The organism is Aeromonas sp. A04, assembly GCF_047780465.1.
GTDB classification, from domain to species: Bacteria; Pseudomonadota; Gammaproteobacteria; order Enterobacterales; family Aeromonadaceae; genus Aeromonas; species Aeromonas bestiarum.
The window spans coordinates 56,981-113,673 of sequence record NZ_JBLNHP010000009.1 but is presented as its reverse complement, the minus strand read 5'-3'; the positions used below and the strand labels follow the sequence as shown (position 1 = coordinate 113,673).

Annotated in this window: 50 protein-coding genes and 1 pseudogene (2 of these 51 running past the window's edge); 29 read left to right on the top strand and 22 right to left on the bottom strand. The window is 62.4% G+C overall.

Annotated elements, in window-relative coordinates; genetic code table 11:
• Nucleotides 1-1,206: pseudogene (locus tag ACM3N8_RS19935) on the bottom strand (threonine synthase) (it extends 5 nt beyond the left edge of the window).
• 239 nt (nt 1,207-1,445) lie between these two features.
• On the opposite strand from ACM3N8_RS19935, the gene ACM3N8_RS19930 reads away from it, so the two are divergent.
• The 4 genes from ACM3N8_RS19930 (at nt 1,446) to ACM3N8_RS19915 (ending at nt 7,441) form a co-directional block, all read left to right on the top strand.
• A complete protein-coding gene (locus ACM3N8_RS19930; protein ID WP_416016520.1) occupies nt 1,446-3,593 on the top strand; it encodes a prolyl oligopeptidase family serine peptidase in 2,148 nt (715 codons plus the stop codon).
• A gap of 190 nt (nt 3,594-3,783) precedes the next feature.
• Complete coding sequence (locus ACM3N8_RS19925; RefSeq protein WP_416016519.1) at nt 3,784-5,934, top strand: AsmA family protein; 2,151 nt, start codon at nt 3,784-3,786, stop codon at nt 5,932-5,934.
• 200 nt (nt 5,935-6,134) lie between these two features.
• On the top strand, nt 6,135-6,674 hold the full coding sequence (locus ACM3N8_RS19920; RefSeq protein ID WP_241280562.1) for a GNAT family N-acetyltransferase: 540 nt from the start codon (nt 6,135-6,137) through the stop codon (nt 6,672-6,674).
• A gap of 32 nt (nt 6,675-6,706) precedes the next feature.
• Nucleotides 6,707-7,441, top strand: coding sequence for an SDR family oxidoreductase (locus tag ACM3N8_RS19915; protein WP_241280561.1), 735 nt, complete (start codon nt 6,707-6,709; stop codon nt 7,439-7,441).
• A 56-nt stretch (nt 7,442-7,497) separates the two neighbouring features.
• On the opposite strand, the gene ACM3N8_RS19910 is transcribed toward ACM3N8_RS19915, so the two are convergent.
• From ACM3N8_RS19910 to ACM3N8_RS19895, 4 genes are all read right to left on the bottom strand, one after another.
• Nucleotides 7,498-8,592 (bottom strand): type I restriction endonuclease, encoded by a 1,095-nt coding sequence (locus ACM3N8_RS19910; RefSeq protein ID WP_098980718.1) that lies wholly within the window; start codon nt 8,590-8,592, stop codon nt 7,498-7,500.
• Between the two features lie 273 nt (nt 8,593-8,865).
• Nucleotides 8,866-11,748 (bottom strand): bifunctional [glutamate--ammonia ligase]-adenylyl-L-tyrosine phosphorylase/[glutamate--ammonia-ligase] adenylyltransferase, encoded by a 2,883-nt coding sequence (gene glnE / locus ACM3N8_RS19905; protein WP_290019292.1) that lies wholly within the window; start codon nt 11,746-11,748, stop codon nt 8,866-8,868.
• A 191-nt stretch (nt 11,749-11,939) separates the two neighbouring features.
• Nucleotides 11,940-12,386 (bottom strand): GNAT family N-acetyltransferase, encoded by a 447-nt coding sequence (locus tag ACM3N8_RS19900; RefSeq protein ID WP_043142230.1) that lies wholly within the window; start codon nt 12,384-12,386, stop codon nt 11,940-11,942.
• Between the two features lie 447 nt (nt 12,387-12,833).
• Nucleotides 12,834-14,084 carry a methyl-accepting chemotaxis protein gene (locus tag ACM3N8_RS19895; protein WP_103472723.1) on the bottom strand — a complete coding sequence of 417 codons (1,251 nt, stop codon included), beginning with the start codon at nt 14,082-14,084 and terminating at the stop codon, nt 12,834-12,836.
• 31 nt (nt 14,085-14,115) lie between these two features.
• On the opposite strand from ACM3N8_RS19895, the gene ACM3N8_RS19890 reads away from it, so the two are divergent.
• The 10 genes from ACM3N8_RS19890 (at nt 14,116) to ACM3N8_RS19845 (ending at nt 27,655) form a co-directional block, all read left to right on the top strand.
• A complete protein-coding gene (locus ACM3N8_RS19890; protein WP_416016518.1) occupies nt 14,116-14,937 on the top strand; it encodes a potassium channel family protein in 822 nt (273 codons plus the stop codon).
• 153 nt (nt 14,938-15,090) lie between these two features.
• Nucleotides 15,091-15,696, top strand: a complete 606-nt coding sequence (locus tag ACM3N8_RS19885; protein WP_043554990.1) for a TIGR04211 family SH3 domain-containing protein — start codon at nt 15,091-15,093, stop codon at nt 15,694-15,696.
• Between the two features lie 377 nt (nt 15,697-16,073).
• Nucleotides 16,074-19,238 (top strand): bifunctional proline dehydrogenase/L-glutamate gamma-semialdehyde dehydrogenase PutA, encoded by a 3,165-nt coding sequence (gene putA, locus ACM3N8_RS19880; protein WP_416016517.1) that lies wholly within the window; start codon nt 16,074-16,076, stop codon nt 19,236-19,238.
• Nucleotides 19,239-19,446: 208 nt separating this feature from the next.
• Nucleotides 19,447-20,226 carry an NAD(+) diphosphatase gene (gene nudC / locus ACM3N8_RS19875; protein WP_290019294.1) on the top strand — a complete coding sequence of 260 codons (780 nt, stop codon included), beginning with the start codon at nt 19,447-19,449 and terminating at the stop codon, nt 20,224-20,226.
• Between the two features lie 156 nt (nt 20,227-20,382).
• On the top strand, nt 20,383-21,450 hold the full coding sequence (hemE, locus tag ACM3N8_RS19870) for a uroporphyrinogen decarboxylase (protein ID WP_241326425.1): 1,068 nt from the start codon (nt 20,383-20,385) through the stop codon (nt 21,448-21,450).
• Between the two features lie 204 nt (nt 21,451-21,654).
• Nucleotides 21,655-22,584 carry an ROK family protein gene (locus ACM3N8_RS19865; protein WP_290019295.1) on the top strand — a complete coding sequence of 310 codons (930 nt, stop codon included), beginning with the start codon at nt 21,655-21,657 and terminating at the stop codon, nt 22,582-22,584.
• Between the two features lie 46 nt (nt 22,585-22,630).
• Nucleotides 22,631-23,641: an erythrose-4-phosphate dehydrogenase gene (gene epd / locus ACM3N8_RS19860; protein ID WP_416016516.1), complete on the top strand. Its 1,011-nt coding sequence runs from the start codon at nt 22,631-22,633 to the stop codon at nt 23,639-23,641.
• 62 nt (nt 23,642-23,703) lie between these two features.
• A complete protein-coding gene (locus ACM3N8_RS19855; protein ID WP_005318809.1) occupies nt 23,704-24,867 on the top strand; it encodes a phosphoglycerate kinase in 1,164 nt (387 codons plus the stop codon).
• 116 nt (nt 24,868-24,983) lie between these two features.
• Entirely contained in the window at nt 24,984-26,063 is a 1,080-nt protein-coding gene (gene fbaA, locus ACM3N8_RS19850; RefSeq protein WP_042872748.1) for a class II fructose-bisphosphate aldolase, read from the top strand.
• 287 nt (nt 26,064-26,350) lie between these two features.
• Nucleotides 26,351-27,655 carry an NAD(P)/FAD-dependent oxidoreductase gene (locus ACM3N8_RS19845; protein WP_290019296.1) on the top strand — a complete coding sequence of 435 codons (1,305 nt, stop codon included), beginning with the start codon at nt 26,351-26,353 and terminating at the stop codon, nt 27,653-27,655.
• A gap of 51 nt (nt 27,656-27,706) precedes the next feature.
• Here ACM3N8_RS19845 and ACM3N8_RS19840 read toward each other — a convergent pair whose 3' ends face one another.
• From ACM3N8_RS19840 to cutA, 3 genes are all read right to left on the bottom strand, one after another.
• A complete protein-coding gene (locus ACM3N8_RS19840) occupies nt 27,707-28,120 on the bottom strand; it encodes a hypothetical protein (protein ID WP_043142210.1) in 414 nt (137 codons plus the stop codon).
• A gap of 121 nt (nt 28,121-28,241) precedes the next feature.
• Nucleotides 28,242-30,035, bottom strand: coding sequence for a protein-disulfide reductase DsbD (locus tag ACM3N8_RS19835; protein ID WP_416016515.1), 1,794 nt, complete (start codon nt 30,033-30,035; stop codon nt 28,242-28,244).
• Nucleotides 30,032-30,349 (bottom strand): divalent-cation tolerance protein CutA, encoded by a 318-nt coding sequence (gene cutA, locus ACM3N8_RS19830; RefSeq protein WP_274452599.1) that lies wholly within the window; start codon nt 30,347-30,349, stop codon nt 30,032-30,034. Before cutA ends, ACM3N8_RS19835 begins: the two co-directional genes overlap by 4 nt.
• Before the next feature lie 193 nt (nt 30,350-30,542).
• On the opposite strand from cutA, the gene ACM3N8_RS19825 reads away from it, so the two are divergent.
• Entirely contained in the window at nt 30,543-30,884 is a 342-nt protein-coding gene (locus ACM3N8_RS19825) for a hypothetical protein (protein ID WP_042872738.1), read from the top strand.
• A 95-nt stretch (nt 30,885-30,979) separates the two neighbouring features.
• Here ACM3N8_RS19825 and ACM3N8_RS19820 read toward each other — a convergent pair whose 3' ends face one another.
• The gene (locus tag ACM3N8_RS19820; RefSeq protein WP_241280547.1) at nt 30,980-31,417 is read right to left on the bottom strand and encodes a PACE efflux transporter; all 438 of its coding nucleotides are present in this window, start codon (nt 31,415-31,417) and stop codon (nt 30,980-30,982) included.
• Nucleotides 31,418-31,555: 138 nt separating this feature from the next.
• Between ACM3N8_RS19820 and ACM3N8_RS19815 the strand changes: the two genes are divergently transcribed.
• A complete protein-coding gene (locus tag ACM3N8_RS19815; RefSeq protein ID WP_098980707.1) occupies nt 31,556-32,443 on the top strand; it encodes a LysR family transcriptional regulator in 888 nt (295 codons plus the stop codon).
• A gap of 21 nt (nt 32,444-32,464) precedes the next feature.
• Here the strand turns inward: ACM3N8_RS19815 and ygfZ are convergent, their stop codons facing one another.
• Nucleotides 32,465-33,376, bottom strand: coding sequence for a tRNA-modifying protein YgfZ (gene ygfZ, locus ACM3N8_RS19810; RefSeq protein WP_241280546.1), 912 nt, complete (start codon nt 33,374-33,376; stop codon nt 32,465-32,467).
• 113 nt (nt 33,377-33,489) lie between these two features.
• Between ygfZ and sdhE the strand changes: the two genes are divergently transcribed.
• Together sdhE and ACM3N8_RS19800 are read left to right on the top strand one after the other, a co-directional pair.
• A complete protein-coding gene (gene sdhE, locus ACM3N8_RS19805; RefSeq protein ID WP_042033786.1) occupies nt 33,490-33,759 on the top strand; it encodes an FAD assembly factor SdhE in 270 nt (89 codons plus the stop codon).
• Nucleotides 33,760-33,777: 18 nt separating this feature from the next.
• The gene (locus ACM3N8_RS19800; protein WP_172955194.1) at nt 33,778-34,155 is read left to right on the top strand and encodes a protein YgfX; all 378 of its coding nucleotides are present in this window, start codon (nt 33,778-33,780) and stop codon (nt 34,153-34,155) included.
• Between the two features lie 274 nt (nt 34,156-34,429).
• On the opposite strand, the gene nadB is transcribed toward ACM3N8_RS19800, so the two are convergent.
• Nucleotides 34,430-36,037 carry an L-aspartate oxidase gene (gene nadB, locus ACM3N8_RS19795; protein WP_043142188.1) on the bottom strand — a complete coding sequence of 536 codons (1,608 nt, stop codon included), beginning with the start codon at nt 36,035-36,037 and terminating at the stop codon, nt 34,430-34,432.
• Between the two features lie 182 nt (nt 36,038-36,219).
• Here nadB and rpoE point away from each other — a divergent pair, with 182 nt between their 5' ends.
• From rpoE to pdxJ, 10 genes are all read left to right on the top strand, one after another.
• Nucleotides 36,220-36,801, top strand: a complete 582-nt coding sequence (rpoE, locus tag ACM3N8_RS19790) for an RNA polymerase sigma factor RpoE (protein ID WP_042033782.1) — start codon at nt 36,220-36,222, stop codon at nt 36,799-36,801.
• A gap of 22 nt (nt 36,802-36,823) precedes the next feature.
• Nucleotides 36,824-37,417: an RseA family anti-sigma factor gene (locus ACM3N8_RS19785; RefSeq protein WP_043142185.1), complete on the top strand. Its 594-nt coding sequence runs from the start codon at nt 36,824-36,826 to the stop codon at nt 37,415-37,417.
• Nucleotides 37,418-37,438: 21 nt separating this feature from the next.
• Nucleotides 37,439-38,419 carry a MucB/RseB C-terminal domain-containing protein gene (locus ACM3N8_RS19780; RefSeq protein WP_098980705.1) on the top strand — a complete coding sequence of 327 codons (981 nt, stop codon included), beginning with the start codon at nt 37,439-37,441 and terminating at the stop codon, nt 38,417-38,419.
• Between the two features lie 93 nt (nt 38,420-38,512).
• Nucleotides 38,513-38,974 carry a SoxR reducing system RseC family protein gene (locus tag ACM3N8_RS19775; RefSeq protein WP_098980704.1) on the top strand — a complete coding sequence of 154 codons (462 nt, stop codon included), beginning with the start codon at nt 38,513-38,515 and terminating at the stop codon, nt 38,972-38,974.
• Between the two features lie 118 nt (nt 38,975-39,092).
• Nucleotides 39,093-40,886 carry a translation elongation factor 4 gene (lepA, locus tag ACM3N8_RS19770; RefSeq protein ID WP_043142180.1) on the top strand — a complete coding sequence of 598 codons (1,794 nt, stop codon included), beginning with the start codon at nt 39,093-39,095 and terminating at the stop codon, nt 40,884-40,886.
• 3 nt (nt 40,887-40,889) lie between these two features.
• Nucleotides 40,890-41,813 carry a signal peptidase I gene (gene lepB / locus ACM3N8_RS19765; RefSeq protein ID WP_043142178.1) on the top strand — a complete coding sequence of 308 codons (924 nt, stop codon included), beginning with the start codon at nt 40,890-40,892 and terminating at the stop codon, nt 41,811-41,813.
• Entirely contained in the window at nt 41,814-42,485 is a 672-nt protein-coding gene (rnc, locus tag ACM3N8_RS19760) for a ribonuclease III (RefSeq protein ID WP_043142176.1), read from the top strand.
• A gap of 58 nt (nt 42,486-42,543) precedes the next feature.
• Entirely contained in the window at nt 42,544-43,449 is a 906-nt protein-coding gene (gene era, locus ACM3N8_RS19755; protein WP_043142174.1) for a GTPase Era, read from the top strand.
• Entirely contained in the window at nt 43,450-44,157 is a 708-nt protein-coding gene (gene recO, locus ACM3N8_RS19750; RefSeq protein ID WP_042872706.1) for a DNA repair protein RecO, read from the top strand.
• Between the two features lie 73 nt (nt 44,158-44,230).
• On the top strand, nt 44,231-44,968 hold the full coding sequence (gene pdxJ / locus ACM3N8_RS19745) for a pyridoxine 5'-phosphate synthase (protein WP_103472734.1): 738 nt from the start codon (nt 44,231-44,233) through the stop codon (nt 44,966-44,968).
• Nucleotides 44,969-45,052: 84 nt separating this feature from the next.
• On the opposite strand, the gene ACM3N8_RS19740 is transcribed toward pdxJ, so the two are convergent.
• The 9 genes from ACM3N8_RS19740 to kbaZ all read right to left on the bottom strand — a co-directional run bounded on the left by ACM3N8_RS19740 (nt 45,053) and on the right by kbaZ (nt 54,224).
• Nucleotides 45,053-46,942 carry an enterotoxin gene (locus ACM3N8_RS19740; protein ID WP_416016514.1) on the bottom strand — a complete coding sequence of 630 codons (1,890 nt, stop codon included), beginning with the start codon at nt 46,940-46,942 and terminating at the stop codon, nt 45,053-45,055.
• Nucleotides 46,943-47,066: 124 nt separating this feature from the next.
• Entirely contained in the window at nt 47,067-47,921 is an 855-nt protein-coding gene (locus ACM3N8_RS19735; protein ID WP_043142164.1) for a tagatose bisphosphate family class II aldolase, read from the bottom strand.
• Nucleotides 47,912-49,111: an N-acetylglucosamine-6-phosphate deacetylase gene (gene nagA / locus ACM3N8_RS19730; protein ID WP_416016513.1), complete on the bottom strand. Its 1,200-nt coding sequence runs from the start codon at nt 49,109-49,111 to the stop codon at nt 47,912-47,914. The genes ACM3N8_RS19735 and nagA overlap by 10 nt, the downstream gene beginning before the upstream one ends.
• Nucleotides 49,112-49,546: a PTS galactosamine/N-acetylgalactosamine transporter subunit IIA gene (agaF, locus tag ACM3N8_RS19725; protein ID WP_043142160.1), complete on the bottom strand. Its 435-nt coding sequence runs from the start codon at nt 49,544-49,546 to the stop codon at nt 49,112-49,114.
• A gap of 49 nt (nt 49,547-49,595) precedes the next feature.
• The gene (agaE, locus tag ACM3N8_RS19720) at nt 49,596-50,474 is read right to left on the bottom strand and encodes a PTS N-acetylgalactosamine transporter subunit IID (RefSeq protein WP_043142157.1); all 879 of its coding nucleotides are present in this window, start codon (nt 50,472-50,474) and stop codon (nt 49,596-49,598) included.
• On the bottom strand, nt 50,464-51,240 hold the full coding sequence (gene agaW, locus ACM3N8_RS19715) for a PTS N-acetylgalactosamine transporter subunit IIC (RefSeq protein WP_241280538.1): 777 nt from the start codon (nt 51,238-51,240) through the stop codon (nt 50,464-50,466). The genes agaE and agaW overlap by 11 nt, the downstream gene beginning before the upstream one ends.
• Nucleotides 51,241-51,255: 15 nt before the next feature.
• Nucleotides 51,256-51,729, bottom strand: a complete 474-nt coding sequence (gene agaV / locus ACM3N8_RS19710) for a PTS N-acetylgalactosamine transporter subunit IIB (RefSeq protein WP_042872688.1) — start codon at nt 51,727-51,729, stop codon at nt 51,256-51,258.
• Nucleotides 51,729-52,898, bottom strand: coding sequence for an SIS domain-containing protein (locus ACM3N8_RS19705; RefSeq protein ID WP_290019304.1), 1,170 nt, complete (start codon nt 52,896-52,898; stop codon nt 51,729-51,731). Before ACM3N8_RS19705 ends, agaV begins: the two co-directional genes overlap by 1 nt.
• Before the next feature lie 12 nt (nt 52,899-52,910).
• On the bottom strand, nt 52,911-54,224 hold the full coding sequence (gene kbaZ, locus ACM3N8_RS19700) for a tagatose-bisphosphate aldolase subunit KbaZ (RefSeq protein ID WP_416016512.1): 1,314 nt from the start codon (nt 54,222-54,224) through the stop codon (nt 52,911-52,913).
• Nucleotides 54,225-54,496: 272 nt separating this feature from the next.
• Here kbaZ and ACM3N8_RS19695 point away from each other — a divergent pair, with 272 nt between their 5' ends.
• The gene (locus ACM3N8_RS19695) at nt 54,497-55,294 is read left to right on the top strand and encodes a DeoR family transcriptional regulator (RefSeq protein ID WP_043142143.1); all 798 of its coding nucleotides are present in this window, start codon (nt 54,497-54,499) and stop codon (nt 55,292-55,294) included.
• A gap of 70 nt (nt 55,295-55,364) precedes the next feature.
• On the opposite strand, the gene ACM3N8_RS19690 is transcribed toward ACM3N8_RS19695, so the two are convergent.
• Complete coding sequence (locus ACM3N8_RS19690; protein ID WP_416016511.1) at nt 55,365-56,291, bottom strand: N-acetylmuramoyl-L-alanine amidase; 927 nt, start codon at nt 56,289-56,291, stop codon at nt 55,365-55,367.
• A gap of 3 nt (nt 56,292-56,294) precedes the next feature.
• Nucleotides 56,295-56,693: the 3' portion of a DUF1456 family protein gene (locus ACM3N8_RS19685; protein WP_005318863.1), read on the bottom strand. The gene runs 81 nt beyond the window's last position; 399 of the gene's 480 nt are visible here — the last part of the coding sequence; its start codon lies beyond the right edge, outside the window — the gene reads right to left on this strand; the stop codon is at nt 56,295-56,297.

The following is a 56,693-nucleotide window of genomic DNA, read 5'->3' as shown; positions in this document are numbered from 1 at the left end:
CCGGTATCCTCCCGTCACGGCGCAGCCGCTGGGGCAGCACTGTGATGGCGTCCGGGTACTTGATGCCGGCCCCCGTGTTGAGCACCACCACCCGCTCGCCCTCCCGGATCCAGCCCGCTTCGCGCAGCTGACGGGCGGCGGCGAAGGCGGCCGCCCCCTCCGGGCAGACGAAGCTGCCCTCCTGAGAGGCGAGCTGGCGGATCTCGGCGGTAATTGCCCGCTCATCCACGGCGATGGCGCAACCCTCGGTGCGATAGAGGGCGTCCAGCACCAGAAAATCCCCCAGCGCCTTGGGCACATTGATGCCGAAGGCCAGGGTCTGGGAGTCGGGCCAGAAGCGCGACTCGCGCTCCCCCTGCTGCCAGGCCTGCACTATGGGGGCGCAGCCGCTCGCCTGTACCGCCACCAGCCGGGGCAGGTCGCCCTTGATCCAGCCCAGTTCCTGCAACTCCAGCAGCGCCTTGAAGATGCCGATGAGGCCGACGCCGCCACCGGTTGGGTAGAGGATCACGTCCGGCAGCGTCCAGCCGAACTGCTCGGCTATCTCCAGCCCCATGGTCTTCTTGCCCTCGATGCGATAGGGCTCCTTCAGGGTGGAGGCATCGAACAGGGACTGCTCCGCCACCGCCTGGGCGACCTGGCGACCGGCGTCGCTGATGAGGCCATCCACCAGATAGAGGCGGGCACCGGCCAATGAGGTTTCCAGTCGGGTGATGGCGGGGGCCGCCTGTGGCATGACTATGGTGCTGCGCAGGCCGGCGCGGGCACCGTAGAGCGCCCAGGCTGCTCCGGCATTGCCGTTGGTGGGCATGGCGAAATGGGTGACGCCGAGTTCGCGGGCACGGGAGATGCCGACCGCGGCGCCGCGGGCCTTGAAGGATCCTGTGGGTATGATGCTCTCATCCTTCATCCAGAGATCCGGTATACCGATCTGCTTGCCCAGGGTGGGCAGGGCAAGAGCGGGGTGAACCCTTCCCCCAGGGTGACGACGTGAGCGGGATCGCGTACCGGCAGCAGCTCGTGATAGCGCCACAGGCTGGCGGGGCGGCCCAACAGGTCGGTCGGGCGCCAGGCCTGCTTCAGGGCCTCGAGATCGTAGCTTGCCAGCAAAGGCGCCCCTGCCCGGCTCAGTTGCTGGGGCTGGTCGGCATCATGGATCTCGCCTGTCTTGCTGCAACGCAGATGTGATAGGTAGCTGTACGGCATGCTTTATCCTGAATGAGTCGTCTGAGTCAGTTGCTTATTCCATCCTGTGACCCAAGTGCCGGATAACAAACAAAATAAAGTGGCAAACTTAAGCGAAAAAATTCATATGACTCCGTTCAGCCATGCCAGTGTCGGCTCAGAGGGAAGTGGCATCCGCCAGCCAAGCTTGTGGGGGGTTGGGCCATCCGGCACTCTTTGCTACCCTGCCTGTTTCACCGACACCGCAGGGAGCCGCATCGATGCGAGCCATTGTCAGCCTGCTGGCCCTGTCACTGCTGAGTGCCTGCAGCGGCCAGTCAACCAAAGAGGATGCCATGTCAGGGAAAGCGCGCCTTCACTACCCAGTTACTCGCCAGAGCGAGCAGGTGGATCACTACTTCGGCCAGGCCGTGGCCGATCCCTACCGCTGGCTGGAGGATGATCGCAGCCCGGAGACCGAGGCCTGGGTCAGGGCCCAGAACCGGGTGACCCAGGATTACCTGGCGCAGATCCCGTTTCGCGATGCCATCAGGGGCAAGCTGGCCGCCTCCTGGAACTACGCCAAGGAGGGGACGCCGTTTCGCGAGGGGCGCTACCACTACTTCTTCAAGAACGACGGCCTGCAGAACCAGAATGTGCTGTGGCGCCAGCTGGCGGGCAAGCCGGCCGAGGTGTTCCTCGATCCCAACCTGCTCAGCCCCGATGGCACCACGGCGCTGGATCAGCTGAGCTTCTCCCGGGACGGCAAGACGCTTGCTTACTCATTGTCGCTGGCCGGCAGCGACTGGCGCGAGATCCACCTGATGGACGTGGAGAGCAAACAGCCGCTGGAGACACCCCTCAGGGACGTGAAGTTCAGCGGCATCAGCTGGCTTGGCAACGAGGGCTTCTTCTACTCGAGCTACGACAAGCCGGACGGCAGCGAGCTGTCGGCCAGGACAGATCAGCACAAGCTCTACTTCCACCGGCTCGGCACGGCGCAGGAGGAGGACCGCCTGGTGTTCGGCGCCATCCCGGCCCAGCAACACCGCTACGTGGGGGCGACCGTGACCGAGGATGATCGCTACCTGCTCATCTCGGCGGCGGACTCCACCTCCGGCAACCGCCTCTATGTGAAGGACCTGACCCGGGAGGGGGCCCCGCTGCTGACGGTGCAGGGGGATCTGGCTGCAGACGTGAGTCTGGTGGACAACAAGGGCAGCAGGCTTTACCTGCTGACCAACCGGGACGCCCCCAACCGCCGGCTGGTGACTGTGGAGGCGGACAATCCTGGCCCCGAACAGTGGCGCGATCTCATCCCGGAGCGTCAGCAGGTGCTGACGGTGCACAGCGGCAGCGGCTATCTGTTCGCCGAGTACATGGTGGATGCCACCGCCCGGGTCGAGCAGTTCGACCATGACGGCAAGCGGGTGCGCGAGGTGGCGCTGCCGGGGCTCGGTAGCGTGAGCGGCTTCAACGGCAAGCAGGATGATCCCGCGCTCTACTTCGGCTTCGAGAACTATGCCCAGCCGCCCACCCTCTACAAGTTCGAGCCCAACAGCGGGGCCATCAGCCTCTATCGCGCCTCGGCTGCCCCGTTCAAACCGGAGGATTATGTCTCAGAGCAGCGCTTCTACCGGAGCAAGGACGGCACCCGGGTGCCGCTCATCGTCAGCTACCGCAAGGGGCTGAAACTCGATGGCAGCAACCCGACCATCCTCTACGGCTATGGCGGCTTCGATGTGAGCCTGACCCCGAGTTTCAGCGTCTCGGTTGCCAACTGGCTGGATCTGGGGGGCGTCTATGCGGTGGCCAACCTGCGTGGCGGTGGCGAGTACGGCCAGGCCTGGCACCTAGCGGGCACCAGGATGAACAAGCAGAACGTGTTCGACGACTTCATCGCCGCGGCCGAGTACCTCAAGGCCGAGGGTTACACCCGCACCGACCGGCTGGCCATCAGAGGCGGCTCCAACGGCGGTCTGCTGGTGGGGGCCGTCATGACCCAGCGGCCGGATCTGATGCGGGTCGCCCTGCCGGCTGTGGGGGTGCTCGACATGCTGCGCTACCACACCTTCACCGCCGGGGCGGGCTGGGCCTATGACTACGGCACCAGCGCCGACAGCGAGGCCATGTTCGACTATCTGAAGGGCTACTCGCCGCTGCACAGCGTCCGGGCCGGGGTCAGCTACCCCTCGACCCTGGTGACCACGGCGGATCACGACGACCGTGTGGTGCCGGCTCACTCCTTCAAGTTTGCCGCCACCCTGCAGGCTGACGACGCAGGCCCCCATCCCCAGCTCATCCGCATCGAGACCAATGCCGGGCACGGGGCGGGCACGCCGGTGGCCAAGCTGATCGAGCAGAGTGCGGACATCTATGCCTTCACCTTGTTCGAGATGGGTTACCGGCAACTGCCGCGCCAACCATGACCCAGGCGATATGGGTTACCGGCAGTTGCCGGTCAGCCCCTGAGATCAGGGCCCTGCGGGGCCCTTTTTGTTGTCAGCCCCGGCTGCGACCATCCCTGTCTCGCCGCGATCCGGTTTCGGGCGGCGGGGGCCATCCGCCGCGCCCCCGGTGGTATAGTCAGTCACAGGATCAGCATTCAAGGAGTCCATCGTGAAGAAGATCATCTACATACTGCTGGGGCTTGCGTTGGCCGCCCTGGTATCCATAGTCGCTCTGGTGAGCCTGATCGACCCCAATCAGTTCAAGCCCCAGCTGGTGGAGCAGGTGCGCAAGAGCACGGGCCGCGAGCTGGTGATGCAAGGGGATATCGGCTGGCGTTTCTGGCCAAGCCTGGGCCTCTCCCTCGAGAAGGTGGCGCTGCGCAACCCGGCCGGTTTTGCCGAGCCGGATCTGGTGCGCTTCGAGCTGGGCCAGGCCTCGGTGGCCCTGCTGCCGCTGCTCTCCCACCGGCTGGAGATTGGCGAGGTGACGCTGAACGGGGCACACCTTTTCATCCAGACCAAGGCCGATGGCAGCTCCAACCTGAGCGATCTCATCAAGGCGTCCGAGGCTGCCAAGGGCAGCGAGCCTGCGCCAGGTGGCCAGAGCCAGCCCCCTGCGGGTAATGGCCAGACCTGGCAGATCAGCTTGCAGGGTGTAGTGCTGGATCAGGCCAGCGCCCTGCTGCAGGACGATCGCGACGGCACAGTCTCCCGCCTCGAACAGCTCGACCTCAACCTGGGTCAGCTGGTGGTGGATCAGTGGGTGCCTGTGACCCTGGCCGCCAGGGGCGCGCGCGGGGATCTTGCCTTCGATATCAAGGGACAGACTCAGCTCAAGCTGGCCCGAGAGGAGACAGCCAGCGAACTCAAGGATCTCAGCCTGAGCGGCAGCCTGAGTGCGCCGACGCAGCGGCTCGATGCCTTCTCCCTCAAGGCCGACCGGCTGGCACTGGGGCAGTGGAGCAGCCTCACGCTCAGTCTGCAGGGCGCTCAGGGAGCGGCGGATCAGCCGACTCTGGCCGGCTCCCTGGAGGGGACCCTCAAGGCGCGGCTCGATCAGGGGCAGCAACTGCTGGAAGTGTCGGATGCGGTGCTGGCCGCCAAGCTGCAAGGCTCGGCTTTGCCGCGCCCGCAACTGGATCTCAAGCTGGCCGGCTTTGCCCGCGCCGAGCTCGACAAGCAGACCATCACCCTGAGCAAGCTGGTGCTGGATGCCGACAAGACACTGCTGAGCGGGGAGGGGGTGGTGCGGCTCGGCGCCGTGCCCAGGGTCGACTTCGATCTCAAGGGCGACAAGCTGGATCTCGACGCCTGGCTCGGCAAACCGGCAGCGACCCAGGCCGCAGCGCCAGCGCCTTCGGCTCCCGCTAAGGCGACGGACAAGGGGGCCGCCCCCAAGGTGGCCCAGGCACTCTCGGCGGTGGAGCCGGATCTGAGCGCCCTCAAGGCGTTTGATCTGGCCGGTCGGCTGCAACTGGGCAGCCTGCGGCTGAAGGGACTGGACTTGAGCACCGTCGATCTGCAGCTGGCGCTGGCGGGTGGCCAGCTCAGCCTCAAGCAGTTCAGCGCCGGCGTGGCCGGCGGTCAGGTGACGGCGAACGGCGTGCTCGATGCCCGTCAGCAACCTGCCCGCTACCAGGTACACAAGCGGGTGCAGGGGGTGAATGTGCGCCCGTTGCTGCAGACCCTGGCCCAGAGCGATCTGCTGGAGGGCAAGGGGGATCTCGAGGTACAGGTACAAGGTAGTGGCCTCTCCGAGCAGGCGCTGCGCAGCCAGATGCAGGGCAAGGTGAGCCTCAAGCTGAGCGATGGTGCCCTGCACGGCATCAACCTGGCGGAGATGATCCGCGAGGCGCGGGCCACCCTGACCGGCAAGGGGGCCGAGCAGGTCAAGGAGGCCCGCAAGACCGACTTCAGCGCCCTCACTGCCAGCTTCCAGATTGCCAACGGCGTGGCCCGCACCAACGACATCCAGCTGTTTGCCCCGGCCCTGCGGGTGAAAGGCGAGGGCCAGACAGCCCTGGTGCCGGAAACCCTGGATTTCCTGTTCCTCACCTCCATCGTCGAGAGCAGCAAGGGCCAGGGCGGCAAGGATGTGGATGAGCTCAAAGAGATCACCATACCGGTGCGCATCGGCGGTCACTGGCAGGCTCCCAGCTACCGGCTCGACGTGAAGGCCTTGCTCGGCAACAACAAGCTGCTGGAGGAGAAGGCCCGCAAGGAGGCCGAGCGCGGCCTGAAAAAATTGCTGGGGGACAAGGCCGACAGCGAAGGCGTCAAGGGGGTGGCGGATCAGCTGCTCAAGGGCTTGTTCAAGTAGTTATCCCCCCCCCCTTTCATTGTCATTCAGAGCCCGCCCCGAGCGGGCTCTTTGCTGCCACTCGTCCATGTGTCTGGGCTTGGCTGCTCACTGTCGGATGGGGCTGGCAGCAAGAGTTCCATGGTTGCTTCTGGTTAAAAATAGGGATGTAGCCTTGGCTCAAAGGTGATATCACTGTTGGTTTACCAAGGAGTAGATGAATGAGTCGAAGTGAAGTCGTGAGAGAGATATCCCATCCGGACTGGCCTCTGGTCTGGCAGATCTATGGCAGCAGCTTCCCGCGCTACGAGCAACGCCAGCCGCAGCATCAGCAGGTCAAGATGGCGGATCCTCACTTTCACTGTCAGCTCTTTTATCAAGGCGACGTGCTGCTTGGCTTCATCTTCTGGTGGGCCTGCGACGAGCAGATTTATATCGAGCATCTGGCCATCAATCCGGCCCTGCGCGGCCAGAACCATGGCTCCCGCCTGCTTGCCGCCTTCTGCGAGACGGCGGGGCGCACCGTCATCCTGGAGATAGACCCGCCAGAGGATGAGATTGCCATCCGGCGGCTGCGCTTCTACCAGTCGCTGGGCTTTTGCCTCAACGACCATGACCATGTGCATCCGCCCTATCATCCCGACTATCAGGGGCACGGGCTGCGGGTGCTGAGCTACCCAAATCCCATCAACCCCGCTGAGTACCAGCAGTTCAACCGGATGCTGGTGACGCGGGTGATGGATCATGGCTTGACTGCCTGACCGGCAGCCAGGGTGAAGAACAAGGAGGTTCAATGAACAGGAATGTGCTGATCACGGGTGGCAGCCGGGGGATTGGAGCCGCCACAGCCCGCCATCTGGCGGGGCAGGGTTATCACCTCTGCATCAACTATCGGCGTGATCGGCAGGCTGCCGAGGCGCTGGTGGCCGAGATCCGGGCGCAACATCCGGTCGACTGCATAGCGGTGCAGGCGGATATCAGCGTCGAGGCCGAGGTGGTGCGCCTGTTCGGGGAAATGGACGCGCGGCTCGGGGTGATCACCCATCTGGTCAACAACGCCGGCATCTTGCAGCCCCAGATGAAGGTGCTGGAGATGAGCGCCGAGCGCATCAACAAGACCCTGACCACCAATGTGACCGGCTATTTTCTCTGCTGCCGGGAGGCGGTGCGGCGCATGACCCGTGGCGGCGCTATCGTCAACGTCTCCTCGGCCGCCGCTCGCCTCGGCGCGGCGGGTGAATACGTGGACTATGCCGCCTCCAAGGGGGCCATAGACGTGCTGACCAGAGGCTTGTCGCTGGAGGTGGCGGCGCAGGGGATCCGGGTCAACGGGGTGCGTCCGGGTTTTATCTACACTGAGATGCATGCCGACGGCGGTGAACCCGAGCGGGTGGAGAGGGTGAAAAGCCAGATCCCGCTGCAGCGGGGCGGTCAGCCGGCCGAGGTGGCCGCCGCCATCGCCTGGCTGCTGTCGGATGAAGCCTCCTACGCCACCGGCACCTTTATCGACCTTGCCGGAGGGCGATAGGCATCTGGTGCAGACTTGGTTGAAGGGGGCTGAATTAATCCGCCCCCAAACCAAGATTATTCGTAGACGGCAGTGGCTGTCAGTAACTGGTCGGCGAAGGTGAATATTTCATCGATTGAGCCGATAGGATGCCGGGTTTCTTTTTTATCGGCATCAAATAATCCAAGATATTTCTGCTTCGAATTGAAATGTAATCGGCAAAGCGGCTTGCGGTTATTATCGTCGAGCAGGATGCCAAAATAACTCTGGGTGTCTCTTGCCGCGATCCTGGTTACATCAAATTGTTGTCTCAGGATAGCTTTGACGACGTTGAAGCCTTCTACTTCCTCAATGCTGGTATCTATCTTCGATTTTTCTTCATTATTTGTCTCAGGCTCATTGTTATCGCTTGATGTGGCACTATCAAATGCAGGTGGAATGGCCGAGGCGCTGACACTGCTACCAATCGCAGATTTCAATCTGGCATTGATGCTGTCATTGAGGAATTGGCTGAGAGCCTTCTTGGTGATATCGGTAAAGGACTGTTTTACCCTTGCGGTAAGTACGCCGTCATAGATCCGGGATGCAAAGAACTTAACAAAATCCTCTTCTGGCGAGCCAAACTGCTCGGCTAGCAGTTTCTTGATCTGGCTGAGGTATTTTAGCTCTCCTGCTGCATCGACCACAGATTCAACATCGAAGGAGGTCTTGGTCAGCTTCAATACCTCAGGCACTATGTGTTCATCGATATCTTCCAGATCCAGCGTTAAAAATGGTTTTTCATCCATTTTGTTTGGCGCATCAAGATCTGTATAGAACTCATATTGTGCACCATTGGTCAGAATGCCGATCCGAGCATTGGTGACTGAAAAATAGCGAAAGAGTTGACCCGAGTGCTTGGCTGACAGCTTTTCACTGTATTTTTTGCACTCAACCAGGATTTGTACCTGTCCATCTTTGAGAATGGCGTAGTCAACTTTCTCTCCTTTTTTGATCCCCGTATCTGCGGTGAATTCCGGAATCACCTCCGTGGGATCAAACACATCATAACCGAGAACACGGTTGAGAAATGGCATGACAAACGCGTTCTTGGTTGCTTCTTCAGTGGTGATCATCGATGACTGTTGAGCAATCTTTTTGGCGAGGCTCTGTAGCTGTTCTGAAAAATCCATTTTTTCCTCTCTGCATGGAGACTGGGGCTGGCACTGTTGAGTCGATATTCATCCCCGTCATATCGGGGCAGAAACAGGGTGATGACATAGACACAGGTTGTCTCTGCTTATATTCAGCAAAGTGCCATACGATGCCAAGGTTGGCATGCCTGAAACAGGATCCAGCTCACCGCTATTGAGTTTTACATGAAAGAAAGCTGGGCCAGGGGCTGACATTCATAATGAAAAGGGGCGCCGCAGCGCCCCTTTTCATTGCTCCAGCCGAGCCTTGCTTTACTCCCCCAACAGCAGTTGCCAGACTGCCAGCACATGGCCGCGCTCGGGCTGCAACTGGTCGTCGCCCACCTTGCGGGAGATCTCCGAGAGGTTGAGACGATGGCCCCGGTTGCGGATCTCCAGATAGGCCTGCTTCAGCCCCTCCGCCTGCTCCAGGGTGAGCACCCCCACCATGACGCACTCATCGAAGATGCGCACATTATCGGACCAGCGGGTGAGGGGCTCGGGCTCGCCGCTGGCATGGGCCAGCACCAGATACTGGGCGATGAATTCGATATCCACCATGCCGCCGGGGGACTGCTTGAGATCGAACTCGCCAGTACCGGCCTTGAGCAGGTGATCCCGCATCTTGTGGCGCATCTCGCGCACCTCGCGGGCCAGGGTCGGCAGGTCGCGCTCCTTGGCCAGCACGGCACGGCGGATGCGGGCAAACTCGGCGATGACCGCCTCATCCCCGTAGATGGGGCGGGCCCGCACCAGCGCCTGATGCTCCCAGGTCCAGGCCTCGTGCTGCTGATACTGCTCATAGGCCGACAGCGATGAGACCAGCAGGCCGGAATCGCCGGAGGGGCGCAGCCGCATGTCGATCTCATAGAGGATCCCGGATGGGGTGCGGGTGCTGAACAGGTGCAGGATCCGCTGGGCGAGGCGCAGGTAGAACTGGCGGCTGTCGATGGGTTTGCGCCCGTCTGTGTAGCTGTTGGGATCGCCGCCGTGCAGGAAGACGAGATCCAGATCCGAGCCGTAGCCCAGTTCTATGCCGCCGAGCTTGCCGTAGGCCACAACGGCGAAGCCGCGCTGGCCGCTCACCGCCACTTCGGGCGGCACCCCGTAGCGTTCGCTCATCTGGGCCCAGGCCTGATTGACCACCTCCTCGGTGATCGCCTCCGCCAGCCAGGTGAGGTGGTCGCTTACCTTCATCAGCGGCAGGGCGCCGGCGATGTCGGCCGCCACGATACGCAAGAGCTGCACCTGCTTGAACTGGCGCAGCGCCTCCATCTGCTGCTCCACGTCCTCCTCGGGGATGCGCAGCAGAAACTGGCGCAGCTGGGGCTTGTACTGATCGAGCGGAGTGGGGTGGTAGAGGTGCTGGGGATCGAGCAGCTCGTCCAGCAAAATCGGGTAGCGGGCCAGCTGCTCGCTCACCAGATGGCTGGCGTCGCACAGCCGCACCAGTTGGCGCAGGGCGGCGGGGTTTTCCGCCAGCAGCTGCAGATAGGCGCTGCGGGTGAAGATGCGGGTCAGCAGCTCGCACACCCGCTCGAACAGGCGGGCGGGTTGCTCGCTGGCGACCACCAGTCGCAGCAGCTCCGGCATCAGCCAGTCCAGGGCGATGCGCCCCTGCGGGCCCACCTGACGGCGTTTGTACTCCTCCTTGAAACGCAGCAGGGCACCGCAGAGCGGAACCGGATCCTGGACGCCCTGCGCTATGAGCAATTTCTCCAGCTCGGCGGCATCGAGCTCGGTGCGCCAGAGATCGAGCCAGAGCTGCTCCAGATGGGCGGGGGCCTCCTTCTCTTCGCCCACCACGGCGGCAAACTCCTGATGAACGGCGGCCATCTCCTCATCCAGATGAGCCATAAAGGCGCCCCAGTCGGCAAAACCGAGGGAGGCGATCAACCGCTGGCGATCCCGCTCTTCGGTGGGCAGGGTCTGGGTCTGCTGATCGCCTATCTCCTGCAGAATATTCTCGACCCGGCGCAGGAAGCGGTACGCCACCAGCAAGCGGTCGCAATGCTCTGCCTCAAGGGCGCCGCACAGGGCGATGGCGGCCAGCGCCTCCGGCAGGTGGCGCACCCGCAGGGCGGGTTCGCGGCCGCCGCGAATGAGTTGCAGCGCCTGGGCGATAAACTCCACCTCGCGAATGCCGCCAGCCCCCAGCTTGATGTTGCCCTCCAGCCCCTTGCGGCGCACCTCGGCGGCTATCATCGCCTTCATCTGGCGCAGGCCGTCGATGACGCCGAAGTCGATGTAGCGGCGAAACACGAAGGGGCGCAGCATCTCGGCGAGTGCAACGGCGTGCTCGCACTGGGGTCCCAGTACCCGTGCCTTGACCATGGCGTAGCGCTCCCAGTTGCGGCCGTGGTGCTGGTAGTAATCCTCCATGGCGGCAAAGGAGATGGCGAGCGGGCCCGCGTCGCCGAAGGGGCGCAGCCGCATGTCGACCCGGAACACCTGACCATCCTGGGTGGGCTGGTGGAGGGCGTTGATCAGCCGCTGCCCCAGCTTGATGAAGAAGGGCTGGTTGGCCAGCTCGCGCCGTCCGCCGACCGTGTAGCCGTTCTCGGGGAAGGTGAAGATGAGATCGATATCCGAGGAAAAGTTGAGCTCGCCGCCGCCGAGCTTGCCCATGCCGAGGATGAGCAGCGGCTGCGGGTTGCCATCCCCGTCCATGGGGGTGCCCAGCTCGCCGCACTGCTTCTCGTAGAGCCAGTCGCGGGCGGAGCAGATGAGGGCATCCGCCAGCTTGGTGAGGTGGATAAAGCTCTCCTCCACCGCGGCGTGGCCCAGCAGCTCGCGCCAGGCGATCACCAGCATGCGACTGCGTCTGAACTGGCGCAGGGTGCGCTTGAGTGCCTCTTCATCACTCACCTCGGCAAGCAATGCGGTCAGATCGCTTTGATAGGCGGGCCAGCGCTCGGCGCGCTCGAGATCCCCGGAGGCGAGGATCTGCGCCAGCAGCTCGGGCTGCTTGATGAGCGAGTCGGAGACGAAGTCGGAGAGGCCGAGCAGGGTCAGCAGGGTCTGGCGAATCGCATCGGGCAGGGCATCATAGTCGGGCGCCAGCTCGACCAGCCGCTGCCACTGGCGTTGGGCCTGATCCTGCAGCAAGGGCACAAGAGAGGAGGGGAGGGAGAGAGAAGCTGAATGCTGGGCCACGGTTGCCGTCCTTGTGGTTAACGGATCTGCAGGGTGAATGAAAATGCTGGCAGCCAATCTAGCACTGTCGAGCGGCTCGGCACAGTGCGACGGGCGAGTCGCTCGCAGGTACTCTCATCAGGCTCAGTCTCGCCCCTGCACCACAGCGCAGGGGCGAGCTGCATGAACCGGCGAGTGCTGCGTGGTCCTGTTCAGGGGCGCAGATAGATCTCGGGATCGTATTTTTCCATCAGGCTGGCCGGTTTGCGCGGCGGCGCGAAGCCAAAGTCGGCGTAGAGGCCGTGGGCATCCGAGGTCGCCAGGCTGAGGCGGCGCAGCCCCTGCAATTGCGGGTGAGCCAGGATAGCCGCCACCAGCGCCTTGCTGTGACCCCGGCCGCGATGGGCGGGCAGCACGAACACATCGGCCAGATAGCCGAAGGTCGCTCTGTCCGTGATGACCCGGGCGAAGGCCACCTGCTGACCGGCGACATAGCCGCCGAAACAGAGGGAGTGGTTGATGGCTCTCTGTACCGTCGCCAGCGGAATGCCGAGGCACCAGTAGGCCTCCTCGGACAAAAATCGGTGGATCAAGGGCACGTCGAGCCGCCCCTTGTCGTCGCTTATCTCAAGTTGGGAGTGATCTTGTGGGTGCTGCATCCTGGCTCCTTGCCGTGACATGAATAAGAAAGGCCCCTCGCGGGGCCTTCCAGTTTACTCAAATCACGGTCTCAGGCCAGTTTGAAAGCCTGGATGATGAACGCTGTCCAGGGTCTGGCAGTGGTGCGCCATCCACTCCTGTGTCCTGTCTGCGAGGTAACGCCCGTCAGGCCAGCTTGAAAGCCTGGATTGAGTACTATCCAGGGTCTGGCAGTGGTGCGCCATCCACTCCTGTGTCCTGTCTGCGAGGTAACGCCCGTCAGGCCAGCTTGAAAGCCTGGATTGAGTACTATCCAGGGTCTGGCTGTGGTGCGTCATCCGCTCCTGTGTCCTGTCTGCGAGGTAACGCCCGTCAGGCCAGCTTGAAAGCCTGGATATTGAGTACTATCCAGGGTCTGGCTGTGGTGCGCCATCCGCTCCTGTGTCCTGTCTGCGAGGTGACGCCCGTCAGGCCAGCTTGAAAGCCTGGATATGGGTATCCAGGGTCTGGCTGTGGTGCTCCACCAGCTCGGAGGCTTCCTGCAGCTCCCGCAGCACGACCACGGATCCTTCCACCACCTGCTTGACCTGCTCCAGGTTGCCGCTCATCTCCTCGGCCACCGAGCTCTGCTGCTCGGAGGCGGCAGCGATCTGGCGGTTCATGTCAGCCACCCCCTGTACCCGCTGCACTATGGTGGCAAGCTGATCACCGGCCTGGGTCACCTGCTCCACCCCCTTGTCGGCCTGCTGCACGCTCTTGGCCATCAGTTCGGCGGCCTGGCGGGCATTGCCCTGCAACTGTTCGATCATCTTCTGGATCTCGACTGTGGCGGCCTGGGCCCGGTTGGCCAGCTCGCGCACCTCGGACGCCACCACGGCAAAGCCGCGACCCGCCTCACCGGCGCGGGCGGCCTCGATGGCGGCGTTAAGCGCCAGCAGGTTGGTCTGCTCCGAGATGCCGCGAATGGTATCCACAACGGAGCCTATTTGCTCGACGCCCTGTTCCACCTGATTGACCACTGTGGAGGAGCGCTGGATGTTGCCGGAGAGGGTATCTATGGTGTTAACGGTGGCCGCCACGCAGCGGCTGCCCTCTTCGGCCAGCAGGCTGGTTTCGGCGGTGGCGTGGGAGGCCTGCTCCGCATGGGCGGCCACCTCGCGAATGGCGCCCACCATCTGGCTCATGGCGCTGGCCAGCTGCTCTATCTGGGTGAACTCCTCGCTGATGGCCTCGTTGGCCTCTTCCATGCAAAGGGTGACCTGGGAGGCGATGTCGTTGAGCTCCTTGCAGGCGACGCGCTGGGTGCCGAACACCTGCTTGAGATTCTCCTGGGAGTGGGCCACCGCCTTGGCGATGTCGCCGAACTCGTCGCGGGACTTGAGCAGCACCTTGTGGCTCAGATCTTTGCGGGCGAAGCGTTCAAGCAGGCCCACCAGGTAGTGCACCTGCTTGACCATCAGGCGGGAGCCGGTCAGCAGCAGCACTACGAAGATGATCCCCATCACGGCGGTTTCCATCACCCCGGTCCAGAGCAGGCGATCGGCAATGGCATTGGCCTTGTCGGCATCTATGCCCTCGCTCAGCAGGGTGGTTTCCAGATTGCTGGCGTCGAACCAGAGTTTGATCAGCAACAAAACAGTACTGAACACCATGAGCAGTACCACTTTGGGTACCAGCCGGATATTGCTCATTCGCCGCTCCAGCGGGTTTAACTGCATAATATTTCTCCTTTTAATGGCCGGTTTTCCTTTGTCCTCAGGACTATCGGCATTATCTTCTTTTTTATTAATTCGCACCGTGCCTAAAGTAGGAAAATGTATGCGACATCACTTAACTCACCTGCGCGCCATGGATCTGCTGATGGCGTTTCTGTCGGTGATCTCCGTTGCGCTGGTCTGCGCCCGCTGGTGGGGCCACTCGGACTGGACCCCCCAGACACTGCAGCTCTTCTATGACGTCGACAGTCTGATCTGCTACTTCTTCCTCGCCCACTTCGCCTATGGCTGGGTGCGCGCCCGCGACAAGCGGGCCTTCTTCAAGGCGAACTGGTTCTATCTGCCGGGCAGCCTGCCCATGGTGGAACAGCTGCGCTGGGCGCGCCTGATCCAGCTGTGGCGTGTCTATCAGCTGCTGCGGGATCAGCCGGATCTGCTCGGCATGTTCCGCCGCGAGCGCAACGAGACCACCCTCTCGGGGATACTGTTCCTGTTCTTCCTGCTGCTGGGGGTGGGCTCGGGCGTCATGTATCTGATCGAATCGGGTCAGCCCGGCAGCCAGATCCAGACCCCTTACGATGCCTTCTGGTGGACGCTGGTGACCTTGTCGACCGTGGGCTACGGCGATCTGGTGCCCAAGACGGAGCAAGGGCGCTTCGTCGCCAGCCTGCTGATCCTGTTCGGGGTCGGTCTGTTCGGTGCCATCAGCGGTTTCATGGCCAGCCTGTTTCTGCAGCCGGGGCGGGGGGATGGCGAACTGGAGAAGTGGCGGCATCACCAGAGTGCCCAGCAGGATCTGCTGCTGCAGGAGCTGCGAGCCCTGCGTGCCGAGGTGAAGGCGCTGAAACAGAAGTAGCCTGCGGCGTCTGGAATGGTCGCGTGGGGGAGGGGACAAGTTGCGAGCCAGCTCTCAGCTCGGGGGGAGGCGCTTTTCTTTGCTTGTCCTTTGACCCGCTGGCGGCTTAACATTCGGCCAGTCACCTAACCAAATGAAGAGAATCGATCGACCATGCGCGCCCTTCTCGGGATCCTGATCTGCTTGTGTGCCCAACAGGCACTGGCCGATACCCGTTATGTCTCAGACAACATCTTTACCTTTATCCACAATGGTCCGGGTACCCAGTACCGGATCCTCGGCAGCGTCAAGGCTGGTGAACCGCTGGAAGTAAAGGCGGTGAACAACGAGGCCGGCTTCACCCAGGTGGTGGACGGTCGTGGCCGCGATGGCTGGATCAAGAACAGCGAGCTGCAGGGCGAGATCAGCCTGCGCGAGCGGCTGCCCCAGGTCCAGAAGGAGCTGGAGGAGCTCAAGGCTCGCCTGCAGAACCTCAACGGTGACAACGAGAAACGCTTCACCGAGAAGGATGGCAAGATCGCCGAGCAGAGCAAGGAGATCGCCAGCCTGAAGGCCCAGCTCGCCAGTCAGAGCGAGGAGATGGGGAACCTCAAGGAGCAGAACGACGCCCTGACCCAGAGCTATGACAACCAGGAGCACGACATGCAGATGGACTGGTTCATCCGCGGTGGTGCCATGGTGGGCGGCGGCATACTGCTCGGTATCCTGCTCCCTATGCTGCCCCGTCGTCGCAGCCGTGGCGAGCGCTGGATGAACTGATGTGCATGCTGCTATCCATGTTCAGCCCCATCGTCGTAGCCGTGGCGGACGAGTGCTGGATGAACTGAGCGGCATCTTGCCATCAGCGTGGTGAATGCAGGACAAACGGACCGTTTCTGTCGGTCGGATGAAGAAGGGTCGCAATAGCGACCCTTCTTTTTGCTCCGCATAAAATTGTATACAAAATAAGGCGATGAAATCGCCCACCTCGCCAGCTCCCGGCTTTAATGTGCGCCAAATGAGCCAATCAGCGATATTTGTTAATATCAGGCAACAATTTCATTTCATCTATGGGTCTATATTGTATACATTGTCGGCGTTTCGGCGGCACGGCCGCCTTCGTCGATATAGCCTGCGGGCGTACAGGAAGACCCCATATGTTCAAAGCCACTCAAGTTCTTGCAGCTGACTACCTTCCCTCTGATCTGGCCGCCCTGCGCGAAGCCATCACCCAGAATTACGTGGTGGATGAAAACGCCTATCTGGCTGAGCTCTCTGCCATGTTGCCGGGGGATGGCGCCTCGCTGGAGCGGGTGACCCAGCGTGCCCGTACCCTGGTGACCAAGGTACGCAAGGAGAGTGGCTCCGGCGACGGCATAGACGCCTTCCTGCAGGAGTACAGCCTGGACACCCAGGAGGGGATCATACTGATGTGCCTGGCCGAGGCCCTGCTGCGCATTCCCGATGCCGAGACCGCCGATGCCCTGATCAAGGACAAGCTCTCCGGCGCCAACTGGTCGTCCCATTTTCGCAAGAGCGACTCCACCCTGGTCAACGCCTCCACCTGGGGCCTGATGCTGACCGGCAAGATCATCAAGCTGGACAAGAAGCTGGACGGCAATCCGGCCAACATGCTGGGCCGCATGGTCAACAAGCTGGGCGAGCCAGTGGTGCGCTCCGCCATGTACGCCGCCATGAAGATCATGGGCAAGCAGTTCGTGCTGGGGCGCGACATGAAGGAGGCGCTGAAGGCGAGCCGCAAGTCCCGGGAGAAGGGTTACACCCACACCTATGACATGCTGGGGGAGTCCGCCCTGACCCTGGCCGATGCGGACAAGTATTTCGGCGACTACCAGCGCGCCATTGAGGCGGTCGGCAATGAGCGCATCAGCGACGGCGGCCCGGCCCCCTCCATCTCCATCAAGCTGTCGGCACTGCATCCGCGCTATGACGTGGCGAACCGCGAGCGGGTGCTCGGCGAGATGAGCGAGCGACTGGTGGGGCTGGTGCGTCTGGCCCGTGACAAGGACGTGGCCATCAGCATAGATGCCGAGGAGATGGACCGCCTCGAGCTGTCGCTGGACCTGTTCGAGCAGCTCTATCGCTCCGAGGCGAACCGTGGCTGGGGCAAGCTCGGCATGGTGGTGCAGGCCTACTCCAAGCGTGCCCTGCCGGTGCTCTGCTGGTTGACCGGGCTGGCCCGCGAGCAGGGGGATCTGATCCCGGTGCGGCTGGTGAAAGGAGCTTACTGGGACAGCGAGCTGAAATATGCCCAGCAGGCCGGTCTGCCCGGCTATCCGCTGTTTACCCGCAAGGCGGGTACCGACATCTCCTACCTCGCCTGCGCCCGCTACCTGCTGAGCGAACCGACCCGCGGCTTCATCTCGCCCCAGTTTGCCACCCACAACGCCAATACAGTGGTCAGCATCCTGGAGATGGCCGGCGATCGCCAGTTCGAGTTCCAGCGCCTGCACGGCATGGGGGAGGAGCTGCACAACGCCGTGCTCAGCGAATGTCCCGGCCTGCACTGCCGCATCTATGCACCGGTCGGTGCCCACAAGGATCTGCTGCCCTATCTGGTGCGCCGCCTGCTGGAGAACGGGGCCAACACCTCCTTCGTCCACAAGCTGGTGGATCCCAACACCCCGGTGGACAGCCTGGCCGAGCACCCGCTGCGCACCCTGAAGCGCTATGGCAGCCTGGCCAATGACCGCATTCCGCAGCCGGTGAACCTGTTCAGTGACCGCAAGAACTCCAGCGGCGTCAACATGAACATAGTCTCCATCCAGCGTCCCTTCTTCGCCAAGCTGAAGGAGCTGGAGAGCAAGCAGTGGCTGGCCGGCCCCATTGTCGATGGGGAGACCCTCAAGCGCAGCGAGGCCCGTACCGTGCTGAGCCCGCAGGACGTGAGCCAGCTAGTGGGCAAGATCCACTGGGCCGACGAGCAGGCGGTGGAGCAGGCGCTGGCCTCGGCCAATGCCGCCTTCCCGCGCTGGCGCGAGACGCCGGTGAGCGAGCGCGCCGCCGCGCTGGAGAAGCTGGCGGATCTGCTGGAAGCGAACCGCGAGCAGTTCATCTCCTTGTGTACCCGCGAGGCGGGCAAGCTGCTGCAGGACGGTATCGACGAGGTGCGCGAGGCGGTGGACTTCTGCCGCTACTACGCGGTGCAAGCCCGTGGCCTGATGGGGCAGGCGACCCTGCTGCCCGGCTACACGGGTGAGCAGAACGAGCTGTTCCTGCAGGGCCGTGGCGTGTTCATCTGCATCAGCCCATGGAACTTCCCGCTGGCCATCTTCCTCGGTCAAATCGCGGCGGCGCTGGCCACCGGCAATACCGTCATCGCCAAACCGGCGGAGCAGACCGGCCTCATCGCCCATCTGGCGGTGACCCTGGCCCATCAGGCCGGCATTCCGGGCGACGTGCTGCAACTGCTGCCGGGCGATGGCGCCACAGTGGGTGCCAAACTGACGGCGGATGCCCGCATCGGCGGCGTCTGCTTCACCGGCTCCACCGAGACCGCAAAGCTCATCAACATGACCCTGGCCCAGCGTGATGGCGCCATACTGCCGCTCATCGCCGAGACCGGCGGCCAGAACGCCATGATAGTCGACTCCACCGCCCTGCCTGAGCAGGTGGTGCGCGACGTGGTGAGTGCCGCCTTCCAGAGCGCCGGCCAGCGCTGCTCCGCCCTGCGGGTGCTCTACCTGCAGGAGGAGATAGCACCGCGGGTGCTGGAGATCCTGACCGGTGCGCTGCAGGAGCTGAAAGTGGGCAACCCGGCCGAACACAATACCGATGTGGGCCCGGTCATCGATGCCGAGGCCAAGGCCGGGCTGGATGCGCACCTGGTGCACATGATCCCGCGTGCCCGCCTGATCGCCCAGGCGCCGATGCCGGCCGTGACCCTGGGGGGCCACTTCGTGCAGCCGACCGCGCTGGAGATCGGCTCCATCCGCGAGCTGGTGAAGGAGCAATTCGGCCCCATCCTGCACGTGGTGCGCTACGCCGCCAAGGAGCTGGACACTGTGATCGCGGATATCAACGGCACCGGCTACGGCCTGACGCTGGGGATCCACAGCCGCAACGAATCCCATGCCGAGGAGCTGGCCAGCCGCATCAACGTGGGCAACGTCTACATCAACCGCAACCAGATAGGCGCCATGGTCGGGGTGCAGCCGTTCGGTGGGCAGGGCCTCTCCGGCACAGGCCCCAAGGCGGGCGGCCCCCATTACCTGAGCCGCTTTGTGACCGAGAAGACCCGCACCATCAACACCACTGCGGTGGGCGGCAACGCCTCCCTGCTGGCGATGGGCGATGCCTGATCGGCATTGAGATTCCCAAAACCAAGGCCGCCTGCGGGCGGCCTTTCTATTGGCACTACCTTGCCCTTTGGGCAGCCATCTTGGGGTCGCCAGCGGGCCCATGCGGTCGTAATATGGTCGCGACTCGTCACTTTTCACCGGGCCGCGTCCGGTGCATCATGCCGGACAAGCCATTCTCATCTGACATCGCAACAAGAGTGTTCATCTGATGCCATTAACCGAACAGGCCCGCTGGTTCGTGCTGGGGGGCGATCACCTCGTCCTGCTGGATGAACAGGGGCGCATTCCACAAGGCCCCCGCGCCAGCCTGCCCGCCCATCTGCAATCCGCCACCTTTGAGCATTTTGATGAGTGGGGCGATCTGCCCTGTTATCTGCTGGATCTGGGGGCTGAGGCCGACCTCAGTCGGTTCATGCCGCTGCGCCAGCTGATGGTGGCTGGCGATGAAGAGGGTTTTCGCCTTGGGGGCCGTGCCTGGCAGCTGGCCACCTTCCGCCGCAGCCATCGCTTCTGCGGCGAGTGCGGCGCCCCCATGGCGCCCAAGAGCGGGGAGTGGGCACAGATGTGCCGGCAGGGTCACGTCGTCTACCCGCGCATCTCTCCCTGCATCATAGTGGCGGTGCGCAAGGGGCCGGCCGTCCTGCTGGCGGCCCATCGCCGTCACTATCAGGCGGACGATCCCATGTATACCGTGCTGGCCGGCTTCGTGGAGGCGGGGGAGAACCTGGAGCAGTGCGTGGCGCGGGAGGTGTTCGAGGAGAGCGGCATCCGGGTGCGCAACGTGCGCTATGTGGCGAGCCAGCCCTGGCCCTTCCCCCACAGCCTGATGATGGGCTTCACCGCCGACTACGAGAGCGGCGAGATCCGGGTGCAGGATGAAGAGCTGGTGGCCGCCGACTTCTTCGAGGCAGACCGGCTGCCAAGGCTGCCCCCCCACGGCACCATAGCGCGGCGCTTGATCGAGCAGAGCCTGGGCGAGGCTGGCTGAGGTCGGGTTGAGCCTGGCAAAAAACGGGGCGCTTGTTTGCGCCCCTTCACATCTTTGCACTCCGGCGGCCCTGCGGCGCGTTTGGGCCGCCCGCCGCCGCGCACAAAGTGGTATCATATCCGCCATTTTATGCTGGATATGAACTCAGGAACTGGGATGAAAGAGCTGAAGAACGATCGATACCTGCGTGCCCTGCTGCGCCAGGAAGTGGACATGACCCCGGTATGGATGATGCGCCAGGCTGGCCGCTATCTGCCGGAATACAAGGCGACCCGCGCCGTCGCGGGGGACTTCATGTCCCTGTGCCGCAACGCCGAGCTGGCCTGTGAAGTCACCCTGCAGCCGCTGCGCCGCTATCCCCTCGATGCCGCCATCCTCTTCTCCGACATCCTGACCGTGCCCGACGCCATGGGGCTGGGCCTCTACTTCGAACACGGCGAAGGCCCGCGCTTCGAGCGCCCCATCAAATCCATGGCCGACGTGCAGGCGCTGCCCATCCCGGATCCGGAAGACGAGCTCGGCTACGTGATGAACGCGGTGCGCACCATACGCCGCGAGCTCAAGGGCGAAGTGCCGCTGATCGGCTTCTCCGGCAGCCCCTGGACCCTGGCCACCTACATGGTGGAGGGGGGCAGCTCCAAGGCCTTCACCAAGATCAAGCAGATGATGTATGCAGAGCCCATGACACTGCACCTGTTGCTGGACAAGCTGGCGGACAGCGTGATCAGCTATCTGAATGCCCAGATCAAGGCCGGCGCCCAGTCTGTCATGGTGTTCGACACCTGGGGCGGCGTGCTGACCCCGCGGGATTACCGCGACTTCTCCCTGCAGTACATGCACAAGATCGTCGATGGTCTGATCCGCGAACACGAAGGCCGCCGCGTGCCGGTCACCCTGTTCACCAAGAACGGCGGCCAGTGGCTGGAGCAGATCGCCGCCACAGGTTGTGATGCGCTGGGACTGGACTGGACCATAGACATAGCGGATGCCAAGCGCCGGGTCGGTGACAAGGTGGCACTGCAGGGCAACATGGATCCCTCCATGCTCTACGCCGCGCCAGCGCGCATTCGCGAAGAGGTCGCCACCATTTTGGCGGGCTTTGGCAGCGGCAACGGCCACGTCTTCAACCTGGGTCACGGCATCCATCAGGACGTGGATCCCGAGCATGCCGGCGTCTTCGTCAACGCGGTACACGAGCTGTCGGCTCAGTACCACGGTCGCTGAGACCGGTGAAAAGCACAGTGAGAACGGGGCCTGCGGGCCCCGTTTTGTTATCCGGCCGGCCCTGGTTTGGGGCTGCATCCCGGCCCCGGCTCGGGTTACACTGCGCCACACTCGCGGATAAATGAAGAGCAAGATGGGCGGTCGCAGCTGAGGCGGAAACGTAGCGTCCTCGCGGCAGCATCCTTGGTCATGGCAGGAGGCAAGATGAGCAAGAAGTCACTGGATTGGGGCATAGATCTCGGTGGTACCAAGTGTGAATGCGTGGTGCTCGATGGCGACGAGGTGCTGCTGCGCCATCGCATCCCCACCGAGCGCCAGGGCGGCTATCAGCACATGATCGGCCAGATCGCCAAACTGGTGGACGAGTGCGCCGCCAGGCTGGGTCAGCGGCCGAGCGTGCTGGGCATGGGCACGCCGGGGGCGCGGGATCCCCAGACCGGGCTGATGAAGAACTGCAACACCACCGAGCTCAACGACAAGCCGTTCAAGGAAGATCTGGAGCGAAGGCTGGGCGTACCCGTGCTGATTGCCAACGACGCCAACTGCTTCGCGCTGGCGGAGACCCACCTGGGGGCTGTGCGTCAGCACCATCCGGATGCCAAGGTGGTGTTCGGCATCATAATGGGTACCGGGGTCGGTTCCGGCATCGTCATCAATGGCCAGATCCTCAACGGCCACCACGGCATCGCCGGGGAGTGGGGCCACAACGTGCTCTCCCCCGACGGGCCCGAGTGCTACTGCGGCAAGCGCGGCTGCGTCGAGACCTTCATCAGCGGCCCAGCGCTGGAAGCCTGGTATCAGGCCAAGGCCAAGCGTCATCTGTCGCTGGCCCAGATTGCGGCGGCCAGCGCCCACGATCACGTGGCCAAGCTCACCATAGACAGACTGCATCTGCTGTTTGGTCAGGCGCTGGCCAACGTGGTCAACATTCTGGATCCGGATGTCATCGTCATTGGCGGCGGGGTCGGCAATGTGCAGAGTCTCTACAGCGCCGGGCGGCAGACAATTTTACCCTTCCTCTTTAATCCCCGCTTCGCGACCCCCATTATTGCTCCAGCCCTGGGGGATAGCGCCGGGGTGTTCGGGGCCGCCCTGCTGGCCCGTGGCGTATTCCAGGATGCCCTGTTGTCGTGAGCCATCCATCTGCCCTCTTTGCCGTCGCTAAGGACACACTTTTTCCATGATCAAGATTGCCATCAATGGTTACGGGCGGATCGGCCGCAACGTGTTGCGCGCCCTCTATGAAAGCGGGCGCGATCAGACCATCAAGATAGTTGCCATCAACGAGCTGGCGGCGCCCGAAGCCATGGTGCACCTCACCCGTTTCGACACCAGCCACGGCCGCTTCCGGTATCCGGTGCAGCTGGCCGGCAGCAGCATGCTGGTGGGGGAGGATCTCATCTCCCTGTTCGCCGAGCGGGATCCCGCCAACCTGCCGTGGCGGGCGCTGGGGGTGGATGTGGTGCTGGACTGCACCGGGGTATTTGGCTCGCGGGCCGATGCCGAGCGCCACCTGGGAGCGGGTTCGGGCAAGGTCTTGTTCTCCCATCCGGCGGATGCGGACGTGGATGCGACCATAGTCTACGGGGTGAACCATCAGGTGCTGACGGGAAGGGAGCGGATCGTCTCCAACGCCTCCTGTACCACCAACTGCGTGGTGCCCGTCATAGAAACATTGCATCGAGAATTCGAGATAAATTGTGGTACTATTACGACAATTCATTCGGCCATGCATGATCAGCAAGTCATCGATGCCTACCACAGTGACTTGCGTCGAACCCGTGCTGCCAGCCAGTCCATCATCCCGGTGGATACCAAGCTGGCAAAGGGGTTGGAGCGAATCCTCCCCCACTTCGCCGGCAAGTTCGAGGCGATCGCGGTACGGGTACCGACCATCAACGTAACCGCAATGGATCTCAGTATTACTGTTCGTAAAAAAGTGACGGTTACTGACGTAAATCAAGCCCTGCAACGGGCATCCAGAGGTACATTAAGCGGTATTCTGGATTACACGGAAGAGCCATTGGTCTCCGTAGACTTTAATCATGATGCACACTCCTGCATCATTGATGGTACCCAGACCCGGGTCAGCGATGCCAACCTCGTCAAGATGTTGATGTGGTGCGATAACGAATGGGGCTTCGCCAACCGTATGCTGGATACCACCCGGGCCATGATGGCCGCAGGCTGAAAGCCTGCACCGGGCGCAAGGTTACTGTTTTTAACATTACCTGAAAATATAGAGGACTGAATATGTCTGTTATCAAGATGACCGACCTGGATCTGGCGGGTAAACGCGTACTGATCCGTGCTGACCTGAACGTGCCGGTAAAAGACGGCAAGGTCACTTCCGACGCACGTATCGTGGCGACGCTGCCGACCATCAAGCTGGCTCTGGAAAAGGGCGCCAAGCTGATGATCACCTCCCACCTGGGTCGCCCGACCGAGGGTGAATACAACGAAGAGTTCTCCCTGGCTCCGGTTGTCAACTATCTGAAAGACGCTCTGTCCTGCCCGGTCCGCCTGGCCAAGGATTACCTGGATGGCGTAGATGTCGCCGCCGGTGAGCTGGTTGTGCTGGAAAACTGCCGTTTCAACAAAGGCGAGAAGAAAAACACCGAAGAGCTGGCCAAAAAATACGCCGCCCTGTGTGACGTCTTTGTAATGGATGCATTCGGTACTGCTCACCGCGCCGAAGGTTCTACCTACGGTGTGGCTCAATTTGCCCCGATCGCCTGTGCTGGCCCGCTGCTGGCCGGTGAGCTGGAAGCCCTGGGCAAAGCCATGCTCAAGCCCGAGCGCCCCATGGTTGCCATCGTGGGCGGTTCCAAGGTCTCCACCAAGCTGACCGTACTGGAATCCCTCTCCAAGATCGCTGACCAGCTGGTGGTCGGTGGTGGCATCGCCAACACCTTCATCGCGGCTGCTGGCCACAACGTCGGCAAGTCCCTGTGTGAACACGACCTGCTCGACACCGCCAAGAAACTGGCCGCCGAGACCAACATTCCGGTCACCACAGACGTGGTCGTGGGCACCGAGTTCTCCGAGTCCACTCCGGCCACCATCAAGTCCGTCTCCGACGTGACCGACGGCGACATGATCTTCGACATCGGCCCTGACTCTGCCAAGGCCCTGGCCGACATCATCATGAACGCCAAGACCATTCTGTGGAACGGCCCGGTCGGCGTGTTCGAGTTCGACCAGTTCTCCGCAGGCACCAAGGTGATCGCCGAAGCCATCGCTGCTTCCCCGGCCTTCTCCATCGCTGGTGGTGGTGACACCCTGGCCGCCATCGACAAGTTCGGCATCGCCGACAAAGTCTCCTACATCTCCACCGGCGGCGGCGCCTTCCTGGAGTTCGTAGAAGGCAAGGTACTGCCGGCTGTTGCGATGCTGGAACAGCGCGCCAAAGCCTAATTGACCCGAGACGGGGGGCAAAAGCCTCCCGTTTCGTTTATCATGTGGCCGCTGTGCCGGTTCATGATGAACCCCCCATTTTTTATTAACGGCATACGAGAACAGGACGATTAAACATGTCTAAGAAAATTTTCGACTTCGTAAAACCCGGCGTGATCACTGGTGATGACGTTCAGAAAGTATTCGCCATCGCCAAAGAGAACGGCTTCGCTCTGCCGGCCGTCAACTGTGTTGGTACCGACTCCGTTAACGCCGTGCTGGAAGCTGCCGCCAAGGTCAAAGCGCCGGTTATCGTTCAGTTCTCCAACGGTGGTGCCGTATTCACCGCTGGCAAGGGTCTGAAGCTGGAAGGCCAGAAAGCCGCCATCCTGGGTGCCATCTCCGGCGCCAAGCACGTTCACGCTGTTGCCGAAGCCTATGGCATCCCGGTTATCCTGCACACCGACCACGCTGCCAAGAAGCTGCTGCCGTGGATCGACGGTCTGCTGGAAGCGGGCGAGAAGCACTTTGCTGAAACCGGCAAGCCGCTGTTCTCCTCCCACATGCTGGATCTGTCCGAAGAGTCTCTGGAAGAGAACATCGACATCTGCTGCGAGTACCTGACCCGCATGGCCAAGATGAACATGACTCTGGAGCTGGAACTGGGTTGCACCGGTGGCGAAGAAGACGGTGTGGACAACAGCCACATGGACCAATCCGCCCTGTACACCCAACCGGAAGACGTGGCTTACGCCTACGAGCGTCTGTCCAAGATCAGCCCGCGTTTCACCATCGCTGCCTCCTTCGGCAACGTGCACGGTGTTTACAAGCCGGGTAACGTCAAGCTGACCCCGTCCATCCTGGACGCTTCCCAGAAGTTCGTTTCCGAGAAGTTCGGTCTGCCTGCCAAGTCCCTGGACTTCGTGTTCCACGGTGGTTCAGGTTCCACTCTGGAAGAGATCCGCGAGTCCATCTCCTACGGCGTCGTGAAGATGAACATCGACACCGACACCCAGTGGGCTACCTGGGAAGGTCTGCTGCACTTCTACAAGACCAACGAAGCTTACCTGCAAGGTCAGCTGGGCAACCCGGAAGGCGCTGACAAGCCGAACAAGAAGTTCTACGATCCGCGCGTATGGCTGCGTGCCGGTCAGACTTCCATGATCGCCCGTCTGGAGAAAGCCTTCTCCGACCTGAACGCCATCAACGTACTGTAATTCGTTACCGTATCTTGATTGCTGCAAAGGCGCCTCTCGGGGCGCCTTTCGTGTTGGTGGGGGCCAGTGCCAGACCCTGATCGCAGCAAAGACCTCCTGCTGTATCCGGGGAAATGGGTCTGCCGATGGGCTGCCTCAAGCCACAAAAACAACAAAAGGTGTCCTTTGGGACGCCTTTTGCATTTCTGTGATCCACGGAGGCTGGATTGGTGGCGGGGGGCTGGGTATTATCGATGACAGGTTGTTTATTTTAGTAAACGCATGGCTACCAAGGCAGGACGCTGAGTATGCAGGCAGGAAAGCACAACGGACATCAGGAACACGTGGCCTCCTATTACGCGGCCACCCGCAATGACAATCAGCAGTGGCCCGAGCTCAGCGGTGAGCTCAATGCCGACGTCTGCATCATAGGTGGCGGTTTCACCGGCCTCAACACCGCCATCAACCTGGCACAGGCGGGCTACAAGGTGGCCCTGCTGGAGGCGAACCGCATCGGCTGGGGGGCGTCCGGCCGCAACGGCGGCCAGCTCATTCGCGGCATAGGCCACGACACAGGCCAGTTTGCCCGCTGGATCGGCGAGCAGGGGGTACGCGAGCTGGATCTGATGGGGCTGGAGGCGGTACAGCTGGTGCGAGAGCGCATCGAGCACTTCAACATCGACTGTGACCTCACCTGGGGCTATTGCGATCTCGCGACCCGCCAGCGTCATCTGGCCGGGTTTGAAGAGGAGGCGGCGCATCTGGCCAGCCTGGGCTATCAGCACGAGATCAAGCTGGTGCCACGGGAGGAGATCCACTCTGTGGTGGGGTCTGATCGCTATATCGGCGGCATGATCGACATGGGGTCGGGCCACCTGCATCCCCTCAACCTGGCCCTCGGCGAGGCGCGTGCCGCCGCCAGCCTGGGGGTCGCCTTGTTCGAACACTCCAGGGTGGCGCATATCGATTATGGCGATCGGGTGCAGATCACCACGGCCCACGGCCGGGTCTGCAGCGATTATCTGGTGATCGGCTGCAACGCCTATCTCAACGATCTCAATCCTGAACTGGGGGGCAGGGTGCTGCCGGCCGGCTCCTATATTCTCGCCACCGAAGTGCTGGAGAAGCGGCTGCGCCAGCGGCTGCTGCCGCAAAACATGGCGGTGTGCGATCAGAACGTGGCGCTCGACTACTACCGCCTCTCCGCCGACGGGCGCCTGCTGTTTGGCGGCGCCTGCAACTATTCAGGAAGAGATCCGAGGGATATCAAGGCCTTTATGCAGCCCAAGCTGCAGCGGGTGTTTCCCGAGCTGGCGGACGTGGCCATCGAGTTTCAGTGGGGCGGCATGATAGGGATAGGGGCCAACCGCCTGCCACAGATTGGCCGCTTGCAGGATCATCCTAACGTCTTCTATGCCCAGGCCTATTCCGGTCACGGCCTCAACGCCACGCACATGGCGGCCAAGCTGGTGGCAGAGGCGATCAAGGGGGAGAGCCGGGGGTTCGATCTGTTCAGTAGCGTGCCCCACATGACCTTCCCCGGTGGCCCGGCGCTGCGCTCGCCCCTGCTGGCGCTCGGCATGCTGTGGCACCGGATGAAGGATCTGCTGTAAGGGGCGAGAAAAACAGCCGAAGGGGTGCGGCTTTGGCCGGCGGGGAGGCGTTTACTGAGGGGGCTCGGCCAGGCGCCAGCCTTGCTCGGTTTTCATCATCCAGACGTCGGCCTGTTGCGGCAGCACCTGGCCCGCCTCGAACTCGCCGTATTTGCGCTCAAGCTCCATCAGCCCCATCTCCTGCTGGAAGGGGCCGACCCTGTCATAGACCAGGTCCTCGTCGTGCTGCACCCGCAACTGATCCAGCCCCTGCTTGAAATGGAGTTGGTAGCTCACCTTGATCAGATAGACCCCCTCCATCCGTTCCTCCTTGTCGATAAGGGTGAAGTCGCTGATCTCGAACAGATGGGTATCTGTCTCTGCCTGCAGCTTGGCGGTTACCTGGGTCTGGATCGCCTCTTCACCGGGACCTGCGTAACAGCCATATAGCCAGAGGGCCAGCAGGGGGATGAACCACTTTTTCATCAAAACTCCGGACGAACGAGACGGGAAAGGGCAAATTTTGCCACGGTGCCTGTCATATACAAGGGATTGCCAGAAAAATCAGCGGTTAACGGGCCCAGACGTCAGACCGGGCCTGCTGCCTTCAACGCAACTTGTCGAGCTGACCCAAAAACTCGGCGGGGCCCATGAAGCCGGTCACCCGCTGGCCGCTCACCTCGTTGCCGGTGCGGTCGAAAAAGATCAGGGTCGGCAGCCCCAGCACGTTGAGGCCGTTGAGCAGCTCCACATCGGCATCGTCGTTGGCGGTGACGTCAGCCTGCAGCAATACCATCTGGCCGAAGCGCTCGCGCACGGCGGGATCGCTGAAGGTCTTGTGCTCGAACTCCTTGCAGGCCACGCACCAGTCGGCATAGAGATCCAGCAGCACCGGCTTGCCGCGGGCTGCGGCCAGCTGGGTCTTGAGATCATCCAGCGTCTTGATGCGGATAAACTGCGGCGACTCGCGCTGAGTGCTCGCGGTGGCATCCTGGCTTGGCAGCAGCAGATCCTTGCCCACCACAACTGCGCTGATCATCGCCAGCAGCAGCACGAAGCCGCGCAGGCTGCGAGCCACCGAGTGGCTCTGATGTTGGTTGTGATGGTAGAGGTAGCCGCACAGCACCAATCCCCAACCCAGCCAGGCCAGGGTGGCCATCTGATCGCTCCACAGCCGTGACAGCAGCAGTATGGGCACCGCCAGCAGCGCAAAACCAAAGAGTTGCTTGATCACATCCATCCAGGCGCCGGCCCTGGGCAGCAGCTTGCCGCCCGAGGTGCCAAGCAGCAGCAGCGGCAGCCCCATGCCCAAGGAGAGGGCATAGAGGGCCGCGCCGCCGAGCCAGAGGTCGCCGCTCTGGGCCACGTAGATCAGCGCACCGGAGAGCGGGGCCGTGGTGCAGGGGGAGCAGACCAGACCGGAGATCATCCCCATGATGCCGACTCCGAGCACAGAGCCGCCCTGCTGGCGGTTGGAGAGGCCGGACAGCCGGGTTTGCAGGCTGCTCGGCAGTTGCAGGGTGTAGAGCCCGAACATGGAGAGCGCCAGCAGCACGAACATGACGGAGAGCCCGATCAGCACATAGGGGTGCTGCAGCGCCGCCTGGAATTTCAAGCCCGCCGACGCCACCACCAGCCCGAGCAGGGTATAGGTGACCGCCATCCCCTGCACATAGACGAAGGAGAGCAGGAAGGCGCGGCGGGTGGAGAGGCGATGACCCGCCCCGGCTATGATGCCGGTCAGTATGGGATACATGGGGAAGACGCAGGGGGTGAAGGCGAGGCCGAGCCCCAGCGCGAAGAAGGCGGCTATGCTGAGCCAGAATCCCTGGCTGCTGAGGGCGGCGGCCAGCTGATCCTGCTGGCTGCTGGCCGGGGCACCGGCGGCTTCATCCATGCTGGCCTGCGCGACATCGCTGGTGCTGGCCACCATGGGCTGCACCGCAATCTGCTTGTCGGTGGGCGGGTAGCAGAGGCCGTCGGTACAGCCCTGATAGCTGACGGTGAGGCTGGCCTGCTGGCCAGCCTCGGTCAGGGTGACGGGGATCTGCACCTCCCGGTAGTAGACCCGGGTCTTGCCGAAGAAGTCATCCTGATGCTCGTCACCTGCGGGCAAGACGGGTTCGCTGAAGGCGAGGTTCTCGCCCTTGAAACGGAAGCTGTGGCGGTAGAGGTAGTAGTCATCGGCGATGCGCAGGGTCAGCAGCAGTTGCTTGCCCTGCTGTTCACTCTCGAGCACGAAGGCGTCGTCGACTTTCAGAAACTTGGGCTGGGCGTTGGCCTCGATGCCGAGGGCGCTCAGCAGACTGTCACTGCCGGCCTGAACCGGCGTCGCACTCAGGGTGGACAGCAGCAGGGCGGAGAGCACAAGCAGGGGGGAGAGCAGGCGAGACAGCGTCATGAGGTTTCCTGTGTTAACCAGTCGAGATAGGGCTGATGGCCCTGGCTTGTCGGGAGTGCCAGGATCTCCGGCACCTCATAGGGGTGATGGCTGAGGATGCATTGGCGCAAGAGTTCGAACAGGGAGGCCCGCGACTTGATGATGAGCTGGATCTCCCGCGCCCGCTCGAGCTTTCCCTGCCAGCGATAGACGGAGGTGAGACCGGGCACTTGATTGATGCAGGCCGCCAGCCGCTGGTTCAGCAGTTGTTCGCTGATGAGGTCGGCACTGGCCTCATCCGGGCAGGTGCAGAGCACCAGAATGGCATCTGTCATGGTGAAATTTCTCGTCCGTGCGGGGCGGCCAGGCGCCCGTAAACCAGTGGCTACTATACCTAGCGACGGGGCAAATAGCATCTGGCGGCCTTTATCGGCGCGACATGAAAATAAGTGGGGGGCATGAGATAGACGCTGTCAAAGGGACAGGGCAGAATGAGCGGGCTTGTTCCCATTCGACGTAAGGAAATGTATGACCCAACAGAATGAGCAGCAGAGAAACCGCATGTTGAGCCTGTTGCGCGAAGGTGAGCGCCGTATGTTGGTACAACTGGCCGGTCTGCTGCGTACCAGTGCCGATGAAATCAATGCCGAACTGGAAAAAGAGGAGCTGCTGGCTGCCCTGGAGCAACCCGTCACGGTGGAGTATCTCAACGGCGTGGTGCAACACCATCTGTTCGAGCGTCTGCACAAGGGTGACATGGTGGCGGCCCAGCGCCTGCTGAACCAGTACCAGAGCGACCTTGAGGCCATGCTGACCCAGGAGTCGGCCGAGGCGGATGCCCCGACCGAAGAGCTGAAGGCGCAAGCCTGAAGGCTGCGGCAGGCCCGACTGGCTTGCCCTCCTCCAGCACCATCATGCCAGTCGCATGATGGTGCCTCCTTGTTCCTGCTCTGTTTTCCTGTCGTTTAACCCAGAGCGTTCTGCTGCACCTGAGCCGGTATCGGGAACACCTTGTCATAGCTCCAGTTGTAGATGAAGGCGTAGACCAGGTAGAACAGCACGAAGCCCAGATCCAGCACCAGTGCCTCCAGCATGCTGATCTCGAGCCACCAGGCCATGACCGGCAGGGCGACAAACAGCAGGCCGCCTTCAAAGCCCATGGCATGCCATACCCGCTGCCACATCGTCTTGTGGGTGTGGCCCTGATACTTGAGCAGCAGTTTGTCCACGCCGATGTTGTAGACGTAGTTCCAGACGGTGGCGAGCACCGAGAAGAACAACGCCAGCGGCCCCATATGGTTGAGTCCTACGCCAGTGATCCAGCTTGCCAGGGGGGCGGCGATCAGCAGGCCAATCAGTTCGAAGCCAATGGCGTGGCGCAGGCGGTCACGGGTATTACGCATGGTCTGTCTCTCTCTATCTATCTGTGTCTGAGTGTTTATGGCGGCTAATTTACCGCGAATCTCTGATAGGTTCACGTTGGTATCTATCGCTAAAATAGATAGATTGGCGTGCTGCCAGGTCATGACAGGAGCAATCGAATGAACCCTTCACTGGAACAACTCAAGGCGCTGCTGGCGGCGGCAGAGACCGGCTCCTTCTCGGCGGCGGCCCGCAAGCTGGGCAAGGCGCAGTCGGTGGTCAGCACCGCCATCGCCAACCTGGAGATAGATCTCGGGCTGGAGCTGTTTGATCGCTCGGCCCGCTATCCCGTGCTGACGGAGGCGGGCACCCGCATCCACCAGGAAGCCTGCATCTTGCTGGCCCAAAGCGAGCGATTGCAGGCGATCGCCGGGGAGCTGGCCGCAGGCATAGAGTCGCGGCTCACCCTGGCCATCGACGACGACTCCCACCTGCCCTGGCTCGGCTCTTTGCTGGAGGAGTTTGCCACTCGTTACCCGGGGGTCGAACTGGAGCTGCTGTTTCCCCTGATGGAGGATGTGACCGAACTGCTCAAGAGCGGTCGGGCCCAGCTTGGCATCAGCTACCAGAAGGAGCTGCCGGAGCGGGAGATAGCCTCTCGTTCGCTGGGCTCCGTCGGCATGCCGCTGGTAGTCTCCCCCGATCATCCGCTGGCCCACAGGACGCCGCTGCGAGAGAGCGATCTGCAAGGGGCCCGCCAGCTGATGGTGACGGGGCGGCGGGAGGGCACGGAGCGCCACCGCTTCCGCCTCTCGCCCCAGGTGTGGTGGATCGAGGGGGATCTCGGCATTCTGGAGCTGGTCAAATTGGGACTGGGGTGGGCGGCGATCCCCGATTTTCTGCTGCATCGGCCGCTGGCGCGGGGGGAGGTGGTGGTGCTCAAGCCGGATTTCATCGCCAAGGCCGCGCTGGAGCTGGAGCTGGAATTGCAGTGGCATCGCGCCCGCCCGCTCGGGCAGGCGGGGCGCTGGCTCAAGGAGGCACTGCTGGCGCGGGTGCCTCGCTAGTGCCTCTTGTTGCCGTTCGGGTCAGTCGTTCAGAGGGTAGGGCAGGGCTTGCAGAGCGAGGCTGGAGGCCTCCTCCTGCTTGAAACGAAAACGGGCATCGGCCTCTGTATCCTTGGGCAGCACGGCCGTGATCCACACCTGACCAGCCTGTTGCCAGGCGTTGAGCACCATGCCGCTGCGCCGCCAGTTGTTACCGAGCTGGATCTCCAGGGCATCGCCACAGGCGACGGGCTCGCTGGCGGTGCCGGCCAGCACGAACAGGGCGCGATTGTTGGCACCGCGATACTTGGCGCGGGCGACTGTCTCCTGCCCCATGTAGCAGCCCTTGGTGAAGCTGATGCCATCCAGTGCCTGCAGGTTCAACATCTGGGGTATGTACTCCCCCTGATGCACGGCTTCCAGATGAGGGATGCCGGCCTTGATATCCAGCCCCCACCAGAGTGATTCGCTGCCGGCAGGCAGGTCCAGCTCCAGCGGTTGCTCGCTCACCAGCAGCCAGCGATCCGCTTCGACCCGTACCGCCATGCCCCCCTCGATGAGCCCGCTCTCGGTCAGGCCGAAGCGGGTGGCGATCCAGCCATCCGACCCCTGACCGGCCACGCCGACTGCCTGACCATGGTTCTCGCCTATCTCGACCTTGGCAAATACCGCAAACTTCTTGAGCTCGGGCAACTGACGCGTCAGCACTGAGGGCTTGGTCAGCAACAGCAGGCGATCGTTCAGGCAGAGCAGACGGAAGTCGCTCCACAGCTTGCCCTTGGCATCGCAGTGGCCGCCCAGCGTGCTTTGACCCGGCTGCAGGGCAGTGACGTCACAGGTGACCTGGCCTTGCAGATACTTGACGCGATCCGCACCGGTCAGGCTGGTGATGGCCAGGTCGGTCAGGGAGAAAAGGGTTGGCTCGGCAGGAAAAACAGGCGTTTGCAGGCTCACGATGGTATTCCAGAGACAGAAAGTATGTGACCTGCATGGTAAAGACGTAAGGAATGTTTGTCAGCCGGAAAATCCAGCTGTTACCATCCCCGGGTCTTTGTAAGGAGAGTTCCATGTTGAGCCCAATTGAAAAATCCCGCCTGAAGTGGGCCTGCCGTCGTGGCATGCTCGAGCTGGATGTGATCTTTATGCCGTTCTTTGAACACGAGTTCGACAGCCTGAGCGATGAGCAGCAGCAGACCTTCATCCGTTTGCTGGAGAGCGATGACCCTGACCTGTTCAAGTGGTGCATGGGCCACGGCGTTCCGGCTGACCCCGCTTTTGCCGCCATGATCCCGCTGATCCTGGAGCGCAATCAGGCGCGCCACGACAGCCTGAGCTGATCCCGGATGCGGGTGGTTATGCCCGTCATTCCCTCCCGGCAGCAGCGCGTCCTGCTGCTGATCCTGTTTCTGCTGTTGTGGTGGCCGGTTGCCAGTCTGATCCATGGCTGGCAGTGGGCTCTGTGGTTGCCCTGCTGGCTGATAGGGGGCTGGCTGGCCTGGCGCAGCACCCGTCACAGTGCCGGTTCGCTGGCGTGGGATGGGCAATGGCTGGAATGGCAGGGCCATCGCTACCAGCTAGGCGCGCGCAGCCGCATCCTGCCAGGGGCACTCTGGTTGCAACTGGTGACAGGGGATGGGCTCTATGCTCGTCTCTGGCTCTTCTCCGATGCGCTCGCGCCGGAACACTACAGGGCACTGGCCCGTGCCATCCGGCTCGCTCCGCCCGCCCGTTAATCGTGTCGCCTGTTTCTCCCCTTCTCCCTCATAACAAATGACCCCGCCGGTGCGAGGTCATCTGGGTGACGGCTAGCGGGCCATTACTCCCGCTCCGGGGTCAGCACCGTCGGCTTGGAGTCCGGCTGCATGTCCGGGTAGTCCGGGATATGGGGTGCAGGATCACTCCCGCTCCGGGGTCAGTACCGTCGGCTTGGAGTCCGGCTGCATGTCCGAGTAGTCCGGGATATGGGGTGCAGGTTGCGAATCTCCCTTGGCTCATCACTGGTGCAGATCACTCCCGCTCCGGGGTCAGCACCGTCGGCTTGGAGTCCGGCTGCATGTCCGGATAATCCAGGTTGTAGTGCAGACCGCGGGACTCCTTGCGCTGCAGTGCGCAGTTGACGATGAGCTCGGCCACCTGCAGCAGGTTGCGCAGCTCCAGCAGGTTGTTGGAGACGCGGAAGTGGGCGTAGTACTCCTGCACCTCCTGCTTGAGCAGATCGATGCGGCGCTTGGCGCGGGCCAGGCGTTTGTTGGTACGCACTATCCCCACATAGTCCCACATCATTAGCCGCAGCTCGTGCCAGTTGTGCTGGATAACGACCTGTTCGTCCGAGTCGTCCACCTTGCTCTCATCCCAGGCGGGCAGATGGGGCGGTTCCACGCTCATGGGCAGCTTGGCCATGATGTCGGCTCCCGCCTGATGGGCATAGACCACGCACTCGAGCAGGGAGTTGGAGGCCATGCGGTTGGCGCCGTGCAGCCCCGTATAGGTCACTTCACCTATGGCGTAGAGACCGGGTATGTCGGTCTGGCCGTTGTTGTCTATCATCACGCCGCCACAGGTGTAGTGGGCCGCCGGGACTATGGGCATCGGCTCCTTGGTGATGTCGATGCCGACCGCGAGGCAGCGCTCGTGGATGGTCGGGAAGTGCTTGATGATGAAGTCGGCCGGCTTGTGGCTGATGTCCAGATACATGCAGTCGGCACCGAGGCGTTTCATCTCGTGGTCGATGGCGCGGGCGACTATGTCCCGCGGGGCCAGCTCGGCCCGCTCGTCGAACTCCAGCATGAAGCGGCTGCCGTCGGGACGGCGCAGATAGGCACCCTCCCCGCGCAGGGCTTCGGTCAGCAGGAAGTTGGGGTCATCGGGGTGGAACAGGCTGGTGGGGTGGAACTGGTTGAACTCCAGGTTCGCCACCCGGCAGCCGGCGCGCCATGCCATGGCGATGCCGTCGCCCGAACTCACGTCCGGGTTGGAGGTGTATTGATACACCTTGGAGGCGCCGCCGGTGGCCAGCGCCACGAAGCGGGCGCGGATCACCTCGACCTGCTCGGCGTTGCGATTCCAGACGTAGGCGCCCAGCACCTTGTTGCCCGGCAGATTCAGCTTGCGGGTGGTGATGAGGTCGACCGCGTTGAAGCGCTCCATCAGCTGGATATTGGGGTGGGAGCGCACCTGATCGATCAGGGTGAGCTGCACCGCCTTGCCGGTGGCATCGGCCGCGTGGAAGATGCGGCGATGGCTGTGGCCCCCTTCGCGGGTCAGGTGATAGTGGGATTCGCCCTCGGCGTCCTCCTCCTGATCGAAGGGCACCCCCTGCTGGATCAGCCACTGGATGGATTCGCGGGCGTTGCGGGCGGTGAACTCCACCACGGCCGGGTCACACAACCCGGCCCCGGCGTTGAGCGTGTCGCTCACGTGGGATTCGATGCTGTCGGTTTCGTCGAAAACGGCAGCGATGCCTCCTTGCGCATAGAGAGTGGCCCCCTCACTGATGGGCCCCTTGCTCAGAACCAGGACTTTGGCCTGGTCTGCCAACCGCAACGCGAGGGACAGACCAGCGGCACCGCTGCCAATGATCAGTACATCGCAAAGGTATTCAACACTTGCTTTCATAAGTATCATTGGCCTGGATTAAGAACTGGCACCATGGTAGCCCAAGCGAGGGCGGTGATGCAGCCTGCGTCACATTTTTTTCAATGCAACCGAACTTTCCCTGATTCCTCCTGTCTGAACTTGTGCGCTTAGGAAGGGCCGGAAAAGAAAAACGATAACCTGATGGGGGTTTTACGGCTCTGATGAGCGACCAGAATCTACTGGACGAACAGCTGGTTGAACGGGTCCAGCGTGGCGATAAAAATGCATTCAACCTGTTGGTAAAAAAATACCAGCATAAAGTGGTCAACCTGGTTGCCAGGTATGTCAACAATCCGGGCGATGTGCCGGATGTGGCGCAGGAGGCATTTATCAAAGCCTACCGGGCGTTGCCGACATTCCGTGGCGAGAGCGCGTTTTACACCTGGTTGTACCGAATCGCCGTGAATACGGCCAAAAATTATCTGACCTCTCAGGGGCGCAGGCCGCCCAGCAGTGATGTAGAGGCGGACGAGGCAGAATACTATGGTGGTGGCGAAGCCTTGCAAGAGGTCGCAACACCGGAAAACCTGGCGCTGACCGACGAGATCAAGCGCACCGTGTTTTCCGCCATAGAAGCTTTGCCTGAAGACTTGAGGACAGCCATCACCCTTCGTGAACTGGAAGGGCTGAGCTATGAAGAGATTGCCGAAATCATGGATTGCCCTGTGGGTACGGTGAGATCCCGTATTTTCCGGGCGAGGGAAGCAATCGATAAAAAGCTGAAACCTCTGATCGAGAATTAACTGGGGAAAGACAGGTTAACTTATGGCAACTAAAGAGCAACTCTCGGCCCTGATGGATGGTGACTTGAGCGATGTTGAGGTTCTGAGCGAGCTGGGAATGGATCCGGCGCTGCAAGATACCTGGTCTCGTTACCACCTGATCGGTGATGCCATGCGGGGGGACCTGCCGGTCAATCTGCAGCTGGATCTCAGTGACAGCATAATGGCTGCGCTGGAAGATGAGCCCACCATACTGGCGCCCAAGCCGGTGGAGAGCAAGCCAGCTGCACCGCAGGTTCATACTGGCGCCAAGGTGGTTCCGCTGTTTCGTCGGGTCGGTCAACAGGTGGGGCAATACGCCATCGCCGCGTCGGTCGCCGCCGCTGTCATCTTCGGGGTGCAGCAGTATCAGGGCCATGACGGCATACCGACAAACCCTGTGCTCAACACTATTCCTGTCGGTGGCAGTGCCTCGCCGGTGAGCGTGCACTACCCGCAGGATGGCAACCGGGCGACCGCCCGTCAGCAAGGGTTGAGTGAGCAACAGATGCAGGAGCAGCGTGAGCGCATCAATGCCTTCCTGCGTGACCATCAGTTGCAACAGCGTCTGCTGCAAGACAAGCAGATTCAGGAATAACGCATTTTTAGGGATCAGATCGTGCGCCAGTCCAGCCGTATTTTGCTGGCCTCTCTCCTGCTGATTTGTGCCAAGGCCTCGGCCGACGATAAGTCGGCCGAGGCCTTGTTGCAGCAGATGCAGAGTGCCGTATCACAACAGAATTTCGAATTATCCATGGTCAAGGCCCGTCAGGGGCGCCTCGAACCCATGCGTTTCAGTCATGGGGTGATCGATGGCAAGGAGGTGGCCCACCTGAGTTACCTGGACGGCAAGACCATAGAGTACCTGCAGCGCCAGGACGAGTTCACCTTCTTCGAAAATACCCACGAACCCTACACCCTCAAGGGCGCCCGTTTCCCCGGTGTCTGGGCCACTCTGGTGAAGATGCCGCTGCCTCGTGTGCTGGAAAGCTATGATCCCGTGCTGGCCGGTCGCAGCCGGGTAGCCGGTCTGGTGGCGCAAGTGGTCAGGCTGGTGCCCAAAGAGGCGGACAAGTATGGCTTCGTGCTCTGGGTCGATGAGCAGAGCCAGCTGTTGCTGCGGGTGGACATGGTGGATCGGGAAGGCAACCTGGTCGAGCAGGTGCTGGGCGTGGATCTGGACAGGCAGAATGCCCCCGCTCCCTGGCTGGTGAAATTGGCCGGCAGCAAGCTGCCCCAGGCGCTGGCGCTGGAGGATGCCTACCCGGCGCCGCAGCAGACGCTGAACTGGCATCTCACCTGGTTGCCGGATGGTTTCAAGGTATTGTCTCAGGACAGGCACCAGCTGGTGACCACCAGCCTGCCGGTGGATTACATGATGCTCTCCGATGGTCTGGTGGATCTCTCAGTCTATGTGGCCAGGGTCGATCCCAAGCAGGCGGTGCGCCAGCAGTTGATCCGCCAGGGGGCGACCTCGCTGGTGAGCTACGTCAACGACGTGGGGGTCGAGATTACAGTCGTGGGCGAAGTACCGGCCGAAACGGCAAAACGCATCGCCGAGTCGGTGCAGCCTCTGGCCCGCAATGAGACTGTACAGTAGTCGTATTTGCACTCCCGCTTGCTCAAGCGGGGCAGTCATGTTCAGATTGGGTCAATCTGTCCCTCGTTATTGTGGAAACGTCTTGTGAGTGAAATGAGCGAAGAGCTGGCGACCGTGGTGGCCATTGATGGACAACATGCCTGGGTGGAGTGCGAACGGCGCTCCGCCTGCAGCGGTTGTCATCAACAGTCCAACTGCGGTACCGGCACGGTTGCCAAGGCGTTTCCGATGAAGCAGCAACGGCTGCGGGTTGCCCTTACCGCCGAGGTGAGCGTCGGTCAGCAGATCCGGCTCGGCATTCCCCAGGCGAGCATACTGCGGGGCGCCGCCCTGGTTTATGTGTTGCCACTGTTCTGTCTGCTGGCGGGCGCCCTGCTTGGTCAGCTCTGGTTGGCGCCCTTGTTGGCGGGCGGGGAGGGGATCACCATCCTCAGCTGCCTGCTGGGTGGCCTAGTCGGATTTTCACTGGTTCGTTACTTTTCCACTCGACTCGATCAGGGGGCATATGGCCCTCGCATGCTGGGTGTGGTACTCCATACCCGCAACCTCTCCTGACCGTGCAGGCCTGTATTTCTGGTGCTCCGTCGACTAAAGATTGGCCGTCGACCGGGTTATCCAGTAAAATCCTGCCTCCATATCCGGCCCTAACCTAATTTTGAGTGATTCTTGCTCGATGAAACACATTCGTAACTTTTCGATTATTGCGCACATCGACCACGGTAAATCGACCCTGTCGGACCGTCTGATCCAGACTTGCGGCGGGCTGTCCTCCCGCGAGATGCAGGCTCAGGTGCTTGACTCCATGGACCTGGAGCGCGAGCGCGGCATTACCATCAAAGCACAGAGTGTGACCCTGAACTACCAGGCACAAGACGGTAACACCTACCAGCTGAACTTTATCGACACCCCGGGCCACGTAGATTTCTCCTACGAAGTCTCCCGCTCATTGGCGGCCTGTGAAGGGGCGCTGCTGGTGGTAGATGCCGGCCAGGGGGTTGAGGCACAGACTCTGGCCAACTGCTACACCGCCATGGAAATGGAGCTGGAAGTGGTGCCGGTGCTGAACAAGATTGACCTGCCGGCCGCAGAACCCGAGCGGGTTGCCGAGGAGATCGAAGACATAGTCGGCATCGACGCCATCGATGCGGTGCGCTGCTCCGCCAAGACTGGCCTGGGTGTCGATCTCGTGCTGGAAGAGATAGTGGCTCGCATCCCGGCGCCGGTCGGTGATCCCGATGCACCGCTGCAGGCGCTGATCATCGACTCCTGGTTCGACTCCTATCTGGGCGTCGTCTCTCTGGTGCGGATCAAAAACGGTTCGCTCAAGAAGAACGACAAGATCAAGGTAATGAGCACCGGTCAGGTGTGGGGTGTCGATCGTATCGGTATCTTCACGCCCAAGCAGGTGGATACTCAGGGCCTGGGTTGTGGCGAGGTAGGTTGGGTCGTCTGCGGCATCAAGGACATCCACGGCGCCCCTGTGGGCGATACCCTGACGCAAGCCAAGAACGGCGCCGAAAAAGCGCTGGCGGGTTTCAAGAAGGTGAAGCCGCAGGTGTATGCGGGTCTGTTCCCCATCTCCAGCGATGACTACGAGTCGTTCCGTGATGCCCTCGACAAACTGTCCCTGAACGATGCCTCCCTGTTCTTCGAACCTGAGAGCTCCACCGCGCTGGGCTTCGGCTTCCGTTGTGGCTTCCTCGGCATGCTGCACATGGAGATCATCCAGGAGCGTCTGGAGCGGGAATACGATCTGGATCTCATCACCACGGCGCCGACCGTGGTCTATGAAATCGAGCTGAACAATGGCGACACCATCCATATCGACAGCCCGTCCGCCATGCCTCCGGTGAACAACATCAAGGAGATGCGTGAGCCCATCGCCGAGTGCAACATTCTGTTGCCGCAGGAGTACATGGGCAACGTCATCACCCTCTGCATCGAGAAGCGTGGCGTGCAGACCAACATGGTCTATCACGGCAACCAGGTCGCACTGACCTATGAAATCCCGATGGCGGAAGTGGTGCTCGACTTCTTCGATCGCCTCAAATCCACCAGCCGTGGTTACGCCTCGCTGGATTATGGTTTCAAGCGCTTTGAAACCTCCGAAATGGTGCGTCTGGACATCATGATCAACGGTGAGCGCGTCGATGCGCTGGCCATCATCACCCACAAGGAGAACGCCCAGTATCGCGGTCGCCAGGTGGTGGAGAAGATGCGTGAGCTGATCCCGCGCCAGATGTTTGATATCGCCATTCAGGCTTCTATCGGCAACCAGATTATCGCCCGCAGCACCGTCAAGGCGCTGCGCAAGGACGTGACCGCCAAGTGCTACGGTGGTGACGTGAGCCGGAAGAAGAAGCTGCTGAACAAGCAGAAAGAAGGCAAGAAGCGGATGAAGTCCCTGGGCCGTGTCGACGTGCCGCAGGAGGCGTTCCTCGCAATTCTCCATGTAGGAAAGGATTAATCGATGGCAAGCACGTTTTCCCTGATCCTGGTGGTGGTCTGCGCGATCACCGGTGTTATCTGGTGTCTGGACAAGATGATCTGGTCCAAGCAGCGGGCCGCCAAGATTGCCGTGGCCCGTGCCCATGGCGGCGCCCATCTGGATGAGAAAACCCTGGCCAAGGTTGCCCCCATGCCGGTCTGGATCGAACAGACCGCTGGTGTCTTCCCGGTCATCACGCTCGTGCTGATCTTGCGTTCGTTCATCTTCGAACCGTTCCAGATCCCGTCTGGCTCCATGATGCCCACCCTGCTGGTGGGCGATTTCATCCTGGTGCAGAAGTTTGCCTATGGCCTCAAGGATCCGGTGACCAACACCAAGTTCCTCGAGACTGGCGAACCCAAACGCGGCGATGTGGTGGTGTTCAAGTATCCGCTGGATACCCGGGTGGACTACATCAAGCGGGTGGTCGGCATGCCGGGTGATCGGGTCATCTATCGCAACAAGGAGCTGATGATCCGGCCCAAGTGCGAGGAGCAGGAAGGGAAAACGTGCCCGGGCTTCCAGAAGCTCGACGTCAAGTTTGAACAAAGGGGTGAATTTACCCAGATGGGGATCCCGCTTGACCGCTATACCGAGCAGCTGGGTGAGGTGTCTCACGAGACTCTTCGCAACCCGCTGATGCCCGATATGGTCGGCCGTTATTATCGCCAGCCCGGCACCTACCCCGACGAGTGGGTGGTGCCGGAAGGTCAGTACTTCGTGATGGGTGATAACCGTGACAACAGTACCGACAGCCGTTTCTGGGGCTTTGTGCCCGAACAGAACCTGGTCGGCAAGGCGGTCGCCATCTGGATAAGTTTTGAATTCGAGCGCGAAGAAGGCTCCCTGCTGCCAAGTTGGGTACCGACAGGTGTGCGCTTCAACCGCATTGGCGGAATCAAGTAAATGAATATCAAAATGAACAGACTGCAGTCCCGTCTCGGGCATGTCTTTCGCGATCAGGAATTGTTGACCCGGGCGCTGACTCACCGTAGCGCCGGTTCCCGTCACAATGAGCGACTGGAATTTTTGGGAGACTCCATTTTGAGTCTGGTGATTGCCGATGCTCTGTTCCACCGCTTCCCGCAAGCGGCGGAAGGGGATCTCAGCCGGATGCGCGCCACCCTGGTGCGCGAGAAGACCCTGGCCGAACTGGGCCGGGAGTTTGACCTCGGGGATCACCTGATCCTCGGGCCCGGCGAACTCAAGAGCGGCGGTTTCCGCCGCGAATCCATTTTGGCCGATACGGTCGAGGCGGTGATCGGCGCCGTCTATCTGGATACTGATCTTGAGGCGGTGCGGGTGCTGCTGCTGAGCTGGTATGCCAGCCGTCTGGACGAAATCAAACCAGGCATAGAGCAGAAGGATCCCAAGACCCGCCTGCAAGAAATTTTGCAGGGAAGCCGCAAATCCCTGCCGACCTACACAGTGACCAACGTCAAGGGCGAGGCCCACAACCAGGAGTTCACAGTCCAGTGCGACGTAGAAGGCCTGGATGGTCCGCTGGTCGGGGTCGGTACCAGTCGTCGCAAGGCCGAACAGGCGGCGGCGCAGCAAGCATTGGAAAGACTGTCATGACTGCTATTGATGCAAGAGGCCGCGGTCTTTCAACACAACAGGCATTGGAAAAACTGTCATGACAGATACAGATACCACCTATTGCGGCTTTGTCGCCATCGTGGGCCGCCCCAACGTGGGCAAGTCCACCCTGCTCAACAAGCTGCTCGGCCAGAAGGTCAGCATCACCTCGAAGAAACCCCAGACCACCCGTCACCGGATTTTGGGGATCGACACCGAGGAGAACCATCAGACCATCTATGTGGATACCCCGGGTCTGCACATCGAAGAGAAGCGGGCCATCAACCGCCTGATGAACCGCGCCGCCACCAGTTCGCTGGGGGATGTGGCCATGGTGGTGTTCGTGGTCGACGGCACTCACTGGACCAAGGATGACGAGATGGTGCTCGGCAAGTTGCGCCATCTGCCCTGTCCCGTGGTGCTGGCGGTCAACAAGATCGACAACGTCAAGGACAAGGAAGACCTGCTGCCCCACCTGGAGTGGCTGGGCCAGCAGATGAAGTTCTCCCATATCCTGCCCATCAGTGCCGAGAAGGGCACCAACGTGGAGAAGATCCGCGAGTGGTCCAAGGATCTGCTGCCGGAGAACAACTTCTTCTTCCCGGAAGATTACGTGACCGACCGCTCTTCCCGCTTCATGGCCTCCGAGATCATCCGCGAGAAGCTGATGCGTTTCACCGGTGAGGAGCTGCCTTACTCCGTGACCGTGGAGATCGAGCGCTTCAAGGTGGAAGAGAGCGGCATCTATCACATCAACGCCCTGATCCTGGTGGAGCGCGATGGCCAGAAGAAGATGGTCATCGGCAACAAGGGTGAGAAGATCAAGACCATAGGCACAGAGGCACGCATCGACATGGAACGCCTGTTCCAGAACAAGGTGTTCCTTGAGCTGTGGGTCAAGGTCAAGGCGGGCTGGGCCGACGATGAGCGCGCCCTGCGCAGTCTCGGCTATGGCGATGACTGATTGCTGAGTCCGGCTTTCGTCATCCACAGTCGGCCCTATCGGGAGACCAGTCAGCTGGTCGAGGTGTTTACCCAGGATAGTGGCCGATTTACCCTGGTGGCTCGCGGTTCTCGCGGGCCACGCTCCCCTCTGAAGGGGCTGCTTCAACCTTTTTCCCTGCTCACCATCAGCTGGCGCGGCAAGGGGGACCTCAAGAATCTCGCCCAGGTCGAATGTCCGGATCACTCCTTGCGACTCGGGGGCGATCGCCTCTTCTACGGCCTCTACCTCAACGAGCTGGTCTACTACCTGCTGGAAGCCCATACCCCCTTTCCCGAGGTGTTCGACGCCTATGCCCGTGCCCTGATGGCGCTGGCGGATGGCGAGACGCCCGAGCTGCCGCTGCGCCGCTTCGAGTTCCTGCTGTTGCAGGCGCTTGGCTATGCGGTGGACTTCGAGTACGCCGCCGATGACGAGTCCGCGATCCAGCCCGAGCTGCTCTACGGCTTCGAGCGTGAATTGGGCTTTGTCGCTTGCGAGCGGGCGCCGGATCCCCGTACCCTGTTCCTCGGTGCCCACCTGCTGGCCTTCGCCGAGGGGCGATTCGATACCCCTCCCTTGCTGCAGGCGGCCAAGCGTTTCAGCCGGCTGGCGCTCCAGCCCTATCTGGGAAAACGCCAGTTGAAGAGCCGGGAGCTGTTCTTGAAGCGCAAAGCCAGCACACAGTGACATATGGATATCCGCGCTGACGCCAAGGCGGCTGCCGCACAGTTAACAGATGAAGTGTTTCAAGGAGTCATCAATGAGCGAAATCTATCTGGGTGTGAACATCGATCATATCGCCACCCTGCGCAATGCCCGCGGCACCCAGTATCCGGATCCGGTGCAGGCCGCCTTCGTGGCCGAGCAGGCCGGTGCCGATGGCATTACCATCCACCTGCGGGAAGACCGTCGCCACATCACGGATCGTGATGTCGAGGTGCTGCGCCAGACCATACAGACCAGGATGAACCTGGAGATGGCGGTGACCGAGGAGATGATCGGCATCGCCCAGCGCATCCAGCCCCAGTTCGTTTGCCTGGTGCCGGAGAAGCGCACCGAGGTGACCACAGAGGGCGGCCTGGACGTGGCCGGTCAGCTCGACAAGATCACCGATGCGGTGACCCGCCTCGCCGCCGTCGGCGCCCAGGTGTCGCTGTTCATCGATGCCGATCCCATCCAGATCGATGCGGCCGCCGCGAGTGGCGCCCCCTTCATCGAGATCCACACCGGCCGTTACGCCGATGCCACCACGGATGCCGAGCGCAACGCCGAGTTCAAGCGCATCGCCGCCGGTGCCTCCTATGCCGCCGGCAAGGGGCTCAAGGTCAATGCCGGCCACGGTCTGCACTATCACAACGTCAAGGCCATCGCCGCCATCCCCGAGCTCTATGAGCTCAACATAGGCCACGCCATCATAGGCCGCGCCGCCTTTGACGGCCTGACCAAGGCGGTCAGCGACATGCGCCTGCTGATGCAGGAAGCCCGTCAGGGGATCTGACCGACCTGGTTGATGAGAGATGAAAAAGGGACGCCGCGGCGTCCCTTTTGTATGGCATCAGCCACCGGCTGATTGGATCCATGCTTATTTGATGGGCGTCAGCTCCAGGGTGATGAGCTCCAGTGGCGCCAGCTTGATGACCATCCCATCGCTGATTGACGTCGGCACGGTTTTGTTGTCGCCATATAGCGGTTTGATATTAAAGCCTTTCGCCTCTGTGGTGGGCACTTCAAGCTGGCGAGTCGGTTCCAGGAAGAACTGTTGAGGCTGGCTCGAAGGGTTGCGCAGGGTAATGAAAGACTTTGCTGGGCTCCACGCCGCCCAGCCATAGACGGTCAGCAGGGTGGGGTCGCCGCCAATCCAGTGGCTGTCAAACAGCACGGCCTGGTTCTGCTGCGACCAGAGCGCCGCCTTGGCCAGCAGATCCCAGTTCTCGCCGCTCAGCAGCTCCGGGGTGATATAGAGCTCCTGCAGCTGGGTGCCGGTGGCAAAGTAGCTCCAGGCCTGATCGGCAAAATCTTGTGGCGACTGCTGATCCAGATGTTTGGCCTGCTTGGCATAGACAAGCCCGTGCAGCATCAGGGAGTTGAGCGGAAACAGCGGGCCTTGCTTGACGATGGAGCGGTAGGTCTCCGCATCCCGGTAGGTGATCCACTGCTGGACCCTGGAGCCGGGGCCATAGAAGTTGATGTCATCGCCACCGCGCCAGATGGAGTCGGCGAAGAAGAGCCAGGAGGGGGAGGCCGTGGTGCCCGTGGTCAGGTTGATGAAGACCTCCTTGTTGGCGGTGCGGGCATCCGAGATCAGGTGGATGGCGGCATCGAAGTCGCTGGTGAACTGGCTGCCCTTGATCTGCTTGTTGGCGTTGCCTGTGCCGTCGAACTTGAAGTGGGTGACGCCCTGATCCTGGATGAGCGACATCACCTTCTGATGGAAATTTTTGTAGTAGACGGGGCCCGAGAGGGCGAACTTGCCATCGCTCAGCTCGTAGCCGAATTCGGCGGCATGGGAGACCCGTTCATCCCTCGGCTTGTTGTAGCCACCCCAGGGAGAGAACCAGATGCCGAGTTGAGCGTGATACTGCTCGGCCGCGGTTTTGAGCTTGCGAAAGCCGTCCGGGAAGTCCTTGCTGAAGCCCCAGTTGCCCTTGCGATCGTCCCAGCCATCGTCGAACAGGAAGCCGCTCATGGTCACGCCGCGCCGGGTGACCAGTGCCTCGCCAAACTGCTTGATGCGGGTCAGAGCGTCGGCTTCGGTGTAGGGGTTGAAGAAGCCGATGTCGAGCCAGGAGTTGTAGTGCAGATAGGGGGCGTAGGGTCTGTCGCGGGCGTCGTTGATGAACTCGTTGAAGTCACGTCTGAGCTGACCCTCGTCGAAGGTGCCGACATAGGTGCGATAGGTGAGCGGCTTGCCCTGCTCCAGCGGCAGCGTGAGCGGGATCAGCTGGCTGACGCCCCCCTCGTAGGCGCGGGTGTTGACCAGCGGATTCTGCGGCGTGATGAAGAAGCTGTCGCTGACGATGGGCGAGCTGTTGATGGCGCCGTAGACAAAGGGTGCCTGGGAGTGGAACGGCAGCATGGAGAAGCCGTTGATCCGCTTGCCATTCTTGAGGGTGTCGAGGGAGAAGTCGATGCTGGCGTAGCGCTTGTCTTTGGCCAGCCGGATCTCGCTCTTGATCAGGAAGTCGGCGTTGCTCAGTGCGATGTCAATGTGGTCCTGCTCTTTGGCAAACGCATCTACAGTGAAGTCGGCCGACGAGGTCAGCCTGTCATCCAGCCCCTTGATATCGAACAGGGTATTCGAGCGGATGACATCCCCGTTCGCCCTGTTGGTGAAGGTGATCTCCTGGAATTTTCCGGCATCCGTTTTGACGCTGATCTGGTACTGGTTGCCCTGCAGCGACATCACCTCGGCCCGGGCGAGGGCGGGCAGGGTCAGCAGGACCAGCAGCGTCATGGCGGTACGTGCGTTCATATTTATCTCCGTATAGATGATGAATGGCGGTGTGACTGGGGTGATGGGGCTTGGCGTCCTCCTGAGGCTGGCGGATTTGCGGGATCTGGTGCGGGCTCACCAGGCTGGCGAGCCCGCAGGCCGGTTACAGCTTGCCGTCGCTCATGCACATGCGGATCTTGGCGGCGACCACCTCCTCCATGGCGGCCATGGCGGGCACCAGATACTGGCGTGGATCGCTGGCATCTGGGTGGGTGGCGAGGAAGGCCTTCATGGCGTCGGAGAAGGCGATCTTCAGCTCGGTGGCCACGTTGACCTTGCACACCCCGAGCTCGATGCAGCGGCGTACGTCCCGGTCTGGAATGCCGGAGGCGCCATGCAGCACCAGCGGAATGGAGACTCGGTCCCGGATGGCGGCGAGGCGATCGAAGTCGAGGCGCGGCTCCTCCTTGTAGAGGCCGTGGGCCGTGCCGATGGCCACGGCGAGGGAGTCGATGCCGGTGCGCGCCACGAACTCGGCAGCCTTGTCCGGATCGGTCAGATGGGCGTTGGCGGCGTCCACTATCAGGTCATCCTCCTGTCCGCCGAGCTGGCCCAGCTCGGCCTCCACGCTCGCCCCCATGCGGTGGCAGAAGGTGACGACCCGCTGCACTTTGGCGACGTTCTCCTCGAATGGCAGGTGGGATGCGTCGATCATGGCGGAGTGGATGCCGGATTCGACCTTGAAGTGGATATCCTGTTCATCTTCGTGGTGGTCCAGGTGCAGCACCAGCGGTATGCGGTACTGGTGGGCCGCCGAGGCGCAGATGGAGACCAGGTATTCGACCCCGGCATGGCGATAGGTACCCGGCGTGGCGGCCAGGATGACGGGGGATCTCAGCTGGGCGGCGGTGCGGGCCACCACCTCGACGGTTTCCAGGTTGTGGATGTTGAAGGCCGGTACCGCGTAGCCGCGGCGCTGGGCATCTTTGAGCATTTCGTGGGACGAGATCAGATACATGAGGACTCCTTGGCGCCTTGAGTGGCGTCGGGTTCAGAGAAAGAGGCGGGGGCGCTGGCGGGAGTTATCTCCCTGCCGGCGACCCAGATATGTTGCTGGTAGAGGGCCGGAGTGAGGGCGAGCAGGTTGGCCCGCTTGCCAACGGCCAGCGAGCCGAGCTGGTCGTCGATGCCGAGCATGCGGGCAGGGGCCAGCGATGCCATCTGGATGGCTTCGGCAAGGGGCACGCCGGCCAGATGCACCATGTTGCGCACGGCCCCGAGCAGGGTGAGGGTGCTGCCCGCCAGGCCGCCGGTGGCGGTGTGCACCACCCCGTCCTTCATCTCCACCCGGTAGTCACCGAGCAGGTAGTGGCCGTCCGGCATGCCGGCGGCGCGCATGGCATCCGTGATGAGCAGCAGGCGATCCCCGGCGCAGCGATGGCACAGCTTGAGTACGGTTGGATGCACATGATGGCCATCGGCGATGAGCTCCAGCCAGGCGGTGGGATGCACCAGGCCGGCCCCTACCATGCCGGGTTCCCTGTGGTGCAGTCCGCGCATGCCGTTGAAACAGTGCACCAGACCGGTTGCGCCGGCCGTCAGTGCCGCCTGTGTGGTGTCGTGGCCGGCGGCGGAGTGACCCAGCATGACCCGGATGCCGGCCGCCTTGAGGTGGCAGATGGCCGCCAGGGCGTTGGCCTTCTCGGGGGCGAGGGCGACGACCTTCAGGGTGCCGCGTGCCTGGCGCTGCAACTGCGCCAGCTCGGCCAGGTCGAGTTCCCGGAACAGGGCAGGATCGTGGGCGCCCTTGTTGTCGGGGGTGAAGTAGGGGCCCTCCAGATAGCTGCCGAGCAGCTGGGCGCCCGGCATGCCGCTCTCCATGGCATCGGCGACCCGGCTCAGGGCGCGTGTGATGGCGGGTAGCGGTGCCGTGACAGTGGTGGCGAGGAAGGCACCGACCCCTTCCGCCGCCTTGGCGAGGGAAAGCCGGGCCAGCACGCCGGTCTCCTCGTCCATCACGTCGACGCCGGCCCCGCCGTGCACGTGGCCATCGATGAGGGCGGGCACCAGCAACTCGACCTCCCGCACCGGATCGTCGGCCGGGATGGGGGCGATGGCGGTGATGATGCCGTCCTCATGGGCAAGCATTTGATGTTCCAGCCAACCCTGCTCGGTCAGCAGGCGACGGGCCCGGATCCGTGTTGCCATCTAGATACCCTCCTCGACCCGCGATTCGGCCCGCTCGCGCGCCAGCTCGTCCACCAGGCTGGTGAGGCCGCGATGGCCGCAGCACAGGGCCTGCTCGCGAAACTGGGACGGGGTCAGCTCGCCGCGATCCATGGTCATCTCCAGCAGCAACTGCAGATTGGTGCCGGTCACGACTTCCCGGTCTGGCTGGCGCAGCGCCAGGGTGGAGGCGACCCGAAACGGGGTGCCACCCAGCAGGTCGGTCAGAAAGACCACGCCGTCGCCACGGTCGACCCGCGCCAGTGCCGCCTCGCACTGGCCCTGCAGCAGGGCCGTGGTGGAGGATTCCGGAAAGTCGATGGCGACCACCGCCTCCTGCTCGCCGAGGATCTGGTTCATGGCCTGCTCCATGCCGCTGGCGAAGCCGCCATGACCGCAAATGATGATGCCCAACATAAGGTGTTCCTTTACAGCAAAGGGGGGCCGGCCTGTCGCCGGCACCGGATTAGAGGAAGCCTGCAAACTTGCCGACGATACCGAGCGCGACCGTGATGACGATGAGGCGTAGCGGGCTCCAGCCGCGGCGGATCAGCGCATACATGGCCAGGGTGTAGAGCAGCGGCAGGAAGGCTGGCATCAGCTTGTCGAGCACGTCCGCCTGCAGCTTCACTACGGCATCACCGGCGGTGATCTCCAGGGTGGTGCCGAGCCGCACATAGGTGGCGACCAGGGCGCCGATCACCGTCATGCCGACGATGGAGGCGGCATGTCCCACCTTGCGGGTGTTGGCCTTGATGAGCGGAATGGCGGCGACCCCCATGCGGTAGGCGTAGTGCGCCAGCCCGAAGCGCAGGCCGAAGTGCACCACATTGAACAGCAGGAAGAAGAACACGGCGCCCATGATGGAGCCCTGCAGCGCCAGATCGGCGCCGATCCCGCCGCAGATGGGCAGCAGGGTGAGCCAGAACATGGCATCCCCGATCCCGCCGAGCGGCGCACCGACCGCGATCTTGGTGCTCTGTATGCTGTTGACGTTCTGCTTGGATCGCTCCATCGCCAGCACTATGCCCATCACGAAAGTGACCAGGAAAGGGTGGGTGTTGAAGAAGCCCATGTGCCCCTTCATGGCCCGGGAGAGATCCTTGGGGTTGGTGTGGATCTTCTGCAGCGCCGGCAGCAGGCCGTAGAGCCAGCCGGATGCCTGCATCCGCTCGTAGTTGAAGGAGGCCTGCAACAGCAGGGAGCGCCAGGCGAAGCGATTGATGTCCTGGCGGGTCAGCTCGGCCCCCAGTTGCTGATCTTCGTAGACGTCGTCGGAGACGGTGCGGGTCGGTTGCGGCTCGGCCGCCGGGGCGATCTGCCGGGCTGTATTGTTAGATACCATCTTCAGTTTCCTCCTGGGTGGGGCGGGCTTGCGGCGCCGGGTCCTTGCGCATGAAGTCGATCAGGGCCATGGCCAGAGCGGCCGCGGCTATGGCCAGCACCGGCAGCTTGAGCCAGGCGGCGGCGACGAAGCCGAGGATGAAGTAGGGGATGTAGACGTTCTTCATCATGATCTTGAGCAGCACAGCGAAGCCGATGGCGGGCATGATGCCGCCGGCGACCCCGAGGCCGTCGATGAGGCGGGCGGGCAGCACGTCGATGGCGGTCTTGGCGTGTTCTGCCCCGAAGTAGGTGGGCAGGAAGGCGCACAGGAAGTAGAAGGTGCCGAGCGCCAGCAGGGCTAGGTAGTTGACCCGCTCTATGCCGCGGGTATCGCCAGCTTCCGCCATCCGGTCACAGCGGGACATGACCCCCGACATCACCGAGAAGAGGAAGGTGATCCCCATCTGGACCGCCACCGCGAACGGCACCGCGACCCCGACCGCCACATCCGGCTTGACCCCGGTGGTGATGGCGAAGGTGGCGCCGACTATGGTGCCTATGATGACGTTGGGTGGTTGTGCCCCCGCCAGCGGGGCCAGCCCCATCCAGACCAGCTCCAGGGTGCCGCCCACCAGTATGCCGGTGGGCAGGTCGCCGAGGATCAGGCCCACCAGCGGACCCAGTACCACGGGCCTGTGGAAGTGAGTCAGGCCGTTGAACAGGTCAAGTCCGGCGAAGAACGCCAGCATGCCCAGCAAGAGCCCTTGCAATAAACTGATTTCCATCACAATTGTCCTTAATCAGATGAGGTTGAAAATGTCCTGTGCCGGTTCGGTCGGCACGCCCTGGACAAAGCACTCGACGTGGGCGTCCTGCAGGGCGCGAAACGCCGCTATGTCCGTCTCATCCACGGATACCGTCTTGTGGATCTGACGCTTGCCGTCGGCGTAGTGCATGTTGCCGACGTTGATGCGGGGGATGGGCACGCCCCCCGCGACCAGGGTGCGAAAATCCGTCGGGTTCTTGCACACCAGCAATATTTTCTGGCGATCGGCGGCCTTGCCTATGTTGTCGATCACCTTCTGCAGCGGCCAGAAGCGCACCGCTATCCCCTCCGCCAGCACCATCTCCATCAGGTTCTGCTGTATGGGGTCTTCCGCCACCTCGTCATTGGCCACCAGCACCAGGTTGGCGCCGGCAAACCCGACCCATTGCACCCCGACCTGACCGTGGATCAGGCGCTCGTCGATACGGCTCAGCACTATGTTGGGCATCAGACACCTCCTTGCTGGTTGAACGGATAGATGTTGACGCCCTGCACGACCCGGTTGACCCGGCCGCTCGGGCAGGGATTGTCCGGGGTGATGCCCAGCGCCAGCGCCGTGTGGAAGGCGTAGTACTGGGCGTAGAGCAGGTAGCAGAACGCCAGTTCGGCATCGTCGCCGTTGAGGGGGGTGGGCAGGTAGATATGCTCGCCTTCCTCGATGGCGGGATGGTGCCGATCGGCCAGGGCGACGACCCGGGCGGCGTGGCCGTCCTGGCGCAGCTCGCCGAGCAGGTCCAGATCGTACTGGCGGGTGTAGGGATCGTTGGAGATCATCAGCACTATCAGGGTCTGGCGGTTGATGGCCGACTTGGGCCCGTGGCGAAAACCTGTGGGGGAGTCGTACATGGCCATCAGCTGACCCGAGGTGAGTTCAAGCAGCTTGAGCGCGGCCTCCTGGGCCACCCCCTGCAGGCTGCCGCTGCCGAGGTAGATGACCCGCTCCGGCAACGGTTGATTCCACTCGGGCACGCTCAGTTCGGCCTGGGGCAGAATGGCTTCCCCCAGGGCGATGAGCGGCTGGCTGGCGGCGGGATTGAACTGGCGCGGCAGGAACACCGCCAGGCAACTCAGCATCATGCTGGTCAGGCTGCTGGTCATGGCGAAGCTGCGGTCGTGGGTCTGGGGCGGCATCAGCAGCGCCAGGGAGCGGGCATCCTTCTGGCAGCGACGATAGAGTTCCCCCTCGCCGTTGCAGGTGAGCACCAGGTGGTGGCACTCGCTCAGCAGCTGGCTGGCCAGCTCGACCGCGGCCACGCTCTCCGGGCTGTTGCCGGAGCGGGCGAAGGAGATGAGCAGGGTCGGGCAATCCTGCGCCAGGTATTCGCCAGGGTCTGTGACTATGTCGGTGGTGGCGATCGCCTCGAAGCGGCCATTGAGCCTGGCGCAGAGGTAGGGTGCCAGGGCCCGGCCGGCAAAGGCGGAGGTGCCGGCGCCGGTCAGGATCACCCGCAGGTTGCCCCGGGACAGCAGGGGCAGCAGGAAGCGTTCTATGGTGGCGCGGCACTCCTCCACCATGGTGAGAGTCTCCCGCCAGGCGGCGGGTTGCTGGCGGATTTCGCGGGCGGTGGCCAGGCCGTTGGCCTTGCGCAGCGTCTCTTCTGGATAACCGAGGATCATCTCTACAACTCCTTATGCAACCGGGGTGAGCCGGGAATGACTGGCGGGGGTGGTGCCACAGGCATGGGCGTATTGGCGCAGCACCTCCTGCACCTGATCGAGAATGAGGTCGTGGGCCCTGGCCGACAGCGTGCCCTGGCGTACCTTGCGGTATTGCAGCGGCAGATGCTGGCTGAGCAGCGGCAGGGGAATGGGCTCGGCGGCCAGGTTGGCGAGCAGCCGGGCGTAGCAGTCGTCGACCCGGCTGTCGGGCCAGTAGTAGCGAATGCGGTCGGAATAGCTGTAACCGCGGGCCAGCCGGCACTCGTTGGCATTGCCCTGATAGTGGCTGCGCCAGAAGTCGGGGCGATCCAGCATTGTCTCCTCCAGCACCTGGCGCAGACCCGAGCAGGCGCGGGCGACCACCAGCTCCTCCTCGATGGCGGCGAGGGCGAACAGCGCCTCCCGCAGGGCGAAGGTGAGGGCCGGGCCGACCTTGAGGATGGCGAAGTGATCGCGCACCAGCTGGCAGTAGGCGTCCGGTGTCTGGTAGTCGGTGGAGTGCGCTTCGAACACCAGATGGGGATAGGCGTCGATCATCCGGCTGAGAGGGGCGGCCTTGTCGGATCGGTAGTCGATGACATGGGTGTGATCGAACTCCACCCCGGGTTGCACCACCAGGCCGATCACCCTGGGCCAGATGGCGTCGAGCCCGACCCTGGCGAAGGCCTGCTGGTGGGTGTTCAAGGTATGGCGGGCGGCTTTCGGTGTGGTCACGGCCAGCTCGGCCAGCTCCTCATGGGCACCGCCCGGTACCGGCACCTCTGTGCCTATCACATAGACCAGATCGCAACAGCCAAACTCGGCCTGGCAGGTCTGCTCGGCGATCCGGGCCAGCCGGGCGGCCCGCTCGGCGACCAGCTCATCGGGGAGCGGCACAGGATCCCCCAGGCAGGACATGCTGCAATCGAGGTGGATCTTCTTGAAGCCGGCGGCGACATAGCTGGCGATCAGCACCTCGGCGTGTTCCATGGCCTGCTCGGCGGGTTCCCCCTGCCAGCGGTTGGGGCCCAGGTGATCGCCTCCCAATACCAGTCGCTGCAAGGGAAAGTCGCACTCGGCGGCGAGCCGGTGCAGGCGATCGCGAAAATCCACCGGCGTCATGCCGGTATAGCCGCCGAATTGATCCACCTGATTGGAGGTGGCCTCGACCAGCAGCAGATCATCTCCTTGTGCCGCCAGCCGCAGGGCTGCCTCCAGCACCAGCGGGTGGGCAGAGCAGACGGCATGGATCCCGACCGGTTCCCCCTGCTTGTGTCGTGCGATCAGTGCCTGCATTGATTTCATTTCCCTCTTCCTCATGGCTGAATGCGATTTTAATCTTTCGATGTCTTTCTTTACCCTAGGCGTCTCGCCCCTTTAACGAAACAAAAGCGTGCTCGCATCTTGAGCAAGATCACAAAAAGAAATGAATCGAAAGGTTTTTGACGTTCCGGAAGAGTCTCGTGAGGCTTTTTAAACCAATGAAAGCTTGATTTGGCATAAAGGCTGGGTGTTAATAGGCAAACGTAACGAAGTGAAAGCCCAGGTTTTCACCACAGCACTCCGGCAGAGAGACTATGCAAACAACCGAAAAAAGCGTGCTCGGCACCAGCGAGCGGCGGGAACGCATCATTCAGCAACTGCGCAGCAATGGCAGCGTCCAGGTCAACGAGCTGGCCAGTCACTATCAGGTATCCACAGTCACCATTCGCAACGATCTGGCGTTTCTGGAGAAGCAAGGGGTGGCGGTACGCGCCTATGGCGGCGCCCTCTTGTGCGAACCGAATCAGGCGGTGCCCGAGCGCACCATAGCCGACAAGAGCGTGCTCAATACCCCGGTCAAGCAGCGTATCGGTGCCATGGCGGCGAGCCTGGTGCAGGCGGGGAGTCGGCTCATTCTCGACTCGGGGACCACCACCCTGGAGGTGGCGCGCCACCTGCGCGAGCATCAGGAGATAGTGGTGATGACCAACGGCATGAACGTGGCCAATGCCCTGCTGGAGGCTGAGGGGGTGGAGCTGCTGATGACGGGGGGACACCTGCGCCGCAAGTCGCTCTCTTTCTACGGCGCCCAGGCGGATTTGTCCCTGCAGAACTACCACTTCGACCTGCTGTTTCTCGGGGTGGATGGCATCGATCTGGAGCGTGGCGTCAGCACCCATCATGAGGATGAGGCGCGTCTAAACCGCTGTATGTGCCACGTGGCCGAGCGCATCATAGTGGTGACGGATTCCAGCAAGTTTGGTCGCTTGAGCCTGCACAAGATAGTCGACACCCGGCGCATCCACACCCTGATCACGGATGACGCCATTGCGGCCGAGACCCTGGCCGGGCTGCGCCAGGCGGGGATAGAGGTGCTGCTGGTGCCAGCCTGATCCGGGCCGCGAAAAGGGATTGAGAAAGAGGGACGCCATGGCGTCCCTCTTTCGTTGTCAGGAGAGGCGCTCAGCCCGGCTCGGGGAAGTAACGCTCCAGCAGGGCGGTGAGTATGGCCTGGCTCTGTTCATCGGGCTCGCCGCTGACCAGGGCGGGGCGGAAATGGAGCTGGAAGGCGCGCAGGGCGGCGCGGCTCTGCTCATCCCAGGCGCCGCTTGAGGCGACCCCATAGCCGTAACGGGCGAGCTGCTGTTGCCAGGTGAGGGCATCCCAGGCGGGGGCTAGTTGTTGGCGCAGGGCCGTGACTCTGGCCTCGTCGGGCCAGGCGCCGACCCCGTAGCGCAGGGCAAGCTCGCGCCAGGGGAAGTGGGGGCCGGGATCCTGCTTGCGCTCGGGGGCGACATCGCTGTGGGCCAGCACCTGGGTTGGCGGTATTTGATAGCGCTGCACCAGCTCCTGAGTGAGGGCGCCGATGGCGGCGATCTGCGCCCGAGTGTAAGGCTGCCAGCGCCGCTGGTGGGCGGGTAGCAGCTCATCTTCCGGCGGATAGCCCAGGTTGACGATTTCGATGCCGAGGGAGCTGGCGTTGAGCCCCGCATACTGGTGCCAGCGACTGCGGCCCGCATGCCAGGCGCGCTGGCTGTCGGGCACCAGTTGGTAGACGGGCAGCGGCGTCTGGTCGGTGTCGCGGGGGATCAGGTAGTGGGCGCTCACCTGGTGGGCCGGTTCGGTCAGCAGGCGCAGAGAGTGGGCATCGTCCTCATCCGTGTAGTGCAGGATCAGGAAGGCGATGCGTTCATTCTGGTTGGCGCTGGGGTAACGGGACGAGAGCTGATAGGGGGCTGGCTGGCAGGCGCTCAGCAGCAGTATGAGGCAGAGTGGCCATAGCCGCAGCCACCTGGCCCTGTTCGCGCCCGGAGCGGGAAGGCGCAACGGCCAGCGCCGCCCACTGGCCAGCGAGAGGCGGGCTGACAGTGAGCGGATGCGCTGGCCCATGACTCAGGCGCGGTACTTGGCGGTGAGGCCGATGAGGAAGTTGCGCAGGATCTGATCCCCGCAATCCTGATAGTGCTTGTGATCCTTGGAGCGGAACAGGGCACTCAGTTCGGACTTGGAGAGGTTGAAGTCGGCGAGCTTGAGGGTGCCGAGCATGTCCTCTTCTTTGTAGTTCAGGCCGATGCGCAGCTTGCGCAGTATCATGTTGTTGTTGATCCGGTTCGGGATCACCTGGGCCGGGGCATCTTCCCGCACACCGCGGCGCGCTATGATGAAGCCGTCGAGGAACTGGCTCAGGGCCGCATCGGGGCAGGCGACATAGCCAGCCTCCTGCTCTTCCCCTTCGGCGGCTTCTTTCATCAGCCAGCTGTGCAGCTGGGCGTGAGTGACCGTCAGGTTGCC

Excerpts from the sequence above, each read along its gene's own strand:
- ACM3N8_RS19930 (WP_416016520.1), top strand. The coding sequence starts at position 1,446 with ATGCGAGCCATTGTCAGCCTGCTGGCCCTGTCACTGCTGAGTGCCTGC.
- ACM3N8_RS19920 (WP_241280562.1), top strand. The coding sequence starts at position 6,135 with ATGAGTCGAAGTGAAGTCGTGAGAGAGATATCCCATCCGGACTGGCCT.
- ACM3N8_RS19915 (WP_241280561.1), top strand. The coding sequence starts at position 6,707 with ATGAACAGGAATGTGCTGATCACGGGTGGCAGCCGGGGGATTGGAGCC.
- ACM3N8_RS19910 (WP_098980718.1), bottom strand. The coding sequence starts at position 8,592 with ATGGATTTTTCAGAACAGCTACAGAGCCTCGCCAAAAAGATTGCTCAA.
- ACM3N8_RS19900 (WP_043142230.1), bottom strand. The coding sequence starts at position 12,386 with ATGCAGCACCCACAAGATCACTCCCAACTTGAGATAAGCGACGACAAG.
- ACM3N8_RS19895 (WP_103472723.1), bottom strand. The coding sequence starts at position 14,084 with ATGCAGTTAAACCCGCTGGAGCGGCGAATGAGCAATATCCGGCTGGTA.
- ACM3N8_RS19885 (WP_043554990.1), top strand. The coding sequence starts at position 15,091 with ATGCGCGCCCTTCTCGGGATCCTGATCTGCTTGTGTGCCCAACAGGCA.
- putA (WP_416016517.1), top strand. The coding sequence starts at position 16,074 with ATGTTCAAAGCCACTCAAGTTCTTGCAGCTGACTACCTTCCCTCTGAT.
- nudC (WP_290019294.1), top strand. The coding sequence starts at position 19,447 with ATGCCATTAACCGAACAGGCCCGCTGGTTCGTGCTGGGGGGCGATCAC.
- hemE (WP_241326425.1), top strand. The coding sequence starts at position 20,383 with ATGAAAGAGCTGAAGAACGATCGATACCTGCGTGCCCTGCTGCGCCAG.
- ACM3N8_RS19865 (WP_290019295.1), top strand. The coding sequence starts at position 21,655 with ATGAGCAAGAAGTCACTGGATTGGGGCATAGATCTCGGTGGTACCAAG.
- epd (WP_416016516.1), top strand. The coding sequence starts at position 22,631 with ATGATCAAGATTGCCATCAATGGTTACGGGCGGATCGGCCGCAACGTG.
- ACM3N8_RS19855 (WP_005318809.1), top strand. The coding sequence starts at position 23,704 with ATGTCTGTTATCAAGATGACCGACCTGGATCTGGCGGGTAAACGCGTA.
- fbaA (WP_042872748.1), top strand. The coding sequence starts at position 24,984 with ATGTCTAAGAAAATTTTCGACTTCGTAAAACCCGGCGTGATCACTGGT.
- ACM3N8_RS19845 (WP_290019296.1), top strand. The coding sequence starts at position 26,351 with ATGCAGGCAGGAAAGCACAACGGACATCAGGAACACGTGGCCTCCTAT.
- ACM3N8_RS19840 (WP_043142210.1), bottom strand. The coding sequence starts at position 28,120 with ATGAAAAAGTGGTTCATCCCCCTGCTGGCCCTCTGGCTATATGGCTGT.
- ACM3N8_RS19835 (WP_416016515.1), bottom strand. The coding sequence starts at position 30,035 with ATGACGCTGTCTCGCCTGCTCTCCCCCCTGCTTGTGCTCTCCGCCCTG.
- cutA (WP_274452599.1), bottom strand. The coding sequence starts at position 30,349 with ATGACAGATGCCATTCTGGTGCTCTGCACCTGCCCGGATGAGGCCAGT.
- ACM3N8_RS19825 (WP_042872738.1), top strand. The coding sequence starts at position 30,543 with ATGACCCAACAGAATGAGCAGCAGAGAAACCGCATGTTGAGCCTGTTG.
- ACM3N8_RS19820 (WP_241280547.1), bottom strand. The coding sequence starts at position 31,417 with ATGCGTAATACCCGTGACCGCCTGCGCCACGCCATTGGCTTCGAACTG.
- ACM3N8_RS19815 (WP_098980707.1), top strand. The coding sequence starts at position 31,556 with ATGAACCCTTCACTGGAACAACTCAAGGCGCTGCTGGCGGCGGCAGAG.
- sdhE (WP_042033786.1), top strand. The coding sequence starts at position 33,490 with ATGTTGAGCCCAATTGAAAAATCCCGCCTGAAGTGGGCCTGCCGTCGT.
- ACM3N8_RS19800 (WP_172955194.1), top strand. The coding sequence starts at position 33,778 with ATGCCCGTCATTCCCTCCCGGCAGCAGCGCGTCCTGCTGCTGATCCTG.
- nadB (WP_043142188.1), bottom strand. The coding sequence starts at position 36,037 with ATGAAAGCAAGTGTTGAATACCTTTGCGATGTACTGATCATTGGCAGC.
- rpoE (WP_042033782.1), top strand. The coding sequence starts at position 36,220 with ATGAGCGACCAGAATCTACTGGACGAACAGCTGGTTGAACGGGTCCAG.
- ACM3N8_RS19785 (WP_043142185.1), top strand. The coding sequence starts at position 36,824 with ATGGCAACTAAAGAGCAACTCTCGGCCCTGATGGATGGTGACTTGAGC.
- ACM3N8_RS19775 (WP_098980704.1), top strand. The coding sequence starts at position 38,513 with ATGAGCGAAGAGCTGGCGACCGTGGTGGCCATTGATGGACAACATGCC.
- lepA (WP_043142180.1), top strand. The coding sequence starts at position 39,093 with ATGAAACACATTCGTAACTTTTCGATTATTGCGCACATCGACCACGGT.
- lepB (WP_043142178.1), top strand. The coding sequence starts at position 40,890 with ATGGCAAGCACGTTTTCCCTGATCCTGGTGGTGGTCTGCGCGATCACC.
- rnc (WP_043142176.1), top strand. The coding sequence starts at position 41,814 with ATGAATATCAAAATGAACAGACTGCAGTCCCGTCTCGGGCATGTCTTT.
- era (WP_043142174.1), top strand. The coding sequence starts at position 42,544 with ATGACAGATACAGATACCACCTATTGCGGCTTTGTCGCCATCGTGGGC.
- pdxJ (WP_103472734.1), top strand. The coding sequence starts at position 44,231 with ATGAGCGAAATCTATCTGGGTGTGAACATCGATCATATCGCCACCCTG.
- ACM3N8_RS19740 (WP_416016514.1), bottom strand. The coding sequence starts at position 46,942 with ATGAACGCACGTACCGCCATGACGCTGCTGGTCCTGCTGACCCTGCCC.
- ACM3N8_RS19735 (WP_043142164.1), bottom strand. The coding sequence starts at position 47,921 with ATGTATCTGATCTCGTCCCACGAAATGCTCAAAGATGCCCAGCGCCGC.
- nagA (WP_416016513.1), bottom strand. The coding sequence starts at position 49,111 with ATGGCAACACGGATCCGGGCCCGTCGCCTGCTGACCGAGCAGGGTTGG.
- agaF (WP_043142160.1), bottom strand. The coding sequence starts at position 49,546 with ATGTTGGGCATCATCATTTGCGGTCATGGCGGCTTCGCCAGCGGCATG.
- agaE (WP_043142157.1), bottom strand. The coding sequence starts at position 50,474 with ATGGTATCTAACAATACAGCCCGGCAGATCGCCCCGGCGGCCGAGCCG.
- agaW (WP_241280538.1), bottom strand. The coding sequence starts at position 51,240 with ATGGAAATCAGTTTATTGCAAGGGCTCTTGCTGGGCATGCTGGCGTTC.
- agaV (WP_042872688.1), bottom strand. The coding sequence starts at position 51,729 with ATGCCCAACATAGTGCTGAGCCGTATCGACGAGCGCCTGATCCACGGT.
- ACM3N8_RS19705 (WP_290019304.1), bottom strand. The coding sequence starts at position 52,898 with ATGATCCTCGGTTATCCAGAAGAGACGCTGCGCAAGGCCAACGGCCTG.
- kbaZ (WP_416016512.1), bottom strand. The coding sequence starts at position 54,224 with ATGAAATCAATGCAGGCACTGATCGCACGACACAAGCAGGGGGAACCG.
- ACM3N8_RS19695 (WP_043142143.1), top strand. The coding sequence starts at position 54,497 with ATGCAAACAACCGAAAAAAGCGTGCTCGGCACCAGCGAGCGGCGGGAA.
- ACM3N8_RS19690 (WP_416016511.1), bottom strand. The coding sequence starts at position 56,291 with ATGGGCCAGCGCATCCGCTCACTGTCAGCCCGCCTCTCGCTGGCCAGT.